The organism is Cupriavidus alkaliphilus, from assembly GCF_900094595.1.
Lineage (GTDB): Bacteria > Pseudomonadota > Gammaproteobacteria > Burkholderiales > Burkholderiaceae > Cupriavidus > Cupriavidus alkaliphilus.
On sequence record NZ_FMAD01000001.1, the window covers coordinates 1 to 57,076 of the forward strand.

Annotated in this window: 50 protein-coding genes and 1 rRNA gene (1 of these 51 cut by a window edge); 37 read left to right on the forward strand and 14 right to left on the reverse strand. The window is 67.5% G+C overall.

The annotated features are described in order from the left end of the window. The first annotated feature begins 140 nt into the window (after positions 1-140). Positions 141-253, forward strand: a 5S ribosomal RNA gene (rrf, locus tag GA0116996_RS00005). 286 nt (positions 254-539) lie between these two features. Next, complete coding sequence (locus GA0116996_RS00010; protein ID WP_092306164.1) at positions 540-1,487, forward strand: DUF3047 domain-containing protein; 948 nt, start codon at positions 540-542, stop codon at positions 1,485-1,487. Between the two features lie 20 nt (positions 1,488-1,507). On the opposite strand, the gene GA0116996_RS00015 is transcribed toward GA0116996_RS00010, so the two are convergent. Together GA0116996_RS00015 and GA0116996_RS00020 are read right to left on the reverse strand one after the other, a co-directional pair. Then, entirely contained in the window at positions 1,508-2,533 is a 1,026-nt protein-coding gene (locus GA0116996_RS00015) for a DUF2891 domain-containing protein (RefSeq protein ID WP_092306166.1), read from the reverse strand. 88 nt (positions 2,534-2,621) lie between these two features. After that, positions 2,622-3,815 (reverse strand): M20 aminoacylase family protein, encoded by a 1,194-nt coding sequence (locus GA0116996_RS00020; RefSeq protein ID WP_092306168.1) that lies wholly within the window; start codon positions 3,813-3,815, stop codon positions 2,622-2,624. 56 nt (positions 3,816-3,871) lie between these two features. On the opposite strand from GA0116996_RS00020, the gene GA0116996_RS27875 reads away from it, so the two are divergent. From GA0116996_RS27875 to GA0116996_RS00045, 6 genes are all read left to right on the forward strand, one after another. Next, positions 3,872-4,072, forward strand: coding sequence for a hypothetical protein (locus GA0116996_RS27875; protein ID WP_141693700.1), 201 nt, complete (start codon positions 3,872-3,874; stop codon positions 4,070-4,072). Positions 4,073-4,138: 66 nt separating this feature from the next. Beyond that, positions 4,139-5,725, forward strand: a complete 1,587-nt coding sequence (locus GA0116996_RS00025) for an ABC transporter substrate-binding protein (RefSeq protein WP_092306170.1) — start codon at positions 4,139-4,141, stop codon at positions 5,723-5,725. A 115-nt stretch (positions 5,726-5,840) separates the two neighbouring features. Further along, positions 5,841-6,818 carry an ABC transporter permease gene (locus GA0116996_RS00030; RefSeq protein WP_092306172.1) on the forward strand — a complete coding sequence of 326 codons (978 nt, stop codon included), beginning with the start codon at positions 5,841-5,843 and terminating at the stop codon, positions 6,816-6,818. Positions 6,819-6,821: 3 nt separating this feature from the next. Beyond that, complete coding sequence (locus GA0116996_RS00035) at positions 6,822-7,754, forward strand: ABC transporter permease (protein ID WP_062801832.1); 933 nt, start codon at positions 6,822-6,824, stop codon at positions 7,752-7,754. Between the two features lie 25 nt (positions 7,755-7,779). Further along, positions 7,780-8,778 (forward strand): ABC transporter ATP-binding protein, encoded by a 999-nt coding sequence (locus tag GA0116996_RS00040; protein ID WP_092306174.1) that lies wholly within the window; start codon positions 7,780-7,782, stop codon positions 8,776-8,778. After that, complete coding sequence (locus tag GA0116996_RS00045; protein WP_092306176.1) at positions 8,775-9,836, forward strand: ABC transporter ATP-binding protein; 1,062 nt, start codon at positions 8,775-8,777, stop codon at positions 9,834-9,836. The genes GA0116996_RS00040 and GA0116996_RS00045 overlap by 4 nt, the downstream gene beginning before the upstream one ends. 80 nt (positions 9,837-9,916) lie before the next feature. On the opposite strand, the gene GA0116996_RS00050 is transcribed toward GA0116996_RS00045, so the two are convergent. Further along, positions 9,917-11,119 (reverse strand): ABC transporter substrate-binding protein, encoded by a 1,203-nt coding sequence (locus GA0116996_RS00050; protein ID WP_092306178.1) that lies wholly within the window; start codon positions 11,117-11,119, stop codon positions 9,917-9,919. 290 nt (positions 11,120-11,409) lie between these two features. Between GA0116996_RS00050 and GA0116996_RS00055 the strand changes: the two genes are divergently transcribed. The 4 genes from GA0116996_RS00055 to GA0116996_RS00070 all read left to right on the forward strand — a co-directional run bounded on the left by GA0116996_RS00055 (position 11,410) and on the right by GA0116996_RS00070 (position 17,251). Continuing rightward, positions 11,410-13,518 carry a molybdopterin-containing oxidoreductase family protein gene (locus GA0116996_RS00055; protein ID WP_092306180.1) on the forward strand — a complete coding sequence of 703 codons (2,109 nt, stop codon included), beginning with the start codon at positions 11,410-11,412 and terminating at the stop codon, positions 13,516-13,518. Beyond that, positions 13,515-14,648, forward strand: coding sequence for an aminopeptidase (locus GA0116996_RS00060; protein WP_092306182.1), 1,134 nt, complete (start codon positions 13,515-13,517; stop codon positions 14,646-14,648). The genes GA0116996_RS00055 and GA0116996_RS00060 overlap by 4 nt, the downstream gene beginning before the upstream one ends. Positions 14,649-14,717: 69 nt before the next feature. Further along, a complete protein-coding gene (locus GA0116996_RS00065; RefSeq protein ID WP_092306184.1) occupies positions 14,718-15,380 on the forward strand; it encodes a TetR/AcrR family transcriptional regulator in 663 nt (220 codons plus the stop codon). Positions 15,381-15,568: 188 nt separating this feature from the next. Continuing rightward, entirely contained in the window at positions 15,569-17,251 is a 1,683-nt protein-coding gene (locus GA0116996_RS00070; RefSeq protein WP_092306186.1) for a long-chain fatty acid--CoA ligase, read from the forward strand. A 75-nt stretch (positions 17,252-17,326) separates the two neighbouring features. Here GA0116996_RS00070 and GA0116996_RS00075 read toward each other — a convergent pair whose 3' ends face one another. From GA0116996_RS00075 to GA0116996_RS00090, 4 genes are all read right to left on the reverse strand, one after another. Continuing rightward, on the reverse strand, positions 17,327-17,776 hold the full coding sequence (locus tag GA0116996_RS00075) for a hypothetical protein (protein ID WP_092306188.1): 450 nt from the start codon (positions 17,774-17,776) through the stop codon (positions 17,327-17,329). Then, a complete protein-coding gene (locus GA0116996_RS00080) occupies positions 17,773-18,276 on the reverse strand; it encodes a MarR family winged helix-turn-helix transcriptional regulator (protein ID WP_062801825.1) in 504 nt (167 codons plus the stop codon). Before GA0116996_RS00080 ends, GA0116996_RS00075 begins: the two co-directional genes overlap by 4 nt. Before the next feature lie 153 nt (positions 18,277-18,429). After that, positions 18,430-19,431, reverse strand: coding sequence for a Bug family tripartite tricarboxylate transporter substrate binding protein (locus GA0116996_RS00085; RefSeq protein ID WP_092306190.1), 1,002 nt, complete (start codon positions 19,429-19,431; stop codon positions 18,430-18,432). A gap of 172 nt (positions 19,432-19,603) precedes the next feature. Further along, positions 19,604-20,737, reverse strand: coding sequence for a porin (locus tag GA0116996_RS00090; RefSeq protein WP_092306192.1), 1,134 nt, complete (start codon positions 20,735-20,737; stop codon positions 19,604-19,606). Positions 20,738-21,074: 337 nt separating this feature from the next. Here GA0116996_RS00090 and coq7 point away from each other — a divergent pair, with 337 nt between their 5' ends. The 18 genes from coq7 (at position 21,075) to lpxC (ending at position 41,778) form a co-directional block, all read left to right on the forward strand. Further along, a complete protein-coding gene (gene coq7 / locus GA0116996_RS00095) occupies positions 21,075-21,698 on the forward strand; it encodes a 2-polyprenyl-3-methyl-6-methoxy-1,4-benzoquinone monooxygenase (protein ID WP_092307317.1) in 624 nt (207 codons plus the stop codon). Positions 21,699-22,135: 437 nt separating this feature from the next. Then, positions 22,136-22,564, forward strand: coding sequence for a division/cell wall cluster transcriptional repressor MraZ (gene mraZ / locus GA0116996_RS00100; protein WP_010814778.1), 429 nt, complete (start codon positions 22,136-22,138; stop codon positions 22,562-22,564). Between the two features lie 7 nt (positions 22,565-22,571). Next, entirely contained in the window at positions 22,572-23,573 is a 1,002-nt protein-coding gene (rsmH, locus tag GA0116996_RS00105) for a 16S rRNA (cytosine(1402)-N(4))-methyltransferase RsmH (RefSeq protein WP_092306194.1), read from the forward strand. Further along, complete coding sequence (gene ftsL, locus GA0116996_RS00110; RefSeq protein ID WP_092306196.1) at positions 23,570-23,881, forward strand: cell division protein FtsL; 312 nt, start codon at positions 23,570-23,572, stop codon at positions 23,879-23,881. The genes rsmH and ftsL overlap by 4 nt, the downstream gene beginning before the upstream one ends. Further along, positions 23,881-25,686 carry a peptidoglycan D,D-transpeptidase FtsI family protein gene (locus GA0116996_RS00115; RefSeq protein WP_092306198.1) on the forward strand — a complete coding sequence of 602 codons (1,806 nt, stop codon included), beginning with the start codon at positions 23,881-23,883 and terminating at the stop codon, positions 25,684-25,686. Before ftsL ends, GA0116996_RS00115 begins: the two co-directional genes overlap by 1 nt. A 10-nt stretch (positions 25,687-25,696) precedes the next feature. After that, a complete protein-coding gene (locus GA0116996_RS00120; RefSeq protein ID WP_092306200.1) occupies positions 25,697-27,268 on the forward strand; it encodes a UDP-N-acetylmuramoyl-L-alanyl-D-glutamate--2,6-diaminopimelate ligase in 1,572 nt (523 codons plus the stop codon). Continuing rightward, positions 27,265-28,665 (forward strand): UDP-N-acetylmuramoyl-tripeptide--D-alanyl-D-alanine ligase, encoded by a 1,401-nt coding sequence (locus GA0116996_RS00125; RefSeq protein WP_092306202.1) that lies wholly within the window; start codon positions 27,265-27,267, stop codon positions 28,663-28,665. The genes GA0116996_RS00120 and GA0116996_RS00125 overlap by 4 nt, the downstream gene beginning before the upstream one ends. A 13-nt stretch (positions 28,666-28,678) precedes the next feature. Beyond that, a complete protein-coding gene (gene mraY, locus GA0116996_RS00130; RefSeq protein ID WP_092306204.1) occupies positions 28,679-29,848 on the forward strand; it encodes a phospho-N-acetylmuramoyl-pentapeptide-transferase in 1,170 nt (389 codons plus the stop codon). Between the two features lie 70 nt (positions 29,849-29,918). After that, entirely contained in the window at positions 29,919-31,433 is a 1,515-nt protein-coding gene (gene murD, locus GA0116996_RS00135; protein ID WP_092306206.1) for a UDP-N-acetylmuramoyl-L-alanine--D-glutamate ligase, read from the forward strand. Then, complete coding sequence (ftsW, locus tag GA0116996_RS00140; RefSeq protein WP_092306208.1) at positions 31,430-32,671, forward strand: putative lipid II flippase FtsW; 1,242 nt, start codon at positions 31,430-31,432, stop codon at positions 32,669-32,671. The genes murD and ftsW overlap by 4 nt, the downstream gene beginning before the upstream one ends. Further along, complete coding sequence (gene murG / locus GA0116996_RS00145) at positions 32,668-33,738, forward strand: undecaprenyldiphospho-muramoylpentapeptide beta-N-acetylglucosaminyltransferase (RefSeq protein WP_092306210.1); 1,071 nt, start codon at positions 32,668-32,670, stop codon at positions 33,736-33,738. Before ftsW ends, murG begins: the two co-directional genes overlap by 4 nt. 21 nt (positions 33,739-33,759) lie before the next feature. Continuing rightward, complete coding sequence (gene murC / locus GA0116996_RS00150; RefSeq protein WP_092306212.1) at positions 33,760-35,187, forward strand: UDP-N-acetylmuramate--L-alanine ligase; 1,428 nt, start codon at positions 33,760-33,762, stop codon at positions 35,185-35,187. Beyond that, positions 35,184-36,167, forward strand: a complete 984-nt coding sequence (locus GA0116996_RS00155; RefSeq protein WP_092306214.1) for a D-alanine--D-alanine ligase — start codon at positions 35,184-35,186, stop codon at positions 36,165-36,167. Before murC ends, GA0116996_RS00155 begins: the two co-directional genes overlap by 4 nt. A gap of 27 nt (positions 36,168-36,194) precedes the next feature. Then, the gene (locus GA0116996_RS00160; RefSeq protein ID WP_062801811.1) at positions 36,195-37,133 is read left to right on the forward strand and encodes a cell division protein FtsQ/DivIB; all 939 of its coding nucleotides are present in this window, start codon (positions 36,195-36,197) and stop codon (positions 37,131-37,133) included. Next, entirely contained in the window at positions 37,130-38,362 is a 1,233-nt protein-coding gene (ftsA, locus tag GA0116996_RS00165) for a cell division protein FtsA (RefSeq protein ID WP_010814765.1), read from the forward strand. Before GA0116996_RS00160 ends, ftsA begins: the two co-directional genes overlap by 4 nt. A gap of 179 nt (positions 38,363-38,541) precedes the next feature. After that, entirely contained in the window at positions 38,542-39,735 is a 1,194-nt protein-coding gene (gene ftsZ / locus GA0116996_RS00170; protein ID WP_092306216.1) for a cell division protein FtsZ, read from the forward strand. A gap of 465 nt (positions 39,736-40,200) precedes the next feature. Continuing rightward, positions 40,201-40,707: a peroxiredoxin gene (locus tag GA0116996_RS00175; protein ID WP_092306217.1), complete on the forward strand. Its 507-nt coding sequence runs from the start codon at positions 40,201-40,203 to the stop codon at positions 40,705-40,707. A gap of 153 nt (positions 40,708-40,860) precedes the next feature. Continuing rightward, a complete protein-coding gene (gene lpxC, locus GA0116996_RS00180; RefSeq protein WP_012353947.1) occupies positions 40,861-41,778 on the forward strand; it encodes a UDP-3-O-acyl-N-acetylglucosamine deacetylase in 918 nt (305 codons plus the stop codon). A gap of 68 nt (positions 41,779-41,846) precedes the next feature. On the opposite strand, the gene GA0116996_RS00185 is transcribed toward lpxC, so the two are convergent. Continuing rightward, entirely contained in the window at positions 41,847-42,350 is a 504-nt protein-coding gene (locus GA0116996_RS00185) for a DciA family protein (protein WP_092306219.1), read from the reverse strand. Positions 42,351-42,607: 257 nt separating this feature from the next. Between GA0116996_RS00185 and secA the strand changes: the two genes are divergently transcribed. The 5 genes from secA to GA0116996_RS00210 all read left to right on the forward strand — a co-directional run bounded on the left by secA (position 42,608) and on the right by GA0116996_RS00210 (position 50,310). After that, complete coding sequence (gene secA, locus GA0116996_RS00190) at positions 42,608-45,385, forward strand: preprotein translocase subunit SecA (RefSeq protein ID WP_092306221.1); 2,778 nt, start codon at positions 42,608-42,610, stop codon at positions 45,383-45,385. A gap of 141 nt (positions 45,386-45,526) precedes the next feature. Next, complete coding sequence (gene argJ, locus GA0116996_RS00195) at positions 45,527-46,765, forward strand: bifunctional glutamate N-acetyltransferase/amino-acid acetyltransferase ArgJ (RefSeq protein ID WP_092306222.1); 1,239 nt, start codon at positions 45,527-45,529, stop codon at positions 46,763-46,765. A 68-nt stretch (positions 46,766-46,833) separates the two neighbouring features. Beyond that, positions 46,834-47,739 (forward strand): ATP-binding protein, encoded by a 906-nt coding sequence (locus tag GA0116996_RS00200; protein ID WP_092306224.1) that lies wholly within the window; start codon positions 46,834-46,836, stop codon positions 47,737-47,739. Continuing rightward, positions 47,736-48,182 carry an NUDIX domain-containing protein gene (locus tag GA0116996_RS00205; protein WP_092306226.1) on the forward strand — a complete coding sequence of 149 codons (447 nt, stop codon included), beginning with the start codon at positions 47,736-47,738 and terminating at the stop codon, positions 48,180-48,182. Before GA0116996_RS00200 ends, GA0116996_RS00205 begins: the two co-directional genes overlap by 4 nt. A gap of 88 nt (positions 48,183-48,270) precedes the next feature. Continuing rightward, positions 48,271-50,310 (forward strand): OPT family oligopeptide transporter, encoded by a 2,040-nt coding sequence (locus GA0116996_RS00210; RefSeq protein WP_092306227.1) that lies wholly within the window; start codon positions 48,271-48,273, stop codon positions 50,308-50,310. Between the two features lie 25 nt (positions 50,311-50,335). Here GA0116996_RS00210 and GA0116996_RS00215 read toward each other — a convergent pair whose 3' ends face one another. The 6 genes from GA0116996_RS00215 to pilB form a co-directional block, all read right to left on the reverse strand. Next, complete coding sequence (locus GA0116996_RS00215) at positions 50,336-50,524, reverse strand: DNA gyrase inhibitor YacG (RefSeq protein WP_092306229.1); 189 nt, start codon at positions 50,522-50,524, stop codon at positions 50,336-50,338. Between the two features lie 17 nt (positions 50,525-50,541). Further along, positions 50,542-51,300, reverse strand: coding sequence for a cell division protein ZapD (zapD, locus tag GA0116996_RS00220; RefSeq protein WP_012353939.1), 759 nt, complete (start codon positions 51,298-51,300; stop codon positions 50,542-50,544). A 208-nt stretch (positions 51,301-51,508) separates the two neighbouring features. After that, positions 51,509-52,135, reverse strand: a complete 627-nt coding sequence (coaE, locus tag GA0116996_RS00225) for a dephospho-CoA kinase (RefSeq protein WP_092306231.1) — start codon at positions 52,133-52,135, stop codon at positions 51,509-51,511. A gap of 92 nt (positions 52,136-52,227) precedes the next feature. Then, the gene (locus GA0116996_RS00230) at positions 52,228-53,127 is read right to left on the reverse strand and encodes a prepilin peptidase (protein WP_092306233.1); all 900 of its coding nucleotides are present in this window, start codon (positions 53,125-53,127) and stop codon (positions 52,228-52,230) included. Positions 53,128-53,130: 3 nt separating this feature from the next. Then, a complete protein-coding gene (locus tag GA0116996_RS00235) occupies positions 53,131-54,402 on the reverse strand; it encodes a type II secretion system F family protein (protein WP_092306235.1) in 1,272 nt (423 codons plus the stop codon). Between the two features lie 65 nt (positions 54,403-54,467). Then, complete coding sequence (gene pilB / locus GA0116996_RS00240; protein ID WP_092306237.1) at positions 54,468-56,192, reverse strand: type IV-A pilus assembly ATPase PilB; 1,725 nt, start codon at positions 56,190-56,192, stop codon at positions 54,468-54,470. A 319-nt stretch (positions 56,193-56,511) separates the two neighbouring features. Here pilB and GA0116996_RS00245 point away from each other — a divergent pair, with 319 nt between their 5' ends. Both GA0116996_RS00245 and GA0116996_RS00250 read left to right on the forward strand, forming a co-directional pair. Then, the gene (locus GA0116996_RS00245; protein ID WP_244159735.1) at positions 56,512-56,805 is read left to right on the forward strand and encodes a type II toxin-antitoxin system RelE/ParE family toxin; all 294 of its coding nucleotides are present in this window, start codon (positions 56,512-56,514) and stop codon (positions 56,803-56,805) included. Between the two features lie 33 nt (positions 56,806-56,838). Further along, positions 56,839-57,076 carry the 5' portion of a helix-turn-helix domain-containing protein gene (locus tag GA0116996_RS00250; RefSeq protein WP_244159736.1) on the forward strand. The gene runs 74 nt beyond the window's last position, so 238 of the gene's 312 nt are visible here — the first part of the coding sequence; its start codon is at positions 56,839-56,841; its stop codon lies off the right edge, out of view.

Genomic DNA, 57,076 nt, shown 5'->3' on the forward strand with positions numbered 1-57,076 from the left:
TAAGGCTTGATCCTATAACCAGTGTGTTTCACCTGGTGAGCGATCGCCTTGTGCCACCGAAGTTGACACAGTAAGCACAACCCCAACTACATCCCGATTCGTGACGCTGTCCCAACCCGGCAGCGCCACAACCCCTCATGCCTGGTGACCATAGCGAGCTGGAACCACCCCTTCCCATCCCGAACAGGACCGTGAAACAGCTCCGCGCCGATGATAGTGCGGATTCCCGTGTGAAAGTAGGTCATCGCCAGGCTCTTATCTTGCAAAACCCCTCGACAGCGTGTGCTGCGAGGGGTTTTGTCTTTGGCGCGGCGAAAACGCCGTGCTCGCCATTGCCGTCACGCCGATCCCCGTTGTTTTCATGCCGCATTGCGGGTCGAGGCGCATTCCTGCCCGCTCCACCTTCTGCTATGTTCGACCCTCAAGTGCCAACGGGTGGCACGAAGGCGGTTGCAACACGTGTTTGCAGCAAGCAGTGAGCAATAGAGCGGGCCGATGCCGACAGAGCAGGGCCGCGATTTCGGGTTTCGAGGGGTTACATGACGGCCAAGATGTTTCGGCTGGTTTTGACTGGCGCCGCCGGCGCGCTGTTGCTGGCAGGGTGCGCTTCCACTCCTCCTGACCCTTCCGCGCCGCAAAAGCATCCGGCCCCCGCCGGGCCTGTTACTTCCAGCTCCGCCATCGATTGCCAGGCCTTCACCGAGCGCATGGCTGCCCACGCGGCGGCGCAGGCCGATACCGCGGTGCCCGAACCCGACTCCCTGGCCGCTGCCAACACCCTCGCGGCGGATGACGAAGCCGGCGACGATGGCGAATCCGCCGACGCCTCGCCGGCCACCCTCGCCACGTTGCCGTTGTTTTCGGTCTCGCCACGCCGCGACCGCCTGCCCGTCGGCTGGCAGCCCTGGACCATCAATCGCAACAAGATTCCCACCACTTATTCGATGGCCGAGGTCGACCAGCGGGTCGTGGTGCATGCCAAGGCCGACAGTTCGGCCTCCGGCCTCTATGTGCCGCTGCGCGAGCGCGATGCCGGCATGCTGCGCTGGACCTGGAAAACCAGCGGCATCATCCGTAATGCCGACAACAGCCATGGCCCGCGCGAAGACTCGCCGCTGCGGCTGTTCGTGGCCTTCGATGGCGACAAGGGTGTGCTGCCGCTCAAGGACCAGTTGATGTACGAGATGGCGCGCCTGACCACCGGGCGCGAGATGCCGTACGCCACGCTGATGTATATCTGGGGCGGGCAGCGTGCGGAAGGCGCGGTGGTGAAGAACCCGCACACTGATCGCGTGCGCATGATCGTGGTGGATAGCGGCATGAAGCATGCCAATGAGTGGCGTTGCCACGAGCGCGATCTGCGCGCCGATTATCGCAAGGCGTTCGGGACCGACCCCGGCCGCGTCATCGCGGTCGGCATCATGACCGATACCGACAATACCAAGAGCAAGGCCGAAGCCTGGTACGGCGACATCGCGCTGGACTAGATTGCCGCGCCGGGGGCACCTCAGCCGCCGATCGGCTCGGCCAGCGCGAGCACCGCGAACGAGGCCAGCCAGTGCGTGGACACATACTCGCCTTCCACCGCCTGGGGCAGCGATGCCTCGATATGGTCCGACCACGCGCGGATCGCCAGCGGCCGCAGCGGATCGGGCAGCGCCGGTTCCAGCAGGCGCCAGCACCAGGCGCGCGACAGGTTCAGTCCGTCCAGGTGCGCGGCCTTGGGGTCGTTGCGGTTGGTCACCGTGACCGGTGTCAGCCAGTTGGCCAGCTCCGCCTGGGCCGGCACGAACAACTCCCACCATTCCGAAAACGCGCAGCCGTCCATCACCGCGTGCATCAGCACGGCTTCGGTCAGTCCGCCGGACAGGAATTCATCGCCGCCGGGCTCGTAGCGGGCCGGATACTTCTGGTCGTGGCCGAACCAGCGGTGGGCGCGCCTTACGATGGCGCGCCGCAAGGCCAGGTCCTGATGGTTGCGCGCATAGGCCAGCGCCATGACCAGCGCGAAGGCGCTGTTGTAGTGGGTGCCGGTGCGTACCGGGAACACTGCCGCATCGAGGAAATCCGCCAGTTGCTGCGATAAATGCGAGGCCAGCGGCGCGCAGGCGTCCGCCCAGACGCCGGCATGCGGGTCGTGCCGTGCCAGCGCCAGCAGTTCGGCCTGCAACTTCAGCATCCAGCCCCAGCCGTAGGGGCGCTCGAAGGTGCGTGAGTCAGGCCGGCGGAAATACGCGAGTTCGGCGGCCATGGCGTCCGGACGCAACTGGGCGTCCAGCATGGCGCGGATGCGCGGCGCGTCCTCTAGGTCAGGATGCAGTGCCAGCAGCCGCACCAGCAGCCAGTGCATATGGACGCTGGAGTGCCAGTCGTAGCTGCCGCAAAACACCGGATGCCAGGCGGCCGGTCCGGCGAGATCGCCGGCGCCCGCCATCATGTGGTCCAGTTTGTACGGATAACGGCGCAGGATATTCTCCAGCGCCACGCGCGCAAAGCTGCGCGCGGTCTCGCGATCCAGCGCCGAACGCCCCATCGCCGAAGCTCCCCTTTTTTGATCGTATTGCCCTGCTCAGGCAGGCGTGCTCGGGCACGCTCTGGTCTATGCCATCAGCTGCCTGCCATCAGGCAGGTGCAAGCCACTTCTCCACCAGCCGCACGAAGAAGGTCGAGCCGACCGGCAGCAACTCGTCGTTGAAATCGTAGCTCGGGTTGTGCAGCATGCAAGGCCCAAGGCCATGGCCGGCATCGCGATGGCCGCCGTCGCCATTGCCGAGGAACAGATAGCAGCCCGGCTTGTGCTGCAGCATGAACGAGAAATCCTCGGCGCCCATGGTGGGTTCGACATGGCTGTCGACGTTGTCCGCGCCGACCAGCTCGGCGGCGACCGAGACGGCGAAGCCGGTTTCAGCCTCGCTGTTGATGGTGGGCGGATAGTTGCGGTGGAATTCGTATTCGACGGTGCAGTCGAATGCCGACGCCACCGCGCGCGCCACCTCTTCCATGCGCCGCTCGATCAGGTCCAGCACCGGCACCGTGAAGGTACGCACGGTACCGCCGATCCAGGCCTGGTCCGGCACGATGTTGGTGGCATCGCCGGCATGGAACTGCGTGACCGAGATCACCGCGGTATCGATCGGGCGCTTGTTGCGCGTGATGATTCCCTGCAGCGCCGACACGATCTGCGCCGCGGTGAACACAGGGTCGTTGCCGTTGTTGGGCATGGCCGCATGCGCGCCCTTGCCGCGCACGACGATGCGGAACTCGTTGCTCGATGCCATCAGCGGGCCCGCGCGCGTGCCGAACGCGCCCATCGGCATGCCCGGCCAGTTGTGCACGCCAAACACCGCGTCGCACGGAAAGCGCTCGAACAGGCCGTCCTTGATCATCTCGCGCGCGCCGCCGCCGCCTTCTTCGGCCGGCTGGAAGATCAGGTGCACGGTGCCGTCGAAGGGCTTGTGCTGCGCCAGGTAGCGCGCCGCGCCGAGCAGCATCGCGGTGTGGCCGTCATGGCCGCACGCGTGCATCTTGCCGGTGTGCTGCGAGCGGTGCTCGAAGGTGTTGGCTTCCTGCAGCGGCAGCGCGTCCATGTCGGCGCGCAGGCCGATGGTGCGCGGGCTGCTGCCATTGCGGATCACGCCGACCAGGCCGGTGGTGCCCAGCCCGCGGTGGACTTCGATGCCCCACGATTCCAGGTTGCGCGCGACCACGTCGGCGGTGCGCTGCTCTTCGAAGCAGAGTTCAGGGTGGGCGTGGATGTCGCGCCGGATCGCGCGGATTTCGGCTTGTGCCTGCAGGATTTCGGGGATGAGCTTCATGATGCCGGGCGGCCTTGGAGTCGAAGGCGTTAGCAATGGGATACCCGGATCATACGATGCCTGTCGCGAAAGCGCCAAAACGCGGCGATTTGCTGCGCGCTCGCCGTCTTGGCGCAGTGCAATATGCCGGCGCGGGTGGGTTTCCCCGCATTGCCGTGGCATGTGCACTGCTGGAACAGTTCATGCTTGAAGTGCCCGGCCGGCAATACCGTCGCTTTGTGATGCCCCATCGCACCAAAAAGCAGCGCCGCTCGTGACCCGCTGCGCGCGCGCATTGCCGATCCTAAAACGTCTGCTTCACTTCCTACAGGGAGAATTGCGCGATGTCCCTTCGCACTTTCAAGAAGGCAATTGGCGCGGTCGCGGTAGCGGGGGCCCTTGGCCTTGCGCTGGCCGGCACCGCCCAGGCCGCGGACCTCAAACTGGCCATGAGTTCGCCGCCGACCTCGATGGATCCGCACTTCTACAACCTGTTCTCCAACATCAACGTTTCCGAGCATATCTTCGACTCGCTGACCAAGATGGACCCGGACAGCCGCATCATCCCGGGCCTGGCCGAGTCGTGGAAGCTGGTCAACAACCTCACGTGGGAATTCAAGATCCGCAAGGGCGTGAAGTTCCACGACGGCGCCGAGCTGACCGCCGAGGACGTGATCTGGTCGCTCGACCGCCCCGCCACCATCCAGAACAGCCCGGGCAAGTTCGACGTCTACACCAAGGCCATCGTCAACAAGAAGGTCATCGACAAGCACACCATCCAGCTCACCACCAGCCAGCCGTATCCGCTGATGCTGAACGACCTCACGTCGATCTTCATCGTGCAGAAGAAGGCCACGCAGGGACTGGGCTCGGACGATTTCGCGCAGGGCAAGGGCATGATCGGCACCGGCCCGTTCAAGTTCGTCAGCTATGCGCGCGACGACCGGGTCGAGCTGGTGCGCAACAACGATTACTGGGGCAACAAGCCGGCCTGGGACAAGGTCACGCTGCGCTTCATCCCCAACCCGGCGACGCGCCTGGCGGCGCTGCTGTCGGGCGATGTGCAGGCCATCGAGAACGTGCCCACGCCCGACCTGCCCAAGGTGCGCAACGATCCCAAGCTGGCGTTCTTCTCCAAGATCTCGCATCGCGTGATCTACCTGTATTTCGATGCCAAGCGCGACAAGTCGCCGTACGTGACCACCAAGGAAGGCGCGCCGCTGGACAAGAACCCGCTGAAGGACACGCGCGTGCGCAATGCCATCAGCATGGCGATCAACCGGCAGGGCATCAAGGACCGGCTGATGGAGGGCCTGTCCGAGCCCACCAACAACCTGGTGCCGCCCACGCTGTTCGGCTACAACCCCAACCTGAAGACGGTCAAGTACGACCCCGAGGGCGCCAAGAAGCTGCTGGCCGAGGCGGGCTTCCCCAACGGTTTCGGCGTGACGCTGCACACGCCCAACAACCGTTACGTGAACGACGAGAAGATCGCTCAGACCATCGCGCAGAACCTGACCCGCATCGGCATCTCGACCAAGGTCGAGGGCATGCCGATGGCGACGTACTCGTCCAAGGGCATCAAGCACGAATGGTCGTTCGGCCTGCTCGGCTGGGGCGCCCAGACCGGCGAGGTCAGCTCGCCGCTGCGCGCGCTGCTGGCGTGCGAAGACAGCAAGAAGGGCTTCGGCACCACCAACTGGGGCGAGTACTGCAACCCGAAGATGGACGTGGTGCTGGAAAAGGCGCTGTCGACGGTGGACGACACCGAGCGCTCCAAGCTGCTGCAGGAAGCCACCGCGATCGCGATCAACGATGGCGGTATCATCCCGATCCACCAGCAGGTGACCACCTGGGCCACGCAGAAGGGCATCGTCTACGTGCCGCGCACCGACGAGCGCACGTACGCGCATAACTTCAAGCCCCAGTAAGCAGGCTGCCTGCTGCTGAGTTCGCGGTGCCGCGCATGGCTGCCGCGCCGCCTGGAAGCGCATGGCGCTTTCGGGCGGCGTGCGCATTCCCGCGCGAAAGGATAGTGGTCTGAATATGCTGGTCTTTATCATCCGGCGCCTGATGCAGAGCGTGGTCGTGCTCTTCGTCATGTCGCTGCTGGTTTTCCTCGGCGTCTTTGCCATCGGCAATCCCGTCGACATCCTGATCAACCCGCAGGCCGACCAGGAGGACATCAAGCGCACCATCGCGGCGCTGGGCCTGGACAAGCCGCTGTGGGAGCAGTACTGGGTGTTCCTGCAGAACGCGCTGCAAGGCAACCTCGGTACCTCGTTCGCGCATGGCACGCCGGCGCTCAAGCTGATCTTCGAGCGCATGCCGGCGACCATGGAGCTGGCGATCTGCGCGATCCTGCTGGCGATCGTGCTGGGCATCCCGCTGGGCCTGTGGGCCGGGCTGCGGCCCAAGGGCATTGCCGGCAAGTCGATCATGACGGTGTCGATCCTGGGCTTCTCGCTGCCCACCTTCTGGGTCGGGCTGATGCTGATCATGGTGTTCGCGGTGCAGTTGGGCTGGCTGCCGTCCAACGGCCGCGGCGAGACCGTGCGCGTGCTGGGCATCCCGCTCAGCTTCCTGACCGCGGACGGCATCCGCCACCTGATCCTGCCGGCGGTGACGCTGTCGCTGCTCAACATCGCCATGGTGATCCGGCTCACGCGCGCCGGCACGCAGGAGGCGATGCTGCAGGACTACGTCAAGTTCGCGCGCGCCAAGGGGCTCTCCAATACCCGCATCGTCGGCGTGCACGTGCTGAAGAACATCCTGATCCCCATCGTCACCGTGATCGCGCTGCAGTTCGGCTCGATCATTGCCTTTGCGATCGTGACCGAGACCATCTTCGCCTGGCCCGGCATGGGCAAGCTCATCATCGACTCGATCCAGCTGCTGGACCGGCCGGTGATCGTCGCCTACCTGATGGTGATCGTGACGCTGTTCATCCTGATCAACCTGGTGGTGGACATCATCTACAGCATGCTCGATCCGCGCGTGCGCATTGCCGACAACAAGGGCTGAGCCATGACCGCAGTAACTGTCGAACCCGAAGACAAGACGCCGCCGCGCGCCGCGGCGCGCGAGCAATCCCCGTGGCGGCGCTTTGCCGCCGAGTTCTTCGCCAGCAAGATCGCCGTGGCCGGGCTGGCCACGCTGGTGACGATCATCCTGATCGCCATCTTCGCGCCGTGGCTGGCGCCGCAGAACCCGTATGACCTGGCCACGCTGGACGTGCTCGACGCGCGCCTGGCGCCCGGCGAGCAGGCCGGCAGCGGCATGACCTTCCTGCTGGGCTCGGACGAGCAGGGCCGCGACATCCTGTCGGCGGTGATGTACGGGTTGCGCATCAGCATCGGCGTGGGCGTGGTCAGCACCCTGATCGCGCTGCTGCTGGGCGCCACGCTCGGCCTGCTGGCCGGCTTCCTCGGGGGGCGCACCGAAGCCTTCATCATGCGCGTGGCGGACCTGCAGCTGTCGTTCCCGCCGATCCTGCTGGCGCTGATCCTGCTGGCCTTCCTGCGCCCCGGGCTGGGCAATATCGTGATCGCGCTGGTCGCGGTGCAGTGGGCCTACTACGCGCGCACCACGCGCAGCGCGGCGCTGGTCGAACGGCGCAAGGAATACATCGAAGCCGCCACCTGCCTGGGCCTGCCGCCCGCGCGCATCATGTTCCGCCATCTGCTGCCCAACTGCCTGCCGCCGCTGATCGTGATCGCGGCACTGCAGGTGGCCTCGGCGATCACGCTGGAGGCGACGCTGTCCTTCCTCGGACTGGGCGTGCCGATCACCGAGCCGTCGCTCGGTTCGCTGATCTCGAACGGCCAGCAGTACATGCTGTCGGGCAAGTACTGGATCAGCTTCTTCCCGGGCATCGCGCTGGTGGTCACCATCGTCGCGATGAACCTGGTCGCCGACCAGCTGCGCGATGTGCTGAACCCGCGCCTGCAGACGCAATAACCGGGAGCACGAGATGGCACACCCGATGGCACAACCGACGCTGGTGGTCGAACACCTGAAAACGCATTTCTATACGCGCGGCGGCATCGCCAGGGCCGTCGACGACGTGTCCTTCACCGTGGGCCGCGGCGAGATCATGGGGCTGGTGGGCGAGTCCGGCTCGGGCAAGTCCATGACAGGCTACTCGATCATGGGCCTGATCGACCCGCCCGGGAAGATCGTCGACGGCCGCATCGCGCTGACCAGCCGCGACGGGGTCACGCGCGACCTGCGCGCGCTCACGCCGGCGCAGCAGCGCGACGTGCGCGGCAACCGCATCGCCATGATCTTCCAGGATCCGATGATGACGCTGAACCCGGTGCTGCGCATCGATACGCAGATGATCGAGGCGGTGCTGGCGCATGAGAACGTGAGCAAGGCGGCGGCGCGCGAGCGCGCCCGCAACGCACTGGCGCGGGTCGGCATTCCGTCGCCGGACGAGCGCCTGCAGGCCTATCCGCACCAGTTCTCGGGCGGCATGCGCCAGCGCGTGGCGATTGCCACGGCGCTGCTGAACAAGCCCGACCTGATCATTGCCGACGAACCGACCACCGCGCTCGACGTTACCATCCAGGGCCAGATCCTGTACGAGATGCAGACCCTGTGCCGCGAGTCCGGCACGGCGCTGATCTGGATTACGCACGATCTGTCGGTGGTGGCGGGGCTGGCCGATTCCGTCTGCGTGATGTACGCCGGCAAGATTGTCGAGGCCGGCGACGTGCGCCAGGTGCTGGAGCACCCTGAGCATCCCTACACGCACGGCCTGATCAGCTCGGCGCCGTCGCGCAATCCGCGCGGCGCGCCGCTGCGGCAGATCCCGGGCATGACGCCGTCGCTGCTGAACCTGCCGGGCGGCTGTTCGTTCCGCGAGCGCTGCCCGTACGCGACGGCTGCATGCAAGACCGACCCGCCGCTGGAAACCGCCGCGGACGGGCGCCGCCTGCGCTGCTTCCATCCGGTGCTTGCCAACCAGGAGGCGGCATGAACGCCACTGCACTGCAATCCCGACCGATGACCCAACCTGCCGTAAAGGAAGACGCCACGCCCGCTGCGCCGATCCTCGAACTGCGCGGCGTGTCCAAGCGCTTTGTCAAATCGCTCGATGCCGCCGCGCGCATCGCCAACCTGTTCGGCGCGCATGCGCGCGAAGAGGTGGTGCATGCGGTGGACCGCGTCGACCTGAGCATCCGCGCCGGCGAGGTGGTGGGGCTGGTGGGCGAATCCGGCTGCGGCAAATCCACGCTCGGCCGCATGGCCGTGGGCCTGCACTCGCTGACCGAGGGCGTACGGCTGTGGCGCGGCACCAATCTGGACCAGCTGCCGCCGGACAAGCGCCGCGAGAAGCAGCTGGCGATCCAGATGATCTTCCAGGATCCGTATGCCTCGCTGAACCCGCGGCTGCGTGTGCTCGACATCGTCGGCGAGGCGCCGGTGGTGCACGGCCTGGTCGGGCGCGGCGCGCAGAAGGGCTATGTCGAGGACATGCTGGTGCGCGTGGGCATGGACCCGACCGTGCTGCGCCGCTTTCCGCACCAGTTCTCGGGCGGCCAGCGCGCACGCATCGGCATTGCGCGCGCGCTGGCGGTGAAGCCCGAGTTCCTGGTCTGCGACGAATCGGTGGCGGCGCTGGACGTGTCGATCCAGGCCCAGGTGCTGAACCTGTTCATGCGCCTGCGCGAAGAGCTGAACCTGACCTACCTGTTCATCAGCCACGATCTGGGCGTGGTCAAGCACATCAGCGACCGGGTGGTGATCATGTACCTGGGACGGGTGGTCGAGTCCGCGCCGACCGAAGACGTGTTCGCCACGCCCAACCACCCCTATACGCAGGCGCTGCTGGCGGAGGCGCCGAAGCTGGAGGTGGCGCGCAAGACCTACGTCGCAATCCGCGGCGAGATCCCGTCGCCGCTGCACCCGCCGAGCGGCTGCCATTTCCATCCGCGCTGCCCGCACGCGATGCCGCGTTGCCGCGAAGAGCAGCCGCTGCTCAAGGAGATCGCGCCGATGCGGTTCTCGGCATGCCATTTGAATGACATGAAGTAGAGGCTACGACGATCCCACTGGTTTTCTCCCCTCTCCCGCTTGCGGGAGAGGGGAGAAAACCAGCGATCACGGGGCCAGCTTCACCGAATCACCTGCCCCTTCGAATTGATGATCGTCATCTCCACGAACTTCGAGCCGACATGGTTCTCCGGCGTGAAATTGACGATAAACCCGCCCAGGTCGTAGTTGCGCATCGATTCCAAGGCGGTCACCAGCTTCTCGCGCGTCAGGTCCTTGCCCGCGCGGCGCAGGCCTTCGGTGAAGGTCTTGGCGGCGATGAAGCCCTCGATGCTGGCGTAGTCGAATTCGCTGGCCCTGCCGGCGGCCTGCAGCAGGCGCAGGTATTCGCGCACGATCGGCAGCGTGGCGTTGCCCGGGTGCGGCATCACCTGCGAGATGATCACGCCGCTGCCCTGCGCGCCGACCACGTTGGCCAGCGCCTGCGTGCCGACGAAGGAGACGTTGTAGAACTGGCCGTTGTAGCCGCGGCGCAGCGCTTCCTTCACGAACGCGCCGGCGGTGCGGTACGCGCTGATCATCACTACCGCATCGGGCTTGGCCTTCATCGAGCCCTGCATGGCGTCGCCGATCTCGGTGGTGTTGCGCACCACGGGCTCGCGCGCGACGATCTGCACGCCGCTGTCGGGCGCGGCCTTGAGCGCGCGCTCGAGCCCATCCAGGCCGGCCTTGCCGTAGGCATCCTCGTTGTAGACCACGGCCACGCGCTTGAGCCCGGTGGTCTGGATCTGGCGCAGGATGGCCGCGGTTTCCTCGTTGTACCCGGCGCGCACATGGAACACGTAGCGGCTGCGCGGCTCGCGCAGCGACTGCGCGCCGGTGTACGGACCGAAGAACGGCACCCTGGCCTGGATCGCGAGCGGCAGCGCGGCCTGGCTGGTGGGCGTGCCGACATAGCCGAACAGGGCGAAGACGCGGTCTTCCTCGATTAGTTTCCGGGTGTTCTTGGCCGCCGGTTCGGGCTCGTAGTAGTCGTCGAGCGCCTCGAGCCGGATCTTGCGCCCGTGGATGCCGCCCTGCTGGTTGATGTGGTCGAAATACAGCCGCGCGCCCGAGTTCATCTGCTTGCCCAGCACGGCGGTCGGGCCCGTCAGCGCGGCGGACTGGCCCAGCAGGATGGTGTCGGCGGTGACGCCTTGCTCGGATGTGGCGGCAGTGGCCGCGGTGTTCGCCGCCAAGGCGGCGCAGGACGCGCCGCCCGTGCCGATGGCGCACGCCACCAGCAGGCCGGCAAGCCGGCCATTGACCCCGGATCGGAAAAACATAAACCCCCCGCGAATGATGGTTCGGTTACCCGTTCGCCGCGTCGGCCGGTCTGCGCCGGCGAGTTCCAAAAATCGAGCGGCATGGTGCGCGTCCCGGTCTGTGCCGCGAGCGCGCCGGCACATCATAATCGAATACAATCGGGACGAGATACTCCCCGCCGTCGCGCCGCACGTACGGGGAATGCGCCGCCCGCCGGCGCGACGCAGGCGCCGCCACCCGCCGCCTGCGCCGGCATCTCCCGTTCCGTACGACCGAACGAAAACAACACATCCCCCGCCCCGGAGACCCCATGGCTTCCCGCATCGTCCGCGCCGCCTGCCCGCATGACTGCCCCGATACTTGTGCCTTGCTCGTCACCGTCGAGGATGGACGCGCCGTCAAGGTAGCGGGCGATCCTGACCATCCCGGCACGCAGGGCGTGCTCTGCACCAAGGTGTCGCGCTACACCGAGCGCACCTACCACCCGGATCGCCTGCTGACGCCGATGAAGCGCGTCGGCAAGAAGGGAGAGGGCAAGTTCGCGCCGATCTCGTGGGACGAGGCGCTGGATACGGTCGCCACGCGCCTGCAGGCGATCGCCGCGGGCGACCCGCAGGCGATCGTGCCGTACAGCTATGCCGGCACCATGGGGCTGGTGCAGGGCGAGAGCATGGCCGCGCGCTTCTTCAACAAGCTGGGCGCGTCGCGGCTGGACCGCACCATCTGCGCCAGCGCCGGGGCCACCGCGCTGCGCTACACCTACGGCGCCAGCGTGGGCATGGACATGGAGCATGTGGTCGATGCCAGGCTGGTGATCATCTGGGGCGGCAACCCGATCGCCTCCAACCTGCACTTCTGGACCCGCGCGCAGGAGGCCAAGCGGCGCGGCGCCACGCTGGTGGCGATCGACCCGTACCGCTCGCTGAGCGCCGAGAAGTGCCACCGCCATATCGCGCCGATGCCCGGCACCGACGGCGCACTGGCGCTGGCGATGATGCACGTGCTGATCCGCGACGGCCTGCTCGACCACGACTACATCGAGCGCCACACCGTGGGCTTCGAGGCGCTGCGCGAGCGCGCGCAGGCCTATCCGCCGGCGCGCGCCGCCGAGATCTGCGGCATCCCGGTCGAGGACATCGAATGGCTGGCCGGGCTCTACGGACAGCTGGCGGTGCGCGAGCGCCAGCCGGTGGCGATCCGGCTGAACTACGGCATGCAGCGCGTGCACGGCGGCGGCCAGGCGGTGCGCGCGGTGGCGTGCCTGCCGTCGCTGGTGGGCGCGTGGCGCCATCCGGCGGGCGGGCTGCAGCTGTCGACCTCGGGCTTCTTCCCCGTCAACGAAGCCGCGCTGCAGCGCCCGGACCTGCTGCCGGGATGGCCGCAGCAGCTGCCGCGCCTGGTCAACATGAGCACCATCGGCGATGCCTTGCTGGCCGAGCCGGCGCCCGGCGCGCCGCGCATCGAGGCGGTGGTGGTCTACAACAGCAACCCGGTGGCGGTGGCGCCGGAATCCGGCAAGGTGGCCGCCGGCTTTGCGCGCGAGGACCTGTTCACGGTGGTGCTGGAGCATTTCCGCACCGACACCGCCGACTATGCCGACATCATCCTGCCCGCGACCACGCAGCTCGAGCACACCGACGTGCACAAGGCCTACGGCCATACCTATTTTCTGGCCAACAACGCCGCCATCGCGCCGCTGGGCGAGGCCCTGCCCAACACCGAGATCTTCCGCCGGCTGGCGCAGCGCATGGGCTTTACCGACGCCTGCTTTGCCGACAGCGACGAGGCCATCGCCGCGCAGGCCATCCTGCCGGACGATGCGCGCGCGGCCGGCATCAGCTGGGATTCGCTGAAAGCGCAGGGCTGGCAGAAGCTTGCGCTGCCGGCGGCGCCGTTCGCCGAGGGCGGCTTTCCGACGCCATCGGGCAAGTGCCAGTTCTATTCGGAGCCGATGGCGCGCGATGGTTTCGACCCGCTGCCCGACTACGTGCCGCAGTACGAAGCGCCGCAGACCGCGCCGGAACTGGCCGCGCGCTATCCGCTGGCGATGATCTCGCCGCCGGCGCGCAATTTCCTCAACAGCTCGTTCGTCAACGTCGACAGCCTGCGCGCCACCGAGGGCGAGCCGCACCTGGACATCCATCCGGCCGACGCCGCCGAGCGCGGCATCGTGCACGGCGCGCTGGTGCGCGCCTTCAATGACCGCGGCAGCATGGTGGCGCGCGCGCGCGTCACCGATCGCGCCCGGCGCGGTTTGGTGGTGGGGCTGTCGATCTGGTGGAAGAAGCTCGCGCCCGACGGCAAGAACGCCAATGAGCTGACCAGCCAGCGCCTGACCGACCTGGGCCGCGCGCCGGTGTTCTACGACTGCCTGGTGCAGGTCGAGGCCTGCGCGCAAGGGGCAGTCGAGGCGGCATGACGCGGCCGCGCGGCCGCCGCGGCTGGGCGGCACTCGTGGGGGCAGTGGCGCTGTCGGCCCTGGTGCTGCTGACGGCGGGATGCGAGGCGGTCGGCTACTACGCGCAGTCGATCGGCGGGCATCTCGGCGTGATGGCCCAGGCGCAGCCGCTGACCGACGCGATCGCCAGCGCGCGCGACGCCAACGATGCGCGCCTGGTCCAGCGCCTGGCGCTGGCCGGCCGCATGCGCGACTTTGCCTCGCGCGAGCTGAAGCTGCCCGACAACGGCAGCTACCGCCGCTACGCCAACCTGCACCGGCCCTACGTGGTGTGGAGCGTGTTCGCCACGCCGGAGCTGTCGATGGAACTGCGCAAGTGGTGCTTCCCGATCGTCGGCTGCATCAGCTACCGCGGCTACTACGCCCAGTCCGACGCCGAGCAGTATGCGCAAGACCTGCGCCGCGACGGGCTCGAGACCTACGTGGCCGGCGTCCCCGCTTATTCGACACTGGGCTATTTCGATGACCCGCTGCTCAATACCTTCGTCTACCTGCCCGAGGGCGAGCTGGCGCGGCTGATCTTCCATGAACTGGCGCACCAGGTGGTGTACGTGCGCAACGACACCGCGTTCAACGAGTCCTTCGCCACCGCGGTGGAAGCCGCCGGCGTGGAACGCTGGCTGGACCAGGATGCGTCGGAGGACGCGCGTACCAGCTATCGCCAGTACGACGCCCGGCGCCAGCAGTTCCGCGCGCTGCTGCTGGGCACGCGCGACCGGCTGGTGGCGCTGTACCAGACCCCGCTCGACGACGCCGCCAAGCGCGAGGGCAAGGCGAAGATATTTGCCGACCTGCGCGCCGGCTATGCGCGGCTGCGGGCGGAGTGGGGCGGGTACAGCGGCTATGACCGCTGGTTCGACCAGCCGCTGACCAACGCCCACCTGGCCGCGGTGGCGACCTACCAGCAATGGGTGCCGGCCTTTACCGCGCTGCTGGCGCGCTGCGACGGCGACTGGCAGCGCTTCTATACCGAGGCGCGTCGCATCGGCGCGCTGCCCGCCCGCGAGCGCGAGGCGGCATTGCGCCGGCTGGCGCCGCCGGCGACCCGCACCGACACCCTGACCGCGGGCGGCAAGGCCGTGGCCAACTAGGCCGCCGGCGGGCTTCGGGCGGGTAACCACCGGGGCTGCGCCCTCCGCGCCCCGTGCGAGAATGCCGTCATGTCGATTGCTCCCAGATCCGAACCGCTGGCACCGCCCTCGGGCGCGCTGCCGGAGCCCCAGCCGGCCCGCCCGCATATTGCCGAGCGCCAGGAGGCGCGCCGCCGGCAGATCCTCGATACCGCCGCGCAGCTGTTCTACAGCAAGGGCTACCCCGGCATGACCATGAACGACTTGTGCCGCGCGCTGGGCGTTACCAAGCCGGCGGTCTATTACTACTTCACTGACAAGTACGAGATCTTCGACATCCTGTGCCGCGAGTCGGCCCAGACCTGCCTGCCCGTGATCCGCGAGAGCGCGGACCCGGCGCAACCCGTCCAGGCCCGCCTGCACGCCTGCCTGCTCGAGATGGCGCGGCGCTGCATCGCTTGCCACGTACCGGCCACGTTGAGCTTCCGCGACCGGCAATACCTGCGCCCGGACACCGTGTCCTGGCTCGACAGCATGGCGCGGGACTTCTATCGCGACCTCTATGCGCTGCTGGACGAAGGCAAGCGCGAGGGCGTGTTTGCCTTTGGCGACGCACGCGTGACCGCGCATGCGATCGGCAGCGTGGTCGGGTTTCTCTACACCTGGCACGAACCCGGGCGCACCGACCCCGAGACCCTGGCGCACGAGCTCGCGGCCAGCATGATGAAGCTCGTGCTGCCCAGCGACGGTTGAGCGCGGCGCGGGCACCTAGGGGTTATCCCGCTGCCTATGTCCGATCGGTGGCGCATAATGCTCGCCAGGGGCGGCCAGGATTGGCGAACGACCCTGAGGACTTCGTCTAAGTTGTTGTTTTAACCGGGGCGCACGTTTAGCATCTCGGAAAAATCGAACGACCATTCAGAAATTCAGGAGACGGTGCTATGGAAAGAATTTGGCTGAAACACTACCCGGCCGGCGTCCCTGCCGAGATCGATGCCAGCCAGTTCCGCTCGCTCGCTGCGCTGCTCGAGGCGTCTTTCCACACCTATGCCGACCGCAAGGCCTTTATCTGCATGGACAAGGCCATCACCTACGGCGAACTGGACCGGCTCTCGACCCACTTTGCCGCATGGCTGCAGTCGCGCGGGCTGCGCCCCGGCGCGCGCGTGGCCATCATGATGCCCAACGTGCTGCAATACCCGGTGGTGCTGGCCGCGGTGCTGCGCGCGGGTTTCGTGGTGGTCAACGTCAACCCGCTCTATACCCCGCGCGAGCTCGAGCACCAGCTCAAGGACAGCGGCGCCGAAGCCATCGTGATCCTGGAGAACTTCGCCGCGACGTTGCAGCAGGTGCTGCCCCGGACCCCGGTCAAGCACGTGGTGGTGGCCAGCATGGGCGACATGCTGGGCGGGCTGAAGGGCGCGATCGTCAATTTCGTCGTGCGCAACGTCAAGAAGATGGTGCCCGCGTGGGAGCTGCCCAACTGCGTGCGCTTCAACAGCGTGCTGGCCGAAGGCCGCAAACTGACGCTGCAGCCGGCCACCACCGGGCCCGACGACATCGCCTTCCTGCAGTACACGGGTGGCACCACGGGGGTGTCCAAGGGCGCGGTGCTGCTGCACCGGAACGTGGTCGCCAACGTGCTGCAGTCGGAGGCGTGGATGCAGCCGGCGCTGAACAAGGGCGCCCATATCGACCAGCCCATCACCATCACGGCGCTGCCGCTGTACCACATCTTCGCGCTGACGGTCTGCTGCCTGCTGGGCATGCGCAGCGGCGGCACCAGCGTGCTGATCCCGAATCCGCGCGACATCCCGGGCTTCATCAAGGAACTGCAGAAGTACAAGTTCAACATGTTCCCGGCCGTCAACACGCTGTATAACGCGCTGCTCAACAACCCGGAGATCGGCAAGGTCGACTTCTCCGGCCTGCGCGTGGCCAACGGCGGCGGCATGGCGGTGCAGGAGGCGGTGGCCAAGCAATGGCTGGCCAAGACCGGCTGCCCCATCATCGAAGGCTACGGCCTGTCCGAGACCTCGCCGTCGGCCACCTGCAACCCGACCGACACCGATGCGTTCTCGGGCACCATCGGCATGCCGCTGCCGTCGACCGAAGTCGTGATCCGAGACGACGACGGCAACGACGTGCCGCTGGGCCAGCCCGGCGAGATCTGCATCCGCGGCCCGCAGGTGATGGCCGGCTACTGGAACCGCCCGGACGAGACCGCCAAGGTCATGACCCCGGACGGCTTCTTCAAGACCGGCGATATCGGCATGATGGACGAGCGCGGCTATACCCGGATCGTCGACCGCAAGAAGGACATGATCCTGGTGTCGGGCTTCAACGTCTATCCGAACGAAGTCGAAGGCGTGGTGGCGGAGTGCCCGGGCGTGCTGGAAGTTGCGGCCGTCGGCGTGCCGGACACGCACTCGGGCGAGGTGGTCAAGCTGTTCGTGGTGAAGAAGGACCCGGGGCTGACCGAGGCCGACGTGATCGAGTTCTGCAAGGAGCGCCTGACCGGCTACAAGCGGCCCAAGTACGTCGAGTTCCGCACCGAGCTGCCGAAGACCAACGTCGGCAAGATCCTGCGCCGCGAACTGCGCGACAGCCGCGCGGCAGCCTGAACCCGTCCCTGCGACGGCAAACGACAACGGCCTCCTCGGAGGCCGTTGTGCATTCAGGCGGGGTCGTTCAGGGGCTCAGCACTCGTTCGATGGCGCCAGCCGCGCCTCCTGGCCGCCGTCGGGGTAGATCACGCGCACGCAGGCGCCCGGCTCCAGCCCCGGTGCCGCCGGTGCGTTGGCCGTCACCATCGCGCCATCCAGGGTGCGCACCTTGTACTGGAACAGGTCCACCTGCTGCACCGGCGCCGGCTTGTTGAACAGCCGGCTCAGGTCGAAGGCAAAGCCCACGCCTACGCCGCCGCCGCCGTGTCCGCCGCTGGCGGCACCCACGCCGACGCTGGTGCCGCCGCCGTAGTAAGGGGGCACCTGGGCCACGTCCAGGCGGGTCAGGAACACTCTTTCGGTGACGCGGCCCAGCTTGATGGTGGCGTTCACCGGGGTAACCTGCGGGGGCTGCGGTGTGCTGCTGCAGGCAGCCAGCACCGGCAGCAGGCCGCACAGGGTAAGCATGGCAAGCGGTTTCATGGCGAGATCAGGCCGGATTTGAGCCGGCCCAGCAGTCGGAACAGGGCGCGCCGGTCGGTCTCGGCCAGGCCCGAGAACAGTTGCCCGATCCAGTCCTCATGCGCGCGCGCCATGCGCGAGAACGCGGCGCGCCCGGCCGGCGTCAGGCGGATCAGGTAGGCGCGCCGATCGGTGGGCAGGGCCTCGCGCGAGACCAGCCCTTCCTGCTGCAGCTGGTCGGTGATGCCCGTGACGTTGCCGCCGGTCACCATCATGCGGCGCGACAGCTCGCCCATCTTGAGCCCTTCGGGATGGCGGTCGAGCTGGGCCATCAGGTCGAAGCGGGGCAGGGTGCAGGCGAAGTCCTGGCGCAGCCGCGAGCGGATATCGGCTTCGATCAGGTTGGTACAGGTCAGCAGCCGCAGCCACAGCCGCAGGGCCTCGTGCTCGGTGTGGTCGGCGCGGGTTTCGAGGTCGACCGGCGCGCTCTCGGCGCCGGCCGCAGGAGACAGGTTTGGCATCTTCGGTGCGGCCTGGGGTGGCAGGTGTGCGGCAAGCGCCGCCAGGGGCCGCCCACGCTGCGGGCGGCCGACATTTGATGCCTCAAGTATATGCGCGATGTGCGCCGCGGCCCTGCCCGCGATCAATTCGAGCCGATCCGGCGCAATCCGGCATCAATCCACCTTGGCGCCCGAATCCTTGACCACCTTGGCCCACTTCGCGGTTTCGGCGCGGATGAAGGCGGCGAACTGCTCCGGCGTGTTGCCGACCGGTTCGGCGCCCTGCGCCTGCAGCCGTTCGCGCACCGCCGGGGCACCCAGGGCCTTGGCCACTTCCTGGTGGATGCGCTGGATCACCTCCGGCGGCGTGCCGGCCGGCGCCAGCATGCCGAACCAGGAGCTGGCCTCGTATTGCGGCAGGCCGGCGGCCTGGGCGATGGTCGGCACGCCCGGCAGCGCCGGCGACGGCTTGGCGCTGGTCACCGCCAGCGCCTTGAGCTTGCCGCTCTTGATCAGCGCCATCGACGACGGCAGGTTGTCGAACATCACCTGCATGGTGCCGCCCGCCAAGTCGGTCAGCGCGGGACCACTGCCCTTGTACGGGAAGTGCACCATGAAGGTCCGGGTTTGCGTCTTGAACAGCTCGCCGGCCAGGTGGATCGAAGTGCCGTTGCCGCTCGAGGCCATATTGATCTTGCCGGGATTGGCGCGCGCATAGGCAATCAGGTCCTTGACGCTGTCGATCTTGTTCTGCTGCGCAAACGCCGGATTGAGCACCAGCACGTTGGGCACCGCCGCCACCTCGGTGATCGGCGCGAAGTCCTTGATGGGGTCGAACGGCAGCTTGCCGTACAGCGACTGGTTGATGCCATGGGTGCCGACGGTGCCCATCAGCAGCGTGTAGCCGTCGGGGGCGGCCTTGGCGACGATGTCGGCGCCGATATTGCCGCCGGCGCCGGGCTTGTTGTCGACCACCACGTTCCAGTCGGGCAGCTTGCCGAGTTCGGCCGCAACCGCGCGCGCCAGGATGTCGGTGGTGCCGCCGGCGGCGAAGGGCACCACGAGCCGGATCGGCTTGGCCGGATACGGGTCGGCGGCCAGCGCCGGCTGGCTGGCAAGCGCGCCGAGGCTGGCGGACAGCAGCAGCGCAACGACGCGCCGGCGAGTGGGTTGCATGCTTGGTCTCCTGTTGTGGCCCGCTGGATAGCCCACGGTACGTATGGTGAGTGCATTCTAGTCGGCACCCGCGGCGGCGCCGATGAGGTGATGCCCTATGGCGTGCGCGGAGGGGGCCGCAATGAAAAAAGGCACCCGAAGGTGCCTTGCAGGATCGGCCTTGGGAGGCGGATCAGAACTTGTGGCGGATGCCCACCGCGACGCCGACCATGTTGTCCTTGCCGGTGCCCAGGAAGTAGCCGTTGGCGAAGCTGATGGCCGAGGTATCGAAGTTGACGCCGGCGTTCTTCGAGTAGGCGGTGGTCAGGTAGACGTCGGTGCGCTTGGACAGGTTGTAGTCCGCGACAAACGAGATCTGCCAGGGGTTCTTGATGTTGTTGGTGGTGCCGGTGGCGGCCAGGTTCAGGTTCTTGACGTCGTCGTAGAAGTAGGCGAGCGTCAGGCCCAGCGCCGGGGTGACCTGGTAGTTGGCACCCACCCAGTAGTAGTTGTCCTTCAGGATGGTGTTGTCGTTGGGGGCCTTGTTCATGCCCCAGCGGTAGCCGGCCATCAGCTTGGCCGGGCCGAAGGCGTAGCTCGCTGCAACGGCGGCCTTCTTGAAGTCACCGGTGCCGCCAGCGGCGTTCAGGGTCGGGTTGTACTGGTCATAGGCCGCCGAAATGCCGAACGGGCCCGCTGCCCACGCCAGGCCGGCACCGTAGCCGGTGTCGCGGCGGAACTGGCCCGGGACCTCGCCGGCGCCGGCCACGCCGTTGCCGAACGACCAGTGGGCGATTGCCGTTACCGGACCGAACTTGCCGGTGTACTTGGCGGTGTTGTCCGAGCGGAAGTTCAGGCCCAGCTGCGCTACCACCGGCTCATACTGGGTGGCGTAGCCGGTTGGCGAGAAGTTGGCCATCATGTCGAACAGCGTGGTGTACTGGCGACCGAAGGTGAAGCGGCCAACTTGATTGCTTTCCAGGCCGACATAAGCCTGACGACCGAACAGGCGGCCGCCTTGCTGCGACCGGCCATCATCGAGACCGAAACCGCTTTCGAGCACGAACAGCGCCTTCATGCCGCTGCCGAGGTCTTCCACGCCGCGCAGGCCCCAACGCGAACCGGACAGGCCGCCGGAGGTCAGCCGGAAGACGTTTTCGGCCGGGCCGGTTGCCAGGCCGTTGGCGAGCGACGGCGTGACGCTGGACATGTTGCTCACGTATTCGATGTTGGCATCCACCACACCGTACAGGGTCACGCTCGATTGGGCCTGCGCCGCCCCAGCAAATGCGCCAAGCGCTGCCAGCGCCAGAAGCGATTTCTTCATGCTCGTTGATCTCCACTGTAAGAATTATTGGTGACGGCGCGGAAGAACCTCCTGATGGTCTCCATCTCCCGTGCGTCAAACTTCCTTGGAAGTTGCGAAGTACTGTAACAAACAACTTTTCGTTCACCATTGGGGCCCAACCCCTTGTCTTGTTTTAACAACTCAGGGTTTCTGAGTAGCCGGGCGTATCAACGCAAGGCGGGATGCGGGCTGGCGGCGATTAGAGGCAAGCTACAATACGGGTAATCCCGATGGCGCCCCGGCGTGCCGCGCCGCGGCCGCGCACCCCACCATGGCAGGGGCGTACCCGGGCACCGATTCCAACCGCCTCCGCGACATGGACAACCTGATCAAAGAATTCGACGTGGCCCTGCGCGCCATTGCCGGCGCCACGCGTTCGGCGCGCGCCAACCCGGCTGACCGGCTGGCGCCGGACACCGAACAGATGAGCGCCGAGGAGCGCCGCCATGTGGCCGGCCTGATGCGCATCAACCATGTCGGCGAGGTCTGTGCCCAGGCCCTGTACCAGGCGCAGAAGCTGACCGCGCGCAACGGCGCCGTGCGCGCGCAGATGGACGCCGCCGCGCGCGAAGAGGAAGACCACCTGGCCTGGTGCGCCGAGCGCCTGCGCGAGCTGGGCTCGCGTCCGAGCCTGCTCAATCCGCTCTGGTACGCCGGCGCCTTCGCCATCGGCTGGGTCGCCGGCCGCGCCGGCGATCGCGTCAGCCTCGGCTTTGTTGCCGAGACCGAGCGCCAGGTCGAGCACCACCTCGGCGGACACCTGGACCGCCTGCCCGAGTCCGACGGGCGCTCCCGCGCCATCCTCGAGCAGATGCGCGACGACGAGATCCGCCATGGCGACGCCGCGCGCGAGGCCGGCGGCATGCCCCTGCCCGCGCCGGTGCGGGCCCTGATGCGCGGTGCCTCGCGCGTGATGACCACCGCCGCCTACCGCATCTGAGGTCCGCCGTCCGGGATCGGGCGTCTCCCGCCCAGCCCTGAATTCAGCAGGGCTGGCGGGCAATTGTTGTATCCTCGGGGCGCGCGCCGGGACAGGTCTTTCCCACGCGGTCGGCAGTTCCTCCTCAAGTGGTTCTCAGGTGGTTTCTCTGCTTTCCTCCCTAAGATCTTCATTTCATTAAGGATTCACTTTTCCGGTGCGTGAGGTGTGCGCGCTAAGTCATTGTTCTGATTAAAAAAATCTCGTTTGCTGCCCCGCCTGCAGCCTTGACCGCCCATATCGCTTCCTCTAAAGTGGGAAATAGTGTGAGGAAGTGTATTTTTGTGTGAAATTGGGCCCCGGCCATGGGATGATTCTCGCTATAGCCGGAACGGAAGGATTCACGCGCATGCCGGCCGGCGAAGCGCTCGCAGGGCCGGCATGGACCGGGAGCAAGCTTGTTTCAGGGAGCATCGGCGCTGTCGCTGGATGCCAAGGGTCGGATGTCCATCCCGTCCCGGCATCGCGAAGCGCTGCAACAGCAGGCCGAGGGCCGGGTGACGCTGACCAAGCACCCGGATGGCTGCCTGCTGCTGTTTCCCCGGCCCGAGTGGGAAACCTTCCGCACGCGCATTGCAGCGCTGCCGATGGATGCGCACTGGTGGAAGCGCATCTTCCTGGGCAACGCCGCCGACGTGGAAATGGACGGCGCGGGCCGCGTGCTGATCGCACCGGAGCTGCGCAGTGCCGCCATGCTCGACAAGGAAGTCATGCTGCTCGGCATGGGCAGCCATTTCGAAGTGTGGGATGCCGCAACCTACGCCGCCAAGGAACAGCAGGCGATGGCGCAAGGCATGCCCGAAGCATTGAAGAATTTCTCTTTCTGAAGAGGTCATGAGTCCTACCGGAACCCCGGCAACCCCCGCCCTGCACCATCGCACCGTGCTGCTGGACGAGGCCGTCGACGCGCTGGTCTGGCGGCCCGACGGGGTTTATGTCGACGGCACCTTCGGCAGGGGAGGGCACAGCCGGGCGGTACTGGCCCGGCTGGGGCCAGACGGGGCCCTGGTTGCGTTCGACAAGGACCCAGCAGCAATCGCAGAAGCGGGCACCATCAAGGATGCCCGCTTCTCCATTGAGCACGCGAGCTTTGCGGCCATGGCCGAGCGCCTGGCGGGGCGCGGCCATGTCGCCGGCGTGCTGCTCGACCTGGGGATCAGCTCGCCCCAGATCGATGAAGCGGCGAGGGGGTTTTCCTTTCGTTTCGAGGGCCCGCTGGACATGCGCATGGACACCACGCGCGGCATCACTGCCGCCCAGTGGCTGGCGCAGGCGGATGAGCAGGACATTGCCAGGGTGATACGAGACTATGGGGAAGAACGGTTTGCTGTACAGATTGCAAAGGCGATTGTTGCTCGCCGGAGCGAATCCGGCGATGGCGGACCCATCGCCACTACTGCCGACCTTGCCGCGCTCGTGGCGAAAGCCGTCAAAACACGCGAGAAGGGTCAGGACCCTGCGACCCGCACCTTTCAGGCTCTACGGATTCACATCAATCAAGAGCTTGAGGACCTCGAAAGAGGGCTGAAGGCGGCTTATGACCTGCTGCAGGTAGGGGGACGCCTGGTGGTGATCAGCTTCCATTCGCTGGAGGACCGCATCGTCAAGCGGTTCATGGCGGCGCACGCCCGTCCCCAGCTGGATGCCGACCCGGCGCTGCGCCGCGCGCCGCTGCGCGCGGCAGACCTGCCGCAACCGACGCTGCGCCTGCTCGGCCGCTACAAGCCGGGCGCCGAAGAAGTGGCCGCCAACCCGCGCGCGCGCTCGGCGGTGATGCGCGTGGCCGAGAAGCTGGCGCCTGCCGTGTCGACCGCCGGCGGAGGTGCGCGCGCATGAACCGCCTGACCTTCTTCCTGCTGGCTGCGCTGATCCTGTGCGCGCTGTCGCTGGTGAGCGCGCAGCACCAGGCGCGCACGCTGTTCGTCGCGCTGGAGCGGGCCCAGGCGGAAGAGAAGCAGCTCGATATCGACTGGTCGCGCCTGCAATACCAGCAGAGCGCGCTGGGCAAGAGCGCGCGCATTGCCGATGCGGCGCGCGCGCAGCTGAAGATGGCGCCGGTCAACCCCGGCAAGACCCAGTACCTGTCCGGCATCGTGCTGCCGCCGGCACCGTCCGCGCCGGCCAGCGCAGCGGAGGCGCGCTGATGAGCATGGCCCGCCCCAACCCGCCCCGCCGTGACCGCAACGGCACCGCCTCGCGCCCGCGCAGCGGCCAGTTCGCCGCCAGCCCGGTGCTGGGCCTGCGCCTGCCGATGTGGCGCTCCAAGCTGGTGGTGTTCCTGATGTTCGCCGCGTTCGTCGCGCTGGCCGTGCGCGCGGCGTGGATCCAGGGGCCGGGCAACCAGTTCTACGAGGCCGAGGGCAAGAAGCGCTTCCAGCGCACGCTTGAGTTGCCGGCCACGCGCGGCAAGATCCTCGACCGCAACGGTCTGGTGCTGGCCACCAGCCTGCCGGTCAAGGCGATCTGGGCGGTGCCCGAGGACGTGCCCAACCAGGTCGAGGCCGGCAAGATCCGCCAGCTCGCCCGGCTGCTCGGCATGTCCGAGAAGGAACTGGGCAAGAAACTGTCCGAAGACAAGGGCTTTGTCTACCTGAAGCGCCAGGTGCTGCCCGACGTCGCCGACAAGATCGCCGCGCTGAAGATCGACGGCATCCACCAGACCCGCGAATACAAGCGCTTCTACCCGGAAGGGGAGGCGATGGCGCATATCGTCGGCTTCACCAATGTGGAGGACCGCGGCCAGGAAGGCGTCGAGCTGGCGCGCGAGAGCGGCCTGGCCGGCCGTGCCGGCGCGCGCCAGGTGATCAAAGACCGGCTCGGCCGCGTGGTCGAGGACATCGGCGTGCTGAAGACCCCGCGCGACGGCGAGGACATCCAGCTGTCGATCGACGCCAAGATCCAGTACCTGGCCTACAACGAGCTCAAGGCCGTGGTCGACAAGCACAAGGCCAAGGCCGCCAGCGCGGTGGTGCTCGACGCCCAGACCGGCGAGGTGCTGGCGCTGGCCAACTGGCCCACCTACAACCCCAACGACCGTACCCGGCTCTCGGGCGAGCAGCTGCGCAACCGCGTGCTGACCGACACCTTCGAGCCCGGCTCGATGATGAAGCCGATCACGGTGGGGCTGGCGCTGCAGCTCAAGCGCGTGTCGCCCTCGACGGTGATCGCTACCACCGGCAAGTACAACTTCGAAGGCGCCACCATCACCGATACCCACAACTACGGCGCGCTCACCGTCACCGGCGTGATCCAGAAGTCGTCCAACATCGGCACGACCAAGATCGCGATGATGATGAAGCCGCAGGAAATGTGGGACATGTACACCAGCATCGGCCTGGGCCAGGCGCCCAAGATCGGCTTCCCCGGCGCGGTGGCCGGGCGCGTGCGCCCGTACAAGAGCTGGCGCCCGATCGAGCAGGCCACCATGTCGTACGGCTACGGCCTGTCGGTGTCGCTGTTCCAGATGGCGCATGCCTACACCATCTTCGCCCATGATGGCGAGCTGATCCCGGTGACGATGTTCCGCACCAACGGCCCCGCTACCGGTGAGCGCATCCTGTCGCCGCAGGTGGCGCGCGACGTGCGCGCGATGATGGAAACCGTGACCGCGCCCGGCGGCACCGCGCCCGAGGCGCAGGTGATGGGCTACCGCGTCGGCGGCAAGACCGGCACCGCCTACAAGCATGAAGGGCGCGGCTACAACCGCAGCAAGTACCGCGCCTCGTTCATCGGCCTGGCACCGATGTCGAACCCGCGCATCATCGTTGCCGTCAGCGTGGACGAGCCCACCGCCGGCAGCCACTACGGCGGCCTGGTGGCCGGCCCCGCGTTCGCAGCCATCACCGGCGGCACGCTGCGCGCGCTGAACGTCCAGCCCGATTCGCCGATCCGCCAGCTGGTGGTCAGCGACAAGGTGCAGGAAAGCGAACCGTGGAGTTCGACCCAATGAGATCGACCCGATGACGGCCAAGCCCCTGCTCCCTCTCGAGGTCACCGCCCAGGCCAGCAACGCGCTGGCCTGGCTGCGTACCAACGTGGCCGCCGCGGCGCAGCTGAGCGGCGATACCCGGCGCCTGGCGCGCGGCGATGTGTTCTTCGCCTACGTGCTGGGCAACGACCGCCTTGCCACCGACGGCCGGCCCTATATCGCGCAGGCGATCGCCGCCGGCGCCGGCGCCGTGGTCTACGAGGCCGACGGCTTCGACTGGCCCTTCGGCGACGCGGTGCCGCACCTGGCCGTGAGCCGCCTGCACCAGCTGGCCGGCCCGATCGCCGCCGGCTGGCACGGCAACCCGGCGCGCGGCCTGGCCGTGACCGGCATCACCGGCACCAACGGCAAGACCTCGTGCAGCCAGTGGCTGGCGCGCGTGCTGCAGGCCGCCGGCACGCCCTGCGCGGCCATCGGCACGCTCGGCACCGGCTTCCCGGACGCACTGCAGGCAACCGGCTTCACCACCCCGGACGCGGTGCAGCTGCAGGCCAGCCTGGCCACCCTGCACGATGCCGGCGCGCGCGCCGTTGCGATGGAAGTGTCGTCGCACGGCCTCGAGCAGGAGCGCGTGGCCGGCACGCATTTCTCGGTGGCGGTGCTGACCAACCTGACCCAGGACCACCTCGACTACCACGGCTCGATGGCCGAGTACGAGGCCGCCAAGGCGCGCCTGTTCCGCTGGGACGGCCTGCGCACCGCGGTGATCAACCGCGACGACGGCATGGGCCAGCGCCTGCTGGCGGCCGACGCCGCCGCCGTGGCCGCGCCGCATGTGATCGAATACGGCATCGACGGTCCCGCCGCCGCCACGGTGCGCGGCCCGCGTGGCGCATGGCTGCGCGCCACCAACGTGCGCGCCACGGCGACCGGCACCGCCTTCCATATCGACGGCAGCTACGGCCACGCCGAGATGGCGACGCCGATGATCGGCGCCTTCAACGTCAGCAACCTGCTCGCGGTGCTGGGCGCGGCACTGGCCAACGGCGTGGCGTGGGACGCGGCGATTGCCGCGCTGCGCGCGCTCGCACCGGTGGAAGGGCGCATGGAGCTGTTCGGTGCCGGCAGTGGCCACGACGCCGCGCAGGCGCCGCTGGCCGTGGTCGACTACGCCCACACCCCCGACGCGCTCGAGCAGACCCTGGCCGCGCTGCGCCCGGTGGCGCAGGCGCGCCACGGCCGCCTGTGGTGCGTGTTCGGCTGCGGCGGCGACCGCGACCCGATCAAGCGCCCGCTGATGGGCGCCGTGGCCGAGCGCCTGGCCGACGAAGTCGTGCTGACCAGCGATAACCCGCGCAGCGAAGATCCGCAGGACATCCTCGACGCGATTGCCGACGGCATGGCCGAGCGCGCGCGCGGGCGCCAGATCGAAGACCGCGCCGCCGCCATCCTCTATGCGGTCCGGCACGCGGCCCCGGCCGACGTGGTGCTGGTGGCGGGCAAGGGCCATGAGGCCACCCAGGAGATCCAGGGCCGCAAGCGCCCGTTCTCGGATCGCGAACACGTACGGCTGGCACTGGCCACGCGCGGAGTATCGGCATGAGCCAGACCACCATGACCACCTTGCAGCAAGCCGCCGGCTGGATCGCCGGCGCGCGTATTTCCGGCGACGGCGCCGTGCCGTTCGCGCGCGTGCATACCGACAGCCGCAGCGTCGAGCCCGGCGACCTGTTCGTGGCGCTGCGGGGCGAGCGCTTCGACGCGCACGACTTCATTGCCGACGTGGTCGCGCGCGGCGCCGCCGCGGTGCTGGTGAGCCGCGAGGTCGACGCCGCGGTGCCGGCCATCGTCGCGCCGGACACGCGCATTGCGCTGGGCGAGCTGGGTGCCGGCTGGCGCCGCCAGTTCACGCTGCCGGCGGTGGCGGTGACCGGCAGCAATGGCAAGACCACGGTCAAGGAAATGATCGCGGCGATCTTTGCCGCGGCCGTCGGCGAGGACCAGCGCCTGGCCACCGGCGGCAACCTGAACAACGATATCGGCCTGCCGCTGACGGTGCTGCGCCTGCGCGCCGCGCACAAGCTGGCGGTGCTGGAACTTGGCATGAACCATCCCGGCGAGACCGTCTACCTCGCCGGCATCGCCCAGCCCACGGTGGCGGTGATCACCAACGCGCAGCGCGAGCACCAGGAGTTCATGGTCAGCGTGGAAGCGGTGGCGCACGAGCACGCCGCTGCGATCGCGGCGCTGCCGGCCGACGGCGTGGCGGTGTTCCCGCTCGACGCGGAAAGCGGCGGCGCCTACGCCCCGGTGTGGCGCGCGGCGGCGGCCACGCGCCGCGCGCTGTCGTTCGGCACCTCACAGCAGGCCGACGTGCATGCCACCGTGGAACTGATCGACGGCGTGCAAGTGATGCAAGTGCGCGCGCCGGGCCATGCCTTCGAGGTGCGGCTGGCGCTGCTGGGCGAGCACAACGTGCGCAACGCGCTCGCGGCGATCGCCTGCGCGCTCGCCGCGGGCGTGCACGTGCCGGCAATCCAGGCGGGCCTGGAGGAGTTCAAGCCCGTGAAGGGGCGGCTGCAGGTCAAGTACACGCCGGCCGGCACGGTGGTGATCGACGATACCTACAACGCCAACCCCGACTCGATGCGCGCCGCCATCGACGTGCTGGCCGGCTTTGCCGCGCCGCGCGTGCTGGTGCTGGGCGACATGGGCGAGGTGGGCGACCAGGGGCCGGCGTTCCACGAAGAGATCGGTGCCTACGCCCAGGCCCGCGGCATCGACGCACTGTGGGCCACCGGCGCGCTGGCGGTGCATGCGGTGCAGGCGTTCGGCGCCAACGGCCGCCATTTCGGCAGCGCGGAAGACCTGGCCAGGGCCTTGGAGGAAGACAGCGGGGGCATGGTGGCGCAAGCGGGCGCCGTGCTGGTGAAGGGATCGCGCTTCATGCGCATGGAACGGATGGTCGCGGCGCTGGTCGCAGACACTTCCGCACACTAAATAAGACAACACGATGTTATTGGCTCTGGCCCAGTGGCTGCAAAACGACTACAGCTTCCTCCGGGTCGTCAACTACCTGACTTTCCGCGCGGTGATGGCCAACCTCACCGCGCTGGTGATCGGCCTGGCGTTCGGGCCGTGGGTGATCCGCAAGCTGACCGAGCTGAAGGTCGGCCAGGCGGTGCGCACCATCGGCCCGCAGACGCATCTGGTGAAGTCCGGCACGCCGACCATGGGCGGGGTGCTGGTGCTGGTGTCGATCGCGGTGTCGACGCTGCTGTGGTGCGACTGGGGCAACCGCTTTATCTGGGTGGTGATGCTGGTCACCTTCGGCTATGGCGCGATCGGCTGGGTCGACGACTACCGCAAGGTGGTGTATCGCGACCCGCGCGGCATGTCGAGCCGCGAGAAGTTTTTCTGGCAGACGCTGATCGGCCTGGTGGCGGCGGTCTACCTGGCGTTCTCGGTGTCCGAGAGCAGCAATGTGCGGGTCTGGGAGCTGTTCCTGAACTGGGTCGAGGGCGGGCTGTCGCTCGACATGCCGTACAAGTCCAACCTGATCGTGCCCTTCTTCAAGGAGATCAGCTATCCGCTGGGCGTGGCCGGCTTCATCGTGCTGACCTACCTGGTGATCGTGGGCTCGAGCAACGCCGTCAACCTGACCGACGGCCTGGACGGCCTGGTGATCATGCCGGTGGTGCTGGTCGGCGGCGGCCTGGGCGTGTTTGCCTACGTGATGGGCAACGCGGTCTACAGCAAGTACCTGCTGTTCCCGCATATCCCGGGCGCGGGCGAGCTGCTGATCTTCTGCTCGGCGCTGGGCGGGGCAGGGCTGGCCTTCCTCTGGTTCAACGCGCACCCGGCGCAGGTGTTCATGGGCGACGTGGGCGCGCTGGCGCTGGGCGGCGCGCTCGGAACGGTGGCGGTGATCGTGCGCCAGGAGATCGTGCTGTTCGTGATGGGCGGCATCTTCGTGGTGGAAACGCTGTCGGTGATGGCGCAGGTCACCTGGTTCAAGATCACCAAGCGCCGCTATGGCGAGGGCAGGCGGCTGTTCCGGATGGCGCCGCTGCATCACCATTTCGAACTGGGCGGCTGGAAGGAAACGCAGGTCACGGTGCGCTTCTGGATCATCACCATGCTGCTGGTGCTGATCGGGTTGTCGACGCTGAAGCTGCGTTGATGGTTGCGCCGGGGCTGAGACCCGCGGCGCGCTTTATATAGATACGGGAAACCAAGGGCAGGAAATCGAAGTGTTCGGCGAGCTGCAAAAACCTCATGTGCTGGTACTGGGCCTCGGCGAGTCGGGGCTGGCCATGGCGCGCTGGTGTGGCCTGAACGGCTGCGCGGTGCGCGTGGCCGACACGCGCGAGGCGCCCGCCAACCTTGTGTTCCTGCAGGCCGAACTGACTTCGGCCGAATTCGTCGGCGGCCCGTTCACTGAGGATCTGCTCGACGGCATCGGCCTGGTGGCGATCAGCCCCGGCCTGTCGCCGCTGGAAGCCGCCACCGGCGCGCTGCTGGCCGCGGCGCAGGCGCGCGGCATCCCGGTGTGGGGCGAGATCGAGCTGTTCGTGCGCGCGTTGCGCCACCTCGAGGCCGAGTCCGGCTACGCGCCGAAGCTGCTGGCGATCACCGGCACCAACGGCAAGACCACTACCACCGCGCTGACCGGCCGCCTGGTCGAGCGCGCCGGCAAGAGCGTGGCGGTGGCGGGCAATATCAGCCCGTCGGCGCTGGACAAGCTGTCGGCGTGCATCGCCTCGGCGTCGCTGCCGGAGGTCTGGGTGCTGGAGCTGTCGAGCTTCCAGCTGGAAACCGCCCATACGCTGGCGCCGCATGCCGCCACCGTACTCAACGTGACGCAGGACCACCTCGACTGGCACGGTTCGATGGAAGCCTATGCCGCGTCCAAGGCGCGCATCTTCGGCCCGGCCGGCCACGCGTGCGTGCAGGTGCTGAACCGCAACGACCGCCTGACGCTGGACATGGCACGCCCCGGCACCACGCCGGTGACCTTCGGCATCGACCTGCCCGAAGTGCCGGGCAGCTTCGGCATCCTGCGCGAGGGCGGCATGCCCTGGCTGGTGCTGGCCGAGCCCGATCCCGACGCGGAAGGGGAGGGCAAGCCGCGCCGCCGCAAGGCCGCGGCCGAGGCCGCGCCGGAAGCGGTGCCGGTGCGCCACAAGCGCCTGATGCCGGCCGACGCGCTGCACATCCGCGGCATGCACAACGCCACCAACGCGATGGCCGCGCTGGCGCTGTGCCGTGCCATCGACCTGCCGCTGAACGCGCTGCTGCACGGCCTGCGCGAATACCGCGGCGAGCCGCACCGCGTCGAGTGGGTCGCCACCATCGACGACGTCGAGTATTTCGACGACAGCAAGGGCACCAACGTGGGCGCCACCGTGGCCGCGCTGTCGGGCCTGGACAAGCGCGTGGTGCTGATCGCCGGGGGCGAGGGCAAGGGGCAGGATTTCTCCCCGCTGGCCGCGCCCGTGGCGCAGTACGCGCGCGCGGTGGTGCTGATCGGCCGCGCCGCGGCTGAGCTGCGCGATGCGCTGCAGGGCAGCGGCGCCAGCCTGGTCGACGCCGCCACGCTGGAAGACGCGGTGACGCAGGCCGCCGCGCTGGCCCAGGCCGGCGACGCGGTGCTGCTGTCGCCGGCGTGCGCCAGCCTCGACATGTTCCGCAACTACGTGCATCGCGCCGAGGTGTTCCGCGGCGCGGTGGAAGAACTGGCCCTGTCCCGGGGGATCCTGCCATGAGCGACGCACAGGTCAAGCGCAGCGGTTTTATCGGCGCCACCATCGGCAATGCCTGGGGTGGCCTGCGCGACGCGGTGTCGGGCGTCAAGCCGACCCGCTCGCGCATGATGGAGTACGACCAGCCCATGCTGTGGGTCTCGATCGTGCTGCTCGCGCTCGGCCTGGTGATGGTCTACTCGGCCTCGATCGCGCTGCCGGACTCGCCACGCTATGCCAACTACCGTGAAAGCCACTTCCTGCTGCGCCATGCGTTCGCGCTGGGGATCGGGCTGTCGGTCGGGCTGGCCGCGTTCCAGGTGCCGGTCAAGGTATGGGACCGCTACGCGCCCAAGCTCTTCATCGTTGCGCTGATCCTGCTGGTGATCGTGCTGGTGCCGTTCGTCGGCAAGGGCGTGAACGGCGCGCGGCGCTGGATTCCGCTGGGCGTGATGAACTTCCAGCCATCCGAGCTGATGAAGCTGGCGGTGGTGCTGTATGCCGCCAACTACACCGTGCGCAAGCAGGAGTGGATGCAGACCGTGTCCAAGGGCTTCCTGCCGATGGGCGTGGCGGTGGTGGTGGTGGGCTTGCTGCTGCTGCTGGAACCCGACATGGGCGCGTTCCTTGTGATTGCCGCGGTGGCGATGGGCATCCTGTTCCTGGGCGGCATCAATGGCAAGCTCTTCGCCGGGCTGGTCGGGGTGGCGATCGGGGCGTTCGCGCTGCTGATCACCGCGTCGCCGTGGCGGCGCGAGCGGATCTTCGCCTACCTGAACCCATGGGAAGAGAGCAACGCGCTCGGCAAGGCCTACCAGCTGACGCACTCGCTGATCGCGTTCGGGCGTGGCGAATGGACCGGCGTGGGGCTGGGCGGCAGCATCGAAAAGCTGCACTACCTGCCCGAGGCGCATACCGACTTCATCCTCGCCGTGATCGGCGAGGAATTCGGCTTTATCGGCGTGCTGGTAGTGATCGTGCTGTTCTACTGGCTGGTGCGCCGCGCCTTCAATATCGGCCGCACCGCGCTGCAGCTGGACCGCACCTTTGCCGGCCTGGTGGCCAAGGGCATCGGCGTCTGGATCGGCTGGCAGACCTTTATCAACATGGGCGTGAACCTGGGCCTGCTGCCGACCAAGGGGCTGACGCTGCCGCTGGTCAGCTATGGCGGCTCGGGCATCCTGATGAATTGCGTGGCGTTGGCGATCCTGCTGCGCATTGATTATGAAAACCGTGTATTGATGCGCGGAGGGAAGGTATGACGCAGGCGCGCACCCTGCTCGTGATGGCCGGTGGCACCGGGGGACATGTGTTCCCCGGGCTGGCGGTCGCACAGGCGCTGCGCGCGCAGGGCTGGAACGTGGTCTGGCTGGGCAACCGTACCGGCATGGAAGCCACGCTGGTGCCGAAGCACGATATCCCGATGGAGTTCATCCAGTTCGGCGGCTTGCGCGGCAAGGGGCTGGTGACCAAGTTCCTGCTGCCGCTGAACCTGCTGCGCGCGTTCTGGCAGAGCATCGCCGCGCTGCGGCGGGTGCGTCCGAGCGTGGTGCTGGGCATGGGCGGCTATATCACCTTTCCGGCCGGCATGATGGCGTCGCTGCTGGGGCGGCCGCTGGTGCTGCACGAGCAGAACTCGATCGCCGGGCTGGCCAACAAGGTGCTGGCCAGGGTGGCGGACCGCGTGCTGTGCGCGTTCCCCGATGCACTGCCCGGCAGTGAATGGACCGGCAACCCGGTGCGCGAGGAACTGGCGCAGCTGGATGCCCCCGAGGCGCGCTACGACCGGCGCGACGGCCCGCTGCGCATCCTGGTGGTGGGCGGCAGCCTGGGCGCCGCCGCGCTCAACGAGGTGGTGCCCAAGGCCATCGCGCTGTTGCCGCAGCACCAGCGCCCGGTGGTGACGCACCAGGCGGGCGCCAGGCAGATCGACACGCTGCGCGCCAACTACACCGCGGCGCAGGTGCCGGCGCAGACGCTGCCGTTCATCGACGACATGGCGCGCGCCTATGCCGACGCGGACCTGGTGATCTGCCGCGCCGGCGCGATGACGGTGTCGGAAGTGGCCGCGGCGGGCGTGGCAGCACTGTTCGTGCCGTTCCCGCATGCGGTGGACGACCACCAGACCACCAACGCACAGTTTTTGTCGAGCCAGGGCGCGGCCCTGCTCGTGCAGCAAAAAGACCTGACGGCCGAGGGCCTGGCGCAGACCATTGCCAGCCTGACCCGGCCGCAGCTGAAAGACATGGCGCGCCTGGCGCGCGGACTGGCCAGGCCTGAGGCAACCCGGCGCGTCGCCGAGGTATGCAGCGAGCTGGCCAGGGACTGAAGTGAGCGAAGCAGCAATCCAATGAAGCATATCGTCAAGAACATCCACTTCGTGGGCATCGGCGGCGCCGGCATGAGCGGCATCGCCGAGGTCCTGCTGAACCTGGGATACAAGGTCTCGGGCTCGGACGTGGGCAACAATGCCGCCACGCGGCGCCTGGCGTCGCTGGGCGCCACCGTCATGCACGGCCATGACGCCGCCAACGTGAGCGGCGCCAACGCGGTGGTGGTGTCGACCGCGGTCAGCGGCGACAACCCCGAAGTGCTGGCCGCGCGCAGCCAGCGCATCCCGGTGGTGCCGCGCGCGGTGATGCTGGCCGAGCTGATGCGGCTGAAGCAGGGCGTGGCCATTGCCGGCACGCACGGCAAGACCACCACCACCAGCCTGGTGGCATCGGTGCTGGCCGAAGGCGGCCTCGATCCCACCTTCGTCATCGGCGGCCGGCTCAACTCGGCCGGCGCCAATGCGCGCCTGGGCACCGGCGATTTCATCGTCGCCGAGGCCGACGAATCGGATGCCTCGTTCCTGAACCTGTTCCCGGTCATCGAGGTCATCACCAATATCGATGCCGACCACATGGACACCTACGGGCACGACTTTGCCCGGCTCAAGCAGGCGTTCATCGAATTCACCCAGCGGCTGCCGTTCTACGGCATCGCGGTGCTGTGCGTGGACGATCCGAATGTGCGCGAGATCCTGCCGTTCGTGTCCAAGCCGGTGGTGCGCTACGGCTTTGCCGAAGATGCGCAGATCCGCGCCGTCGATGCGCGCGCGGTCGACGGCCAGATGCACTTCACCGTGCTGCGCCAGCTGAACCAGCACGCCGAGCCGCCGCTGGAGATCGTGCTGAACCTGCCCGGCATGCACAACGTGCAGAACGCGCTGGCGGCGATCGCCATTGCCACCGAGCTGGAAGTGCCCGATGCCGCCATCGTCAAGGCGCTGCGTGAGTTCCACGGCGTCGGCCGCCGCTTCCAGCGCTACGGCGAAGTCGCCACGCCCGACGGCGCCGGCACCTTCACGCTGGTGGACGACTACGGCCACCACCCGGTGGAAATGGCCGCCACGCTGGCCGCCGCGCGCGGCGCCTTTCCCGGGCGCCGCCTGGTGCTGGCGTTCCAGCCGCACCGCTTTACCCGTACGCGCGATTGCTTTGAAGACTTCGTCAAGGTGCTGGGCACGGTCGATGCATTGTTGCTGGCCGAGGTCTACGCGGCCGGCGAGGCCCCGATCGTCGCCGCCGACGGCCGTGCGCTGACCCGCGCGCTGCGCGTGGCGGGCAAGGTCGAACCTGTTTTCGTGGAGCAGATGGAAGAGATGCCGCAGGCCATCCTGAACGCCGTACGGCCCGGCGATGTGGTCGTGACCATGGGCGCGGGTTCGATCGGCGGCGTGCCGGGCCAACTGGTGTCGCACCAGCAACCGCTGCAGCAAGGGAGCCAGGCATGAGCTTCGTCGCCCATCCCAATATCGATCCCAAGTCCCTGGGCAAGGTCGGCGTGCTGCTGGGCGGCCGCTCGGCCGAACGGGAAATCTCGCTGATGTCCGGCAACGGCGTGCTGGCCGCGCTGCAGTCGCGCGGCGTGGACGCGCACGGCTTCGACCCGGGCCTGCAGGGTGTGGCCGAGCTGGCGGCGGCCGGTTTCGACCGCGTCTTCATCGCGCTGCACGGGCGCTACGGCGAGGACGGCACCATCCAGGGCCTGCTCGAGCAGCTGGGCGTGCCGTACACCGGCAGCGGCGTGCTGGCGTCGGCGCTGGCCATGGACAAGCAGGCCACCAAGCGCCTGTGGATGACGCACGGCCTGGCCACGCCGCGCTTCGCCATGCTGCAGGCAAACACCGACTTTGACGCGGTGGTGGCCGACCTGGGCCTGCCGCTGATCGTCAAGCCGGCACGCGAAGGCTCGTCGATCGGGCTGACCAAGGTCACCGCGGCGGACCAGATGCGCGCCGCCTTCGACAAGGCCGCGGCGCTGGACAACGACGTCATCGCCGAGACCTTCGTCGACGGCGCCGAGCTGACCTGCCCGGTGGTGGGCGAGGGCGACAGCGCCGAAGCGCTGCCGGTGATCCGCATTGTCGCGCCCGAGGCGAACTACGACTATCAAAATAAGTACTTTACTGACGATACCCAGTACTTGTGTCCGTCGGGCCTGGATGCCGAAGTCGAACGGCAGGTGCAGGCGCTGGCGGTGCAGGCCTACCGCGTGCTGGGCTGCCGCGGCTGGGCGCGCGCCGATGTGATGCTGCGCGCCGACGGCACGCCTTACCTGCTCGAGATGAATACCTCGCCCGGCATGACCGGCCATTCGCTGGTGCCGATGGCGGCGCGCGCGGTCGGCATCAGCTACGAGGACTTCGTGCTGCAGGTGGTGGCCGCCGCCACGCTGGACCTGCATCCCAACGAGCATTGGAAACCCGAATAACTTCACCCGACAGGACCGCACCGGACCATGTGGCATAACGCACGCCTGCTCAACCTGATCGCCTCCACGCTGTATGCGGTGGTGGCGCTGATGGCGCTCGCGGCGGGCCTGCTGTGGCTGGCGCAGCGGCCGGTGTTTGCCATCACGCACGTCGAGATCGGCCCGATGGACGGCGGCGCCCTGCGCCATGTGAACGCGCCCAGCGTGCGCGCCAGCGCGCTGGGCAAGCTGACCGGCAACTTCTTCACGCTGGACCTCAACGCGGCGCGCCAGGCGTTCGAGTCGGTGCCGTGGGTGCGGCGCGCCAGCGTACGGCGCGAATGGCCCAACGGCCTCGCGGTCGAGGTCGAGGAGCACGAGGCGCTGGGCACCTGGGGCGCGCCCGACAGCGGCCGGCTGATCAACACCTATGGCGAGATCTTTGTCGCCAACACCGCCGAGGCGGAAGAAGACGCGCAGCTGCTGGCGCTGGACGGGCCGCCGGACAGCGAAGCCGACGTGATCGAAAAGCTCGAGGTCATGCGCCAGTGGTTCAAGCCGCTCAAGGCCGAGCCGCTGGCGGTGGCCCTGTCCGGCCGCTACGCCTGGCGCGCGCGCCTGTCCAACGGCATGGAGGTCGAGCTGGGCCGCGAGCAGAACGATGAGGACCGCACCGCGATGGACCAGCGCGTGCGCCGCTTCGTCGCGGCCTGGCCGCAGGTTACGCAGCAATGGGGCAGCCAGATCGAATACGCCGACCTGCGCTATCCCAACGGCTTCGCCATCCGCGCCGCCAACGCGCGCTTCCTGACCGAGGCGCAGATCGCGGCGGCGGTGCGCGCGGAAAAGGCGGAGCGAGCGGCCAAGGCGAAGGCGGCGAGCGCGGCGACGAGCGCCGCCAGGCCGGGGGCGGCCGCAACGGTTTCAGGTACATCCAACAACAATCCGACGCGACTGAAGAGCAAGAACGCGGAGAAAACCCGATGAGCAAGGAATACAAGGACCTGTTGGTCGGTCTCGATATCGGCACCTCGAAGGTGGCGGCCGTGGTGGCGGAACTGCGCCCCGACGGCAGCTACGAGGTGATCGGGATGGGCCAGTCTGAGTCCAAGGGTCTGAAGAAAGGGGTCGTGGTCAACATCGAGGCCACCGTGCAGTCGATCCAGAAGGCGCTGGAAGAGGCCGAGCTGATGGCCGACTGCAAGATTTCGGAGGTCTTCACCGGCATTGCCGGCAGCCATATCCGCAGCTTCAACTCCAGCGGCATGGTGGCGATCAAGGACAAGGAAGTCACGCAGACCGACGTTGCGCGCGTGATCGAGACCGCCAAGGCGGTCAATATCCCGACCGACCAGCAGATCCTGCACATCCTGACGCAGGAATTCATCATCGACGGCCAGGAAGACGTGCGCGAGCCCATCGGCATGAGCGGCATCCGCCTGGAAGTGAAGGTGCATATCGTCACCGGCGCGGTCAGCGCCGCGCAGAACATCGTCAAGTGCGTGCGCCGCTGCGGCCTGGAAGTGCACGACCTGATCCTGCAGCCGCTGGCGTCGAGCCTGGCGGTGCTGACCGAGGACGAGAAGGAACTGGGCGTGGTGCTGGTCGACATCGGCGGCGGCACCACCGACATCGCCATCTTCAGCGAGGGCGCGATCCGCCATACGGCGGTGATCCCCATCGCCGGCGACCAGATCACCAACGATATCGCGATGGCGCTGCGCACGCCGACGCCGGACGCAGAGGACATCAAGATCCAGTACGGCATCGCCAAGCAGGCGATCGCCGACCCGGACGACATGATCGAGGTGCCGGGCGTGGGCGACCGCGGCACGCGCACGCTCAGCCGCCAGGCGCTGGCCGCGGTGATCGAGCCGCGCATCGAAGAGCTGTACTCGCTGGTGCACCAGGTGGTGCGCGAGTCGGGTTATGAAGAACTGCTGTCGTCGGGCGTGGTCATCACCGGTGGGACCGCGATGATGCCGGGCATGGTCGAGCTGGGCGAGGACATCTTCCTCAAGCCCGTGCGCGTCGGCGTGCCCGAGTATCGCGGCAACCTGCACGAGGTGGTGAAGAGCCCGCGCTACGCGACGGTGATGGGCCTGCTGCTGGAAGGGCGCGTGCAACGCATGCGCGGGCGCAAGGTGGCAGTGCAGAGCGGGTCGGTCAAGCAGGTGTGGACCCGCATGAAGGAATGGTTTGTCGGCAATTTCTGATCGACGCGGAAATTGACGCGCTGACGATGCAACGGTGCGCAGGCAGGACGGTCTACCGGACAGGCCTGCGTGTCAGGTGAGAGTTTTCAGGTTTTCTTTTTTTGGTTTCTTGTTCAGAAACCAGGGGTTGCGGCGGGGAGGCCGCATCGTCTGGGGACTGATTTTTCTCGGAGGCAGTGATGGACTTTGACATGATCGAAACGGAAGTGATGGACGGCACCATCATCAAGGTGGTTGGCGTGGGCGGCGCGGGCGGTAACGCCGTGCAGCACATGATCAGCCGCGGCGTACAGGGCGTGGAATTCATCTGCATGAATACCGATGCCCAGGCGCTCAAGCGTTCGACCGCTTCGCGCGTGCTGCAACTCGGCAATACGGGTCTGGGCGCCGGCGCCAAGCCGGAAGTCGGCCGCGGTTGCGCCGATCAGGCCCGCGAGCAGATTGCCGACGCCCTGCGTGGCGCGCACATGGTCTTCATCACTGCCGGCATGGGCGGCGGCACCGGCACGGGCGCCGCGCCGATCGTTGCGCAGGTGGCCAAGGAGATGGGCATCCTGACCGTGGGCGTGGTCAGCAAGCCGTTCGACTTCGAAGGCGCGCGCCGCGCCAAGGTGGCCGAGCACGGTTCCAGCGAGCTGGAATCGAGCGTCGACTCGCTGATCGTGGTGCTCAACGAGAAGCTGTTCGAAGTGATGGGCGACGACGCCGAGATGGACAAGTGCTTCCAGTGCGCCGACGACGTGCTGCACAACGCGGTGGCCGGCATTGCCGAGATCATCAACGTTGACGGCCTGGTCAACGTCGACTTCGAAGACGTAAAGACCGTGATGGGCGAGCAGGGCAAGGCCATGATGGGGACGGCCACCGTGTCGGGCGTCGACCGCGCCCGCCTGGCGGCCGAGCAGGCCGTGGCCAGCCCGCTGCTGGAAGGCGTGGACCTGTCCGGCGCGCGCGGCGTGCTGGTCAACATTACCGCCAGCCGTTCGCTCAAGCTGTCGGAAACCAAGGAAGTCATGAACACCATCCGCAGCTACGCCGCGGAAGATGCGACCGTGATCTTCGGTACGGTGTACGACGATTCGATGAGCGATGCGCTGCGCGTGACCGTGGTCGCGACCGGCCTGGGCCGCTCGGCCAAGAAGCAACAGCCGATGACGCTGCTGAAGACCGGCACCGACAACATGCCGGTGCAGATGATGGCCAACATGGCCGCCACCGCCGCGCAGCACAGCTCGCCGGACTACAGCAACCTGGATACGCCGGCAGTGTGGCGCAGCTCGCGTGAGTCGGCATCGGCCCACGTGGCGGCGCTGCAGGAAAAGGGTGTGGATACGTACGATATCCCGGCCTTCCTGCGCAAGCAGGCAGACTGAAGCCTGCCTGGCGCGGTATCGGTGCCTCCACCGGCCGCCTGACGGAACGCGTCGCCTGGTCGCGATGCACGTGCGCTCCCCATCCGCGCGTGCCTTGCATGGCTGACGTGAACCGCCGGGCTGCTGGCGGCGCCGCGCCTTGCGCCGGACAGCGCTTCACCCGCATCCCGTCGCCGGGTCGGGCGTGCCGCTGGCCGCCTCCCCGGACTGGTTTCCCGCCTTCCCGGTCGGGATGTATCGCCGTCCGCGCGGCGCACCCAAAAGGTGCGCCGCGCGGACGTCTTTGTAGCGTCTTCAGCTGTATCGAAATTCGTCCGAATGTCACGGGATGTGATCCTGCTTTGGCAGCGCCGGCCGTGCGCCTATGATCGTTAGGTTGCCCTGCGCCAACGCGCCGCCATGCGGCCCCGCATCCGTCCTATCCTTCATAGACCCGTTCAGACACCCAAGGAAAACCAGAAAACCATGATCACTGTCGGTTCCCGCGTCCCCGACGCCACGCTGCAGGAATTTTTCGAGACCGAAAGCAACGGCTGCGCGCTCGGCCCCAATGCGTTCAAGGTGGCGGACCTGGTCGGCGGCCGCAAGATCGTGGTGTTCGGCCTCCCCGGCGCCTTCACGCCGACGTGTTCGGCCAAGCATGTGCCGGGCTTCGTGCAGCATGCCGAGGCATTGCGCGATGCCGGCGTGGACGAGGTCTGGTGTGTCTCGGTCAACGACGCCTTCGTGATGGGCGCCTGGGGCCGCGAGCAGCAGGTGGCCGGCAAGGTGCGGATGATGGCCGACGGCAGCGCCGAGTGGACCCGCGCGCTGGGCCTGGACCAGGACCTGAGCGCGCGTGGCATGGGCGTGCGCGCCAAGCGCTTTGCCATGGTGATCGAGGATGGCGTGGTGACCCGGCTCGACGTCGAGGCGCCGGGAGAATTCCGCGTCAGCAGCGCCGAGGCCGTGCTGGCGGCGTTGCGTGGCTGACACAGTCATCCGGGTAAACGTGGATAATACGTAACTTGTGACGGGCGTGTTAACAGCCGGAAACAAAACCCGGCTGCAGCGTCCCGGATGTGGTGGTAAAATCCCTTAATCAAAAAGATAACACGATAGATTTTAATAATTGTTGAGGCTGTCATGCTCAAACAGCGCACGATCAAATCCCTGGTGAAGACCGTTGGCATCGGCCTGCACTCCGGCCGCAAGGTCACGCTGACGCTGCGTCCGGCGCCGGCTGGTACCGGCATCGTCTTCACCCGCGTCGACCTGCCCGAGGCCGTCGAGATTCCCGTGGCCGCGTCGGCCATCGGCGACACGCGCCTGGCGTCGGTGCTGCAGAAGGATGGCGCGCGCGTCTCCACCGTCGAGCACCTGATGTCCGCCTGCGCCGGCCTGGGCATCGACAACCTCTATGTCGACGTCGACGCCGAGGAAATCCCGATCATGGACGGCAGCGCGGCGTCCTTCGTGTTCCTGCTGCAGTCGGCCGGCATCGAAGAACAGAACGCGCCCAAGACCTTCATCCGCGTGAAGAAGCCGGTGGAAGTGCGCGAAGGCGACAAGCTCGCGCGGCTGGAGCCGTTCTTCGGCTTCAAGCTGTCGTTCACCATTGACTTCCGCCACCCGGCGGTCGACAAGACCGGCCAGACCTTCTCGATCGATTTCGCCGACACCAGCTATGTCCGCGAGATTGCCCGCGCCCGCACCTTCGGCTTTGCGCACGAGGTCGAGGCCCTGCGCGAAATGGGCCTGGCGCGCGGCGGCAGCCTGGACAACGCGATCGTGCTGGACGAGCACCGCATGCTCAACAACGAGGAACTGCGCTACGGCGACGAGTTCGTGCGCCACAAGATCCTCGATGCGATCGGCGACCTGTACGTGGTCGGCCATCCGCTGATCGGCGCCTATGTGGCGAACAAGTCCGGCCACGGCCTGAACAACCAGCTGCTGCGCGCGCTGCTGGCAGACCAGGAAGCGTATGAACTGGTCACCTTCGACCGAGTCGAGGAAGCCCCGGCGGCGTTCCTGCCGCAGGCCCAGCCGGCCTTCGCCTGAGCTCCTCGCATAGAGAAAGAGCCGACCTGCACAGGTCGGCTCTTTTGCTTTGGACGCGGCGCGGTCGCTCAGCGGTGGTGGGACAGCAGCGTATTCAGCGCGTCGCGCAGCGGCGAATCGGGCAGGCTGCGTGCGAGCTGGTCGAGATTGGCCAGCCCGGTCGGCGTCATGCGGCCGCCGGTGCGCGGCCGTGCCACCGGCTCCACCTCCCAGTCGGAATGGCGCTGCACTTCGGGCTGCACCCGCACGCGGATCGAGGTGACCGGCGAGCCGCGCTGCTGCAGGCGCGCGAGCAGCGTCGGCACGACCTGGCGCACCCGCGCCGCGGCCGCGCCATGGGCCGCCAGCAAGAGCAGCACCTGGCCGTTGGGGTCGGACGGGTCGCGCTTGATGCCGGCCACGGCCAGGCCCGCGCGCATGCCGGCCGGCAGCAACGCCAGCACCTCGGCCTCCAGCACCGACAGCTGGCGCGCGGTCTGGAGCAGCGTCGACACCGGGCCGGCCTTGTCCAGCCAGTCGTTGAGCGGCTTGGCGGCGGGGGTCTGCAGGGCGGGATGGGTGAAGCGGCGCATGGGTCCATTCTAGCAAGGGGCGGCGCATGCACGCAGGCAACGCCGGCCGAAAGCGAGGGCGGCCGGATTGAAGCCGGCGCAACCATCCCAAACTGCTTGCGGCAGGGCCTGCGCCGGCGCCCCGCGCCGCCGGCCGTGACCCCGGCACATGATAAACTCGGCGTTTTGCGCCAATCTATCCATTACCGCGCCCGGCCGCCGGGGCAGTCCGCCTTCCCTGGGGATGCCACCCGGTTCCGCGCAGGTGAAAGCAATCGATGATCACGGGCCTTCTCAAGAAAGTCTTCGGCAGCCGCAATGAGCGGCTGATCAAGCAATACCGCCGCACGGTGGCGCAGATCAATGCGCTGGAGCCGAAGTTCGAGCAGCTCTCCGACGACGAGCTGCGCGGCATGACTGAGGCCTTCCGGCAGCGCCACGCCGGGGGCGAATCGCTCGAGGCGCTGCTGCCCGAAGCCTTCGCCGTGTGCCGCGAGGCCAGCAAGCGCGTCATGAAGATGCGCCACTTCGACGTGCAGCTGATCGGCGGCATGGTGCTGAACGACAACAAGATCGCCGAAATGCGCACCGGCGAAGGCAAGACCCTGACCGCAACGCTGGCCGTGTACCTGAATGCCATCACCGGCAAGGGCGTGCACGTGGTCACCGTCAACGACTACCTGGCGCAGCGCGATGCCGAATGGATGGGCCGGCTGTACAACTTCCTGGGCCTGTCGGTGGGCGTGAACCTGTCGCAGATGGCGCACGACCAGAAGCAGGCGGCGTACAACGCCGACATCACCTACGGCACCAACAACGAGTTCGGCTTCGACTACCTGCGCGACAACATGGTCTACGACCCGTCGCAGCGCGTGCAGCGGCCGTTGCACTACGCCATCGTCGACGAGGTGGACTCGATCCTGATCGACGAGGCCCGCACCCCGCTGATCATCTCCGGCCAGGCCGAGAACCAGACCGACCTGTACCAGCGCATGAACGGCATTCCCAAGCTGCTCGAGCGCCAGATCGGCGAGGAAAAGGCCGACGGCACCGGGGTCGAGAAGCCGGGCGACTACTACGTCGACGAGAAAGGCCACCAGGTCTACCTGACCGAGGCCGGCCATGAAAAGGCCGAAGAGATCCTGTCGCAGCTGGGCCTGATCGGCGAAGGCGAATCGCTCTACGCGCCGCAGAACATCACGCTGATGCACCACCTGTACGCGGCCCTGCGCGCGCACAGCCTGTTCCACCGCGACCAGCACTACGTGGTGCAAAACGACGAAGTCGTGATCGTCGATGAATTCACCGGCCGCCTGATGACCGGCCGCCGCTGGTCCGACGGCCTGCACCAGGCCGTGGAAGCGAAGGAAGGCGTCACCGTCCAGCAGGAAAACCAGACGCTGGCGACCGTCACGTTCCAGAACTACTTCCGCATGTACGAGAAGCTGGCCGGCATGACCGGCACGGCCGACACCGAAGCGTACGAGTTCCAGGAGATCTACGGCCTGGAAGTGGTGGTGATCCCGACCAACCGCCCGACCCAGCGCAAGGACTTGCAGGACCAGATCTACAAGACCGGCAAGGAACGCTACGACGCCGTGGTGCGTGATATCCGCGACTGCTACGAGCGCGGCCAGCCGGTGCTGGTGGGCACCACCTCGATCGAGACCTCGGAATACCTGTCGGGCCTGCTCGACCGCGAACAGCTGCCGCACCAGGTGCTCAACGCCAAGCAGCATGCGCGCGAAGCCGAGATCGTGGCGCAGGCCGGCCGCCCGAAGATGATCACCATCGCCACCAACATGGCCGGCCGCGGCACCGACATCGTGCTGGGCGGCAACGTGGAGAAGCAGGCCGGCTTTATCGAGGCCGACGCCGGCCTGTCCGACGCCGACAAGGCCGCGCGCATCCAGCAGCTCAAGGATGAATGGCAGTCGCTGCACGAGCAGGTCAAGGCCGCGGGCGGCCTGCATATCGTCGGCACCGAGCGCCATGAGTCGCGCCGCATCGACAACCAGCTGCGCGGCCGTGCCGGCCGCCAGGGCGACCCGGGTTCGTCGCGCTTCTACCTGTCGCTGGACGACCAGCTGCTGCGCATCTTCGCCGGCGACCGCGTGCGCGCCATCATGGAGCGCCTGAAGATGCCCGAGGGCGAGCCGATCGAAGCCGGCATCGTCACGCGTTCGATCGAATCGGCGCAGCGCAAGGTGGAAGGCCGCAACTTCGACATCCGCAAGCAGCTGCTGCAGTACGATGACGTCGCCAACGACCAGCGCAAGGAAATCTACAAGCTGCGCAACGACGTGCTCGAGGCCAACGACGTCGGCGAGATGGTGGTCAACCTGCGCGAGGGCGTGCTGATCGAGCTGTTCCGCGACCACGTGCCGGCCGACACCATGGAAGAGCAGTGGAACATCGCCGGCCTGGAAACGCGCCTGCGCGAGGACTGGGGCCTGGAAGTGCCGCTGGCGCAGACCATCGAGGGCGCGCAGAGCATCGAGGACGAAGAGCTGCTCAACCTGATCATGAAGGCGGCGGCCGAGCGCTACGACAGCAAGGTCGCGATGGTTGGCCGCGAGTCGTTCGCCGGCTTCGAGCGCTCGGTCATGCTGCAGAGCATCGACACGCACTGGCGCGAGCACCTGGCCGCGCTGGATCACCTGCGCCAGGGCATCCACCTGCGCGGCTACGCACAGAAGGACCCCAAGCAGGAGTACAAGCGCGAGTCGTTCGAGCTGTTCGCGCGCCTGCTGGACGTGATCAAGAACGAAGTCACGCGCGTGACCTTCAACGTGCAGATCCAGTCGCCGGAAGAGCTGGAGCAGGCCTCGGAGCAGATCGAGGAAGGCCTGTCGCATCTGGAGAACGTGCAGTACAAGCACGACGAGTTCGCCGAAGGCCGCGAGCCGGTCGAAGAAGCGCCGTCGCCGCGCACCGGCACGGCCATGGCCGCCGCCGAGCTGGCGCTGGCGGGCATGCCCAAGGTCGGCCGCAACGATCCGTGCCCGTGCGGCTCGGGCAAGAAGTTCAAGCAGTGCCACGGCAAGCTCAGCTGAACTGAGCCAGGCCGGGCATCCGGTATGACGCCGCTTCCCGCAGCGCGGGAGTGGCGCAAGAGGAATCGAACATGCCCGCCCATCGCGGGCATGTTCGTCTGAGACAAGCAAGTCGCTAGCAGCAACATCGAGGAGTCCTGCATGCCCGTCAATCTTCCGCTGCCCCAGGCAGAGAACCTGAAATCCGTCGCCGGCGTGGAGCTCGGCTGGGCCGAGGCGGGCATCCGCAAGGCCAACCGCAAGGACGTGCTGGTAGTGCGCGTGGCCGAAGGCAGCACTGTGGCCGGCGTCTTCACCAGCAACCGCTTCTGCGCCGCGCCGGTACAGGTCTGCCGCGAGCACCTCGCGGTTGCGGACAAGCCGGGCAAGGGCATCCGCGCGCTGGTGGTCAACACGGGCAACGCCAACGCCGGCACCGGCGAGCAGGGCCTGGCCAACGCCCGCGCCACCTGCGACGCGCTGGCCGCGCAGCTGGGCATCGATGCCGCGCAGGTGCTGCCGTTCTCGACCGGCGTGATCCTCGAGCAGCTGCCGATGGATCGCCTGCTGGCCGGCCTGCCCGCCGCCATCGCCAACGCCGGCGCCGACAACTGGCTGGCCGCGGCGGAAGCGATCATGACCACCGACACCCAGCCCAAGGTCGCGTCGCGCACGGTGCAGATCGACGGCAAGACCGTGACGATGTCTGGCATCAGCAAGGGCGCCGGCATGATCCGCCCCAACATGGCGACCATGCTGGGCTTCATCGCCATGGATGCCGCGGTGGCGCAGCCGGTGCTGCAGGGTCTGGTGACGCACGCCGCCGACCACTCGTTCAACAGCATCACCATCGACGGCGATACCTCGACCAACGACTCCTTCGTGCTGATCGCCTCGGGCAAGTCCGGCGCCGCGGTCGACCGCGCCGAAGGCCCGGCCTTCGAAGCGCTGCGCGAGGCGGTGACGAGCCTGGCGCAGGAGCTGGCGCAGATGATCGTGCGCGACGGCGAAGGCGCGACCAAGCTGATGACCATCCGCGTCGAAGGCGGCAAGGACGTGGCGGAATGCCGCCAGATCGCCTACGCGGTGGCGCATTCGCCGCTGGTCAAGACCGCGTTCTATGCCTCGGACCCCAACCTGGGCCGCATCCTGGCCGCGGTCGGCTATGCCGGCGTCAACGATCTCGACGTCGGCCGCGTCAACCTGTGGCTGGACGATGTCTGGGTCGCGCGTGACGGCGGCCGCAATCCCGACTACCGCGAGGAAGACGGCCAGCGCGTGATGAAGCAGGCCGAGATCACCGTGCGCATCGCGCTCGGCCGCGGCAACGCCGAAGCCACCGTGTGGACCTGCGACCTGTCGCACGACTACGTGTCGATCAACGCCGACTACCGTTCCTGAGCCAGTCCGTCCTTCCCGCGCACGCGGGAAGGGCATCGATTTTCGCTGCCTGTCACCGCCCCGCCGCCATGTCTGACCTCGCCGCCCGCCTCGACAACTTTCTCGCCCGACTCGAACAATGGCTGCCGCCGCAACTGAGCGATGCGGACTGGCAGGAGGCGGTCGCGTTCCGCTGGCGCAAGCGCCAGAGCCTGTTCGGCAATATCGGCTACCTGCAGCCGGTGCGCCAGCTGCCGCCGATCCACCTGGACGACCTGAAGAACATCGAGCGCCAGAAGGACGCCATCGTCGGCAATACGCGCCAGTTCGTGCAGCGCCTGCCCGCCAACAACGTGCTGCTGACCGGCGCGCGCGGCACCGGCAAGTCGTCGCTGATCAAGGCCTGCCTCAATGCCTTCGTCAAGGACGGGCTGCGGCTGGTCGAGGTCGACAAGGATGACCTGGGCGACCTGGGCGATATCGTCGAGCTGGTCTCGCAGCGGCCCGAGCGCTTCGTGATCTTCTGCGACGACCTGTCGTTCGAGGAAGGCGAGTCGGGCTACAAGTCGCTCAAGTCGGCGCTGGATGGCTCGGTCGCGGCGCAGTCGGACAACGTGCTGATCTACGCCACGTCCAACCGCCGGCACCTGCTGCCGGAGTACATGAAGGACAACGAGAGCTACCGCCACACCGACGACGGCGAGATCCACCCCGGCGAAGTGGTGGAAGAGAAGATCTCGCTGTCCGAGCGCTTCGGCCTGTGGCTGTCGTTCTACCCGCCCAAGCAGGACGAGTACCTGGCTATCGTCGGCCACTGGCTGCGCCACTTCGGCTGCACCGACGAGGACATTGCCGCCGCGCGCGGCGACGCGCTGGTGTGGGCGCTGGAGCGCGGCTCGCGTTCGGGCCGCGTGGCCTGGCAGTTCGCGCGCGACTGGGGCGGCAAGCACGGCAAGCCGTACATCGCCGATGTTGCCGGGGACGCCAAGGCATGAGCGCGGCGACGCAGAACCCCGCAGCCACGGGCGGCAACCCGCCGCGCAAGGTGACCGAGGTGGCGGTCGGCGTGCTGGTGCAGCCCGACGGCCGCTTCCTGCTGGCGCAGCGCCCGGCCGGCAAGCCCTACGAGGGCTACTGGGAATTCCCCGGCGGCAAGCTGGAGCCGGGCGAATCCGTAGAGGCGGCGCTGGCGCGCGAGCTGCACGAAGAACTTGGGCTTGATGTCACGCAATGCGAGCGCTGGCACATCCTGGAACATGACTACCCGCACGCCTATGTGCGGCTGCATTTCTGCAAGGTCACGGCCTGGCAGGGCGAACCCGTCGGCCGAGAAGGCCAGGCGTTCTCGTGGCAGGGCACGCCGGTGACGGTGGGGCCGCTGCTGCCGGCCACCATTCCCGTGGTGGCGTGGCTGGACGAGGAATCGCGCAACGGCTGATCCTGCCGTCCGCGGCGCACAAGCGGCCGCGGCGCCCGCTTGTGCGCCGCCCGGGCTGGTCGGCCCGGTCCACAGGAAAGGAACCTGCATGCTACGTGTCGATCGTATCGCCGACGACGTTTCCCTGCCTGAACTGACCCTGCGCGGCATCATTCTCGGTGCGCTGATCACGGTCGTGTTCACCGCCTCCAATATCTACCTGGGCCTGAAGGTCGGCCTGACCTTCTCGTCGGCGATCCCCGCGGCCGTGATCTCGATGGCCGTGCTGCGGCTCTTCCCCGGCGCCAACATCCTGGAAAACAACATGGTGCAGACGCAGGCCTCGGCCGCGGGCACCCTGTCGTCGATCATCTTTATCCTGCCCGGCCTGGTGATGCTTGGCCACTGGCAGGGCTTCCCGTTCTGGCAGACGCTGGCGATCTGCGCGGCCGGCGGCATGCTGGGCGTGGTGTTCAGCATCCCGCTGCGCCATGCCATGGTGGTGCAGAGCGAGCTGCCTTATCCCGAGGGCGTGGCCGCGGCGGAAATCCTGCGCGTGGGCAGCGCCGCGCCGGCCGAAGCCACGCCGGGCCGGAAGCCGCAGGCCACCGGCCTCGCCGACCTGATGGCCGGGGGCCTGGTCGCGGGGTTGTTCAGCTTCGCCGCCGGCGGGCTGCGCGTGCTGGCCGAGGGCGCGAATTTCTGGCTGTCGGCGGGCGCCTCGGTGGTGCGGCTGTCGATGGGCTTTTCGCTGGCGCTGGTGGGCGCGGGCTACCTGGTCGGCATCGTCGGCGGGCTGGCCATGCTGCTCGGGCTGGTGCTGACCTGGGGCGTCGCGGTGCCGTGGCTGACCGCGGTCACGCCGCGCCCGGACGGCGCCACGCTGTCGGCCTTCGGCACCATGGTGTGGAGCCAGCAGGCACGCTTTATCGGCGCCGGCACCATCGGCATCGCCGCGATCTGGACGCTGCTGTCATTGGCCAGGCCGATGCTCTATGGCATTCGCGCCTCGTTCGGCGCGCTGCAGGCCGGCCCGGCGGGGCAGGGCAGCGTGCCGCGCACGCAGCAGGACATGCCCGCGAAGTGGATCGGGCTGGTGATGCTGGCGCTGCTGGCGGTGCTGGTGACGGTGTTCGCATGGTTCCTCGCGCCGGCGCCGCTGGAGGGCGGGGCGCGCTGGCGCCTGGTGGTCTATGCCGTGGTATTCGCGTTCATTTTCGGCTTCCTGGTGGCGGCGGCGTGCGGCTATATGGCCGGACTGGTGGGCTCGTCAGCCAGCCCGATCTCGGGCATCGGCATCATCGCGGTGATCCTGGTGTCGCTGCTGATCCTGCTGGCGGGCCAGGCCGATGGCTTGCTGGCCACGCCAGAGGGCGGCAAGTTCGCGATCGCGCTGGCGATCTTCACCACCTCCGCGGTGGTGGCGGTGGCCTCCATCGCCAACGACAACCTGCAGGACCTGAAGACCGGCTGGCTGGTCGGCGCGACGCCGTGGCGCCAGCAGGTGGCGCTGCTGATCGGCTGCGTGGTCGGCGCGGCGGTGATCCCGCCGGTGCTCGAGCTGCTCTACAGCGCCTATGGCTTCGCCGGCGCGCAGCCGCGCGCGGGCATGGACCCGAACCAGGCGCTGGCCGCGCCGCAGGCGACGCTGATGACCGCGATCGCCACCGGCATCTTCACCCACCAGCTCAACTGGAACATGATCCTGATCGGCATCGGGCTGGGCGTGGTGCTGATCGCCATCGACGAAATCCTGCGCCGGCGCGGCGGCGCGGCGCGCCTGCCGGTACTGGCCGTTGGCATCGGCATCTACCTGCCGCCGACGATCAGTTCGGCGCTGGTGGTGGGTGCGGTGCTGTCGTGGCTGTTGCTGCGCGCCGAGCGCCGCCGCGCCACCGCGCGCGGGGATGACGTGCAACTGGCACTGGAGCACGCCGAGCGGCGCGGCACGCTGCTGGCGTCCGGCCTGATCGTCGGCGAAAGCCTGGTCGGCGTGATGCTGGCTGCGGTGATCGGCCTGTCAGGCAGCGATGCGCCGCTGGCCGTGGTCGGGGGCGGGTTTGAAGCGACCGCGCAGTGGCTGGGCCTGGCGGTGTTCGTGCTGGTGTGCGTGGGCTTCTACCACCGCGTGCTGGCGGCGGCGCACTGAGGACGGGGGCGCTGGCGTCGCGCCCTCAGTCGTCCTCGTCTTCGGATCGGTCGGGGGAGGTTTCGCCCGGCTTGCCGCCGATCACGTACTTCTCCAACGCCCAGGCGCCGAGATCGATCTGCTTGCAGCGCTCGGAACAGAAGGGACGGAATTTGTTGTCGGGCACCCAGGCCACCTCGGTGCCGCAGGTGGGGCATTTAACGACAGCAGGCATGGCGTTCAGCGCAGGCTTCAGAAATTGCAGAGTTTCAGCAGGAACGGAATATCGGCATCGACCGAGCGCGGGCGCAGGTCGCCGTCCTGCTGCGTGAAGCGCACCCACAGCATGTACTTGTTGGCGCTCATCTCGGGGATGAAGGCCAGCAGCGAATCGTCCAGGTAGACCTGCATCAGCTGGTAGCTGCGGCCCGACAGCATCTGCTGGTAGCTGCCGCCGGTGGCGATCACCTTGCCGCTCTGGCCCGCTTCGCGCAGCAGCCGCAGCACGATGGTGGTGCCCATGCGCAGCGATACCAGCGGGCGCGCCCATTTCAGGATGTCGGCGCGGCGGTCTTCGGCGGGACGATGCTGCCATGCATAGTACGCGGGCAGGTCGAACTCGCAGGTGCCGCCGGGGATGATGGCGCGGCTGCGGATGCTGGTCAGCCACTCGTTGTCGGTCAGCAGCTGGCCGGCCTTGCCCACGGTCTGGTTGAGCATGGCGATGCCTTGCTCGATCTCGCCGATGACCGAGTCGAGCGCGTCCTGGTCGATCTGCGGATTGGCGCGCAGCGGCGCCAGGGCCTGGCGCTGGCGTTCCAGTTCCTTGATCAGGTCGGTCTTGAGGTCGGCGCGGCCGGCAACGTCGATGATCTCGAACAGCGTGGTCAGCGCGACATGGTGCTGCTGGGCATGATCCTGGCCGAGGAAGTATTCCAGCCGATCGAACAGGTCCTCCAGCCGCAGGAGCGTCCTGATGCGTTCGTTGAAAGGGTATTCGTACAGAATCAAGTGCTGTGTCCGTGCAGGGCGTCGGGCGCTTCAGGGGCGGCCCGGTGCAGAATGAGGCCCGGGAAATACCGGAAAGGGTGATCTATGCGGTGGGATACCGGCACTATGCGGCGATTTCCCGGCATGTTCCAGCGCATTCTATGCGAGACAGGGTCCGAGGACAATGTCGCACGCATGATGCAATGCGCCACAGCACCGGTCCCGCGCGTTATGGATGGACCTTCCCCGCGGCCGACAGTTCACGGTAGTAGCGGTCGAGCCGGTCGACCTGCGCCACCAGCGCCTCGACCGGTCCGTCGTTGTCGATGACGTCGTCGGCACATGCCAGGCGCGCGCCGCGAGTCGCCTGTTTAGCCATGATCGCCAGCACCTGTTCGCGGCTGAAGCCGTTGCGCGACATCACGCGGGCCACCTGCGTGGCTTCGGTGCAGTCGACCACCAGCACGCGTCCCACGCGCTCGCGCCACGAGCCCGACTCCACCAGCAGCGGCACCACGTAGATCAGGTACGGATGCGCGCCGGCATCGCGGATCGACTGCGCGCGCTCGTTGGTCAGCGCGCGGATCAGCGGGTGCGTGATGGCTTCGAGCCGAGCCTTGGCGGCGGGGTCGGCAAACACCAGCGCACGCATCGCGTCGCGGTCCATGGCGCCGTCGGGGCGCAGGCAGGCGGGGCCGAAGGCTTCGACCAGCGCCGGGATGGCGCGCCCGCCCGGGGCGGTGATCTCGTGCGCGAGCAAGTCGGTATCGATGATCGCGGCGCCGCGCGCGGCGAACATGTCGGCCACGCGGGTCTTGCCGCTGCCGATGCCGCCGGTCAGTCCGATTTCCAGCATGTGAGGTTTATGTCAGACGTCGTTGCCGCAAAGATACCAGCTTCGGCAGGTTTGGCCGCCTCGTCCGTGTCCCGGTCGCTGCCGCGCGGCCATCACCATGCAAACAGCGGCAGCACCCCGGGGCCGCACAGCAGCACCACCACCCCTGCCAGCGCGATGAACGGCCCGAACGGGAACGGCGTGTCGCGCTCCTGGCGGCGCAGCGCGATATTGGCCAGCCCGAACAGCACGCCCGCCACCGACGACAGCAGCACCAGCGCCGGCAAAGCCTGCCAGCCGAACCACGCACCGAGCGCCGCCATCAGCTTGAAGTCGCCGAAGCCCATGCCTTCCTTGCCGCGCAGCAGCCGGAACAGCCAGTAGGCGAGCCACAGCACCAGGTAGCCGGCGGCTGCGCCGATCACCGCGTCGGGCAGCGCCACGAACAGGCCGGCGAGGTTCAGCAGCAGGCCCATCCACAGCAGCGGCAGCGTGATCTGGTCCGGCAGCAATTGCGTATCGGCGTCGATCATGGTCAGCGCCAGCAGCCCCCACACCAGCACCAGCGCGGCCAGCGCCTGCGCGCCCGGGCCGAAGCGCCATGCCACCAGCGCGCTCAGCACGCCGCAGGCCAGCTCCACCAGCGGATAGCGCGCGCTGATGGGCGCCTTGCACGCCGAGCAGCGGCCGCGCAGGAACAGGTAGCTCAGCACCGGCACGTTTTCCCACGGGGCGATGGCGTGGCCGCAATGCGGGCACGCCGAGCGCGGCACCATCAGGTTGTAGCGGCCGGGGTAGGGCAGCGGGTCGCCGCGCAGCTCGGCGATGTAGTTGGCCTCTTCGCGCTCCATCATGCGCGGAACGCGGTGGATCACCACATTGAGGAAGCTGCCGACCACCAGCCCCAGCAGCGCCGCTGCCGCCACCAGGAAGACTGGCGGCAGCGCCGCCAGCGCGTGCAGCAGCGGGGCGGTGCCGGTCGGATAAGGGGAAGCGGACCACACAAACTGCATCGCTTACACCACCTGTCCCAGCTTGAAGATCGGCAGGTACATCGCCACCACCATGCCGCCGATCAGCACGCCCAGCACCACGATGATCAGCGGCTCGATCAGGCTGGAGATGGCCGCGACCGCGTCGTCGACCTCGCGCTCGTAGAACTCCGCCACCTTCAGCAGCATGTTGTCCAGCGCGCCGGACTCCTCGCCGATCTGCGTCATCTGCAGCACCATGTTGTCGAACACATGAGTCGCCTGCATCGCGTTGGTCAGGCTGGTGCCGATGCGCACCGATTGCTCGATCTCGCGGGTGGCGTCGTAGTAGACCCAGTTGCCGGCGGCGCCGGCCACGGACTCCATCGACTCCACCAGCGGCGTGCCGGCGGCGAACATCGTAGCCAGGGTGCGGGTCCAGCGCGCGATCACGGCCTTGCGGAACAGGCTGCCGAAGATCGGCAGCTTCAGCAGCGTGCGGTCGGTGGCGCGCTGCACCTTCTCGGACTTCTTCAGCGCGCGCAGATAGAAGCTGATGCCGGCCACCGGCGCGCCGATCACCAGGTACCAGTACTGCACAAAGAAGTCCGAGATCGCGATCACCAGCAGCGTCGGCGCGGGCAGGTTGGCGCCGAAGCTGGAGAACACCCCCTTGAACGCCGGGATCACGAACAGCATCAGGATCACCGTGACGGCAAAGGCGACGGTCAGCACCGCGATCGGGTAGATCATCGCGGACTTGATCTGTCCCTTCAGCGCGATGGTCTTCTCCATGTAGAGCGACAGGCGCTCCAGCAGCGAATCCAGGATGCCGCCCTGTTCGCCGGCATCGATCAGGTTGCAGTACAGCGTGTCGAAGTATCTGGGATGGCGGCGGAACGCCGCGGCCATGCTGCTGCCCGCCTCGATGTCGAAGCGGATGTCGGACAGCAGCTGGGTGAAGTTGGGGTTGACGTGCCCGCGCGCGATGATGTCGATCGACTGCAGCAGCGGGATGCCGGCCTTGAGCATGGTCGACAGTTGCCGGGTGAAGTAGGCGATGTCCTTCTCGGTGATCTTGCGCCCGCGCGCGGCCTTGCGCTTCTTCAGCTTGACGATGGTCAGGCCCTGCTTGCGCAGCGTGGCGGTGACCTCGGCCTGGTTTTCGGCGCGCAGCTCGCCGGTGAAGGACTTGCCCTTGCGGTCCTTGCCTTCCCACTCGAAGATGTACTGGGTGGGGGCCTTGCGTCCCTTCCCCGATTTGGCCCGTGACGGTGCCCCCGCCCGGGCGCCCGCTGCTGGTGCGCGCGTCGCCATGTTATTGACCCCCGATGTAAATGACGCTTGTTCTGCGTCTTGTCTTTACGTTATGTCGTGCTTCCCTACGTATTCGTGGTCGCCAGCACTTCTTCGAGTGACGTGACGCCCTGCCTGACCTTCAGCAGCCCCGCTTCGCGCAACGATAGCACGCCGTCCTTGCGCGCCTGCTCGGCAATCTGCAGCGCGGTGCCGTGCGCCAGGATGATCTCCTGCATGGCCTCGGTGATCGGCATCACCTGGTAGATGCCGCAGCGGCCCTTGTAGCCGCTGCCGTTGCAGCGCTCGCAGCCGACCGGATGGTAGGGCTGCCAGCTGCCGTCCAGGTCCTGCTCGCGGAAGCCCGCTTCCAGCAAGGCCTCGCGCGGGATCTCGCCCTCGCGCTTGCAGGTGCAGAGCCGCCGCGCGAGCCGCTGCGCGGTGATCATCAGCACGCTCGACGCAATGTTGAAGGCGGCCACGCCCATGTTCATCAGGCGTGTCAGCGTGGTCGGCGCGTCGTTGGTGTGCAGCGTCGACAACACCAGGTGGCCGGTTTGCGCGGCCTTGATGGAGATGTCGGCGGTTTCCAGGTCGCGGATTTCGCCGACCATGATGATGTCCGGATCCTGGCGCAGGAACGATCGCAGCGCGGTCGCAAAGGTCAGCCCGGCCTTGTCGTTGACGTTGACCTGGTTGATGCCCGGCAGCTGGATTTCGGCCGGGTCCTCGGCCGTGGAAATATTGATGTCGCCCTGGTTCAGCAGGTTCAGGAAGGTGTACAGCGACACGGTCTTGCCGCTGCCGGTCGGGCCGGTCACCAGCACCATGCCGTAGGGGCGCTTGATCACGTCCAGCAGCAGCGCCTTCTGCTCCGGCTCATAGCCGAGCTGGTCGATGTCGAGCTTGTCGGACGATGATTCCAGGATCCGCATGACGATCTTCTCGCCGAACAGCGTGGGCAGCGTCGACACGCGGAAGTCCACCGCCTTCTCGACGGTTTCCTTGGCATCCTTGTCCTTGGGCAGCCCGATCAGCAGCTTCATGCGGCCGTCCTGCGGCACGCGCTTTTCAGATATGTCCAGCCGCGACAGCACCTTGATGCGGGTCGCGATCTTGTCGCGGATATCCAGCGGCGGGCGCGCGACCTCCTGCAGCACGCCATCGACGCGGAAGCGGATGCGGTAGAAGGTTTCGAACGGTTCGAAATGCAGGTCCGAGGCGCCGCGGTGGAAGGCCTCGGTCAGCAGCTTCTGCAGGAAGCGCACCACCGGGGCGTCGTCGATGTTGTCGGCCGTGGTGCGGTTGCGCGGGTTGGCGGCGGCGGCGACCGGATCGTATTCGATCAGCTTGCGCTCGGCCTGCACCGGCGAGATGTTCTTCAGCGTCCCCAGCGCCTCGCCGGCGGCGCGCACATGCTTCATCAGCTTGTCGTGCTCGACCACCACCGCTTCGACCGGCAGCTTGTACTTGTCGCGGATCGCGTCCAGGCCGGCCTGGTTGGACGGATCGGACAGCGCCAGCACCAGGCGGTTCTCGCGCCGGCCCAGCGGCAGCAGCCGGTGGGCATGGAATTCACGGTTGCCGGCCAGTGCCGGCGGCACCTTGGAAAGGTTGTACTGGGCCAGGTCCAGCAGCGGCAGCTGGTACTTGTCGGCGGCGAACAGCGCCAGGTCGTGCGCGCTCATGGTGCCGCTGCCGACGATCTCGTCGATCAGCTGCGATTGCTTTTCACGCGCGGCCTGCTCCAGCTGAGCAAGCAGGGCGGGCGCGATACGCCGGCTCTGGGCCAGGGCAAGTCCGAGTGTCATGGCAGGTGCGCAGTGGTTGGAGCAGTGTCCGCGGACAGGGCAGGACGAGACGAGCCCGCTTCTTGGGATCGGGGCAGTTTGCCGATGGGGTCACTTTTTGTAAAGGCGACGACGGGACGTATTGGCGTTTGCGCGACACCGGCGCAACCCTACTTGCGCGGGGCCCAGTCCCACGGGATGCGAACACAGCAGACGGCAATTTGAGAACTGCCTCAATCCTCATTCGTCGCTGGCCAGCCATGCTTCTCGACGTGGTGGCTCGCCGGCGTCCGGCGTGGTCTGATCTGTTATAGAATCAAAAATGAGTGTATAACATCGCATGAGGCGAAACTTCAAGAAGCCTTTCGCTCAGTTCGTCAAGAAAGCACACAAGCCGCTGCAACTGGCGATCGAAGACGAAGTTGAGGAGCTCTGTGCCGTGCCCGAACTGGGGGAAGCCAAGATTGGGGACCTGGCTGGCATCCGGGTCCACAAGTTCAGGTTCAACCGGCAGGAATACCTGATCGCCTACCGGCTGCTGCCACAGGAGTTCAACGTGAAAGGCGTGGCACTTGAGGTGCTATGGATCGATTCTATAAGGTCGGCTCGCATGAGAACTTTTATGACGAGCTAAAGAAATACCTGAGGGCTGAAAGGAATGGACACGATGACCGCTGAAGATCTGCTGCATGCCCTCGGCGAGCTGCCCCCGCGGGAGCGCGTCAGGTTCTTCACACTGATCGGGCAGCAGGCCTTTGGTGATGAGAATTTCTCGCACGAGGAAGTCTTCGGCCACCTGGCGGAGGAGGATTTCACTGCGGCAGAGGCTGCCCAATACCTCGAAATCTCGATTGCTACCTTCCGCCGGCTGGTGCGCGATGGCAAGGTGGCTCCACGGGTGGAAG

Bases quoted from the DNA above. Each gene is read 5' to 3' on its own strand.
- GA0116996_RS00155 (WP_092306214.1), top strand. From the start codon at position 35,184: ATGAGCTTCGTCGCCCATCCCAATATCGATCCCAAGTCCCTGGGCAAG.
- murG (WP_092306210.1), top strand. From the start codon at position 32,668: ATGACGCAGGCGCGCACCCTGCTCGTGATGGCCGGTGGCACCGGGGGA.
- GA0116996_RS00070 (WP_092306186.1), top strand. From the start codon at position 15,569: ATGGAAAGAATTTGGCTGAAACACTACCCGGCCGGCGTCCCTGCCGAG.
- murC (WP_092306212.1), top strand. From the start codon at position 33,760: ATGAAGCATATCGTCAAGAACATCCACTTCGTGGGCATCGGCGGCGCC.
- ftsW (WP_092306208.1), top strand. From the start codon at position 31,430: ATGAGCGACGCACAGGTCAAGCGCAGCGGTTTTATCGGCGCCACCATC.
- GA0116996_RS00125 (WP_092306202.1), top strand. From the start codon at position 27,265: ATGAGCCAGACCACCATGACCACCTTGCAGCAAGCCGCCGGCTGGATC.
- GA0116996_RS00075 (WP_092306188.1), bottom strand. From the start codon at position 17,776: ATGAAACCGCTTGCCATGCTTACCCTGTGCGGCCTGCTGCCGGTGCTG.
- GA0116996_RS00020 (WP_092306168.1), bottom strand. From the start codon at position 3,815: ATGAAGCTCATCCCCGAAATCCTGCAGGCACAAGCCGAAATCCGCGCG.
- GA0116996_RS00120 (WP_092306200.1), top strand. From the start codon at position 25,697: ATGACGGCCAAGCCCCTGCTCCCTCTCGAGGTCACCGCCCAGGCCAGC.
- GA0116996_RS00030 (WP_092306172.1), top strand. From the start codon at position 5,841: ATGCTGGTCTTTATCATCCGGCGCCTGATGCAGAGCGTGGTCGTGCTC.
- ftsA (WP_010814765.1), top strand. From the start codon at position 37,130: ATGAGCAAGGAATACAAGGACCTGTTGGTCGGTCTCGATATCGGCACC.
- lpxC (WP_012353947.1), top strand. From the start codon at position 40,861: ATGCTCAAACAGCGCACGATCAAATCCCTGGTGAAGACCGTTGGCATC.
- GA0116996_RS00045 (WP_092306176.1), top strand. From the start codon at position 8,775: ATGAACGCCACTGCACTGCAATCCCGACCGATGACCCAACCTGCCGTA.
- GA0116996_RS00015 (WP_092306166.1), bottom strand. From the start codon at position 2,533: ATGGGGCGTTCGGCGCTGGATCGCGAGACCGCGCGCAGCTTTGCGCGC.
- GA0116996_RS00080 (WP_062801825.1), bottom strand. From the start codon at position 18,276: ATGCCAAACCTGTCTCCTGCGGCCGGCGCCGAGAGCGCGCCGGTCGAC.
- GA0116996_RS00010 (WP_092306164.1), top strand. From the start codon at position 540: ATGACGGCCAAGATGTTTCGGCTGGTTTTGACTGGCGCCGCCGGCGCG.
- ftsZ (WP_092306216.1), top strand. From the start codon at position 38,542: ATGGACTTTGACATGATCGAAACGGAAGTGATGGACGGCACCATCATC.
- GA0116996_RS00175 (WP_092306217.1), top strand. From the start codon at position 40,201: ATGATCACTGTCGGTTCCCGCGTCCCCGACGCCACGCTGCAGGAATTT.
- GA0116996_RS00085 (WP_092306190.1), bottom strand. From the start codon at position 19,431: ATGCAACCCACTCGCCGGCGCGTCGTTGCGCTGCTGCTGTCCGCCAGC.
- GA0116996_RS00035 (WP_062801832.1), top strand. From the start codon at position 6,822: ATGACCGCAGTAACTGTCGAACCCGAAGACAAGACGCCGCCGCGCGCC.
- ftsL (WP_092306196.1), top strand. From the start codon at position 23,570: ATGAACCGCCTGACCTTCTTCCTGCTGGCTGCGCTGATCCTGTGCGCG.
- argJ (WP_092306222.1), top strand. From the start codon at position 45,527: ATGCCCGTCAATCTTCCGCTGCCCCAGGCAGAGAACCTGAAATCCGTC.
- GA0116996_RS00230 (WP_092306233.1), bottom strand. From the start codon at position 53,127: ATGCAGTTTGTGTGGTCCGCTTCCCCTTATCCGACCGGCACCGCCCCG.
- GA0116996_RS00200 (WP_092306224.1), top strand. From the start codon at position 46,834: ATGTCTGACCTCGCCGCCCGCCTCGACAACTTTCTCGCCCGACTCGAA.
- GA0116996_RS00060 (WP_092306182.1), top strand. From the start codon at position 13,515: ATGACGCGGCCGCGCGGCCGCCGCGGCTGGGCGGCACTCGTGGGGGCA.
- GA0116996_RS00160 (WP_062801811.1), top strand. From the start codon at position 36,195: ATGTGGCATAACGCACGCCTGCTCAACCTGATCGCCTCCACGCTGTAT.
- GA0116996_RS00205 (WP_092306226.1), top strand. From the start codon at position 47,736: ATGAGCGCGGCGACGCAGAACCCCGCAGCCACGGGCGGCAACCCGCCG.
- coaE (WP_092306231.1), bottom strand. From the start codon at position 52,135: ATGCTGGAAATCGGACTGACCGGCGGCATCGGCAGCGGCAAGACCCGC.
- GA0116996_RS00245 (WP_244159735.1), top strand. From the start codon at position 56,512: ATGAGGCGAAACTTCAAGAAGCCTTTCGCTCAGTTCGTCAAGAAAGCA.
- GA0116996_RS00215 (WP_092306229.1), bottom strand. From the start codon at position 50,524: ATGCCTGCTGTCGTTAAATGCCCCACCTGCGGCACCGAGGTGGCCTGG.
- secA (WP_092306221.1), top strand. From the start codon at position 42,608: ATGATCACGGGCCTTCTCAAGAAAGTCTTCGGCAGCCGCAATGAGCGG.
- mraY (WP_092306204.1), top strand. From the start codon at position 28,679: ATGTTATTGGCTCTGGCCCAGTGGCTGCAAAACGACTACAGCTTCCTC.
- rsmH (WP_092306194.1), top strand. From the start codon at position 22,572: ATGAGTCCTACCGGAACCCCGGCAACCCCCGCCCTGCACCATCGCACC.
- GA0116996_RS00210 (WP_092306227.1), top strand. From the start codon at position 48,271: ATGCTACGTGTCGATCGTATCGCCGACGACGTTTCCCTGCCTGAACTG.
- GA0116996_RS00235 (WP_092306235.1), bottom strand. From the start codon at position 54,402: ATGGCGACGCGCGCACCAGCAGCGGGCGCCCGGGCGGGGGCACCGTCA.
- pilB (WP_092306237.1), bottom strand. From the start codon at position 56,192: ATGACACTCGGACTTGCCCTGGCCCAGAGCCGGCGTATCGCGCCCGCC.
- GA0116996_RS27875 (WP_141693700.1), top strand. From the start codon at position 3,872: ATGCCTGTCGCGAAAGCGCCAAAACGCGGCGATTTGCTGCGCGCTCGC.
- GA0116996_RS00040 (WP_092306174.1), top strand. From the start codon at position 7,780: ATGGCACAACCGACGCTGGTGGTCGAACACCTGAAAACGCATTTCTAT.
- GA0116996_RS00025 (WP_092306170.1), top strand. From the start codon at position 4,139: ATGTCCCTTCGCACTTTCAAGAAGGCAATTGGCGCGGTCGCGGTAGCG.
- GA0116996_RS00185 (WP_092306219.1), bottom strand. From the start codon at position 42,350: ATGCGCCGCTTCACCCATCCCGCCCTGCAGACCCCCGCCGCCAAGCCG.
- GA0116996_RS00050 (WP_092306178.1), bottom strand. From the start codon at position 11,119: ATGTTTTTCCGATCCGGGGTCAATGGCCGGCTTGCCGGCCTGCTGGTG.
- GA0116996_RS00055 (WP_092306180.1), top strand. From the start codon at position 11,410: ATGGCTTCCCGCATCGTCCGCGCCGCCTGCCCGCATGACTGCCCCGAT.
- GA0116996_RS00115 (WP_092306198.1), top strand. From the start codon at position 23,881: ATGAGCATGGCCCGCCCCAACCCGCCCCGCCGTGACCGCAACGGCACC.
- GA0116996_RS00090 (WP_092306192.1), bottom strand. From the start codon at position 20,737: ATGAAGAAATCGCTTCTGGCGCTGGCAGCGCTTGGCGCATTTGCTGGG.
- coq7 (WP_092307317.1), top strand. From the start codon at position 21,075: ATGGACAACCTGATCAAAGAATTCGACGTGGCCCTGCGCGCCATTGCC.
- GA0116996_RS00065 (WP_092306184.1), top strand. From the start codon at position 14,718: ATGTCGATTGCTCCCAGATCCGAACCGCTGGCACCGCCCTCGGGCGCG.